The 54,311-nt window shown below is 69.1% G+C and carries 60 protein-coding genes and 2 tRNA genes (2 of these 62 cut by a window edge); 16 read left to right on the forward strand and 46 right to left on the reverse strand.

Going from position 1 to position 54,311, the window contains the following annotated elements; translation table 11 throughout:
• From RF701_RS10145 to RF701_RS10225, 17 genes are all read right to left on the reverse strand, one after another.
• On the reverse strand, window positions 1–548 hold the 5' end (the start) of the coding sequence (locus RF701_RS10145; protein ID WP_308814892.1) for a DUF2460 domain-containing protein. It extends 1,732 nt beyond the left edge of the window; 548 of the gene's 2,280 nt are visible here — the first part of the coding sequence; its start codon is at window positions 546–548; the stop codon falls past the left edge of the window.
• A 146-nt stretch (window positions 549–694) separates the two neighbouring features.
• Entirely contained in the window at window positions 695–1,240 is a 546-nt protein-coding gene (locus tag RF701_RS10150; protein WP_308814894.1) for a tail tape measure protein, read from the reverse strand.
• Window positions 1,233–1,436 carry a phage tail assembly chaperone gene (locus tag RF701_RS10155; protein WP_308814896.1) on the reverse strand — a complete coding sequence of 68 codons (204 nt, stop codon included), beginning with the start codon at window positions 1,434–1,436 and terminating at the stop codon, window positions 1,233–1,235. The genes RF701_RS10150 and RF701_RS10155 overlap by 8 nt, the downstream gene beginning before the upstream one ends.
• A gap of 1 nt (window position 1,437) precedes the next feature.
• The gene (locus RF701_RS10160; protein ID WP_308814897.1) at window positions 1,438–1,752 is read right to left on the reverse strand and encodes a gene transfer agent family protein; all 315 of its coding nucleotides are present in this window, start codon (window positions 1,750–1,752) and stop codon (window positions 1,438–1,440) included.
• Window positions 1,749–2,156, reverse strand: coding sequence for a phage major tail protein, TP901-1 family (locus tag RF701_RS10165; RefSeq protein WP_308814898.1), 408 nt, complete (start codon window positions 2,154–2,156; stop codon window positions 1,749–1,751). Before RF701_RS10165 ends, RF701_RS10160 begins: the two co-directional genes overlap by 4 nt.
• A 37-nt stretch (window positions 2,157–2,193) precedes the next feature.
• Window positions 2,194–2,577 carry a DUF3168 domain-containing protein gene (locus tag RF701_RS10170; protein ID WP_308814899.1) on the reverse strand — a complete coding sequence of 128 codons (384 nt, stop codon included), beginning with the start codon at window positions 2,575–2,577 and terminating at the stop codon, window positions 2,194–2,196.
• Window positions 2,574–3,095, reverse strand: a complete 522-nt coding sequence (locus RF701_RS10175) for a hypothetical protein (protein ID WP_210357679.1) — start codon at window positions 3,093–3,095, stop codon at window positions 2,574–2,576. The genes RF701_RS10170 and RF701_RS10175 overlap by 4 nt, the downstream gene beginning before the upstream one ends.
• 113 nt (window positions 3,096–3,208) lie before the next feature.
• Window positions 3,209–4,207: a phage major capsid protein gene (locus RF701_RS10180; protein ID WP_210357678.1), complete on the reverse strand. Its 999-nt coding sequence runs from the start codon at window positions 4,205–4,207 to the stop codon at window positions 3,209–3,211.
• 29 nt (window positions 4,208–4,236) lie between these two features.
• Window positions 4,237–4,599 carry an HK97 family phage prohead protease gene (locus tag RF701_RS10185; protein ID WP_308815649.1) on the reverse strand — a complete coding sequence of 121 codons (363 nt, stop codon included), beginning with the start codon at window positions 4,597–4,599 and terminating at the stop codon, window positions 4,237–4,239.
• Entirely contained in the window at window positions 4,596–4,889 is a 294-nt protein-coding gene (locus RF701_RS10190; protein WP_203309287.1) for a DUF6127 family protein, read from the reverse strand. Before RF701_RS10190 ends, RF701_RS10185 begins: the two co-directional genes overlap by 4 nt.
• Window positions 4,886–5,995, reverse strand: a complete 1,110-nt coding sequence (locus RF701_RS10195; RefSeq protein WP_210357676.1) for a phage portal protein — start codon at window positions 5,993–5,995, stop codon at window positions 4,886–4,888. Before RF701_RS10195 ends, RF701_RS10190 begins: the two co-directional genes overlap by 4 nt.
• Before the next feature lie 179 nt (window positions 5,996–6,174).
• Window positions 6,175–7,521 carry a terminase large subunit domain-containing protein gene (locus RF701_RS10200; protein ID WP_308814900.1) on the reverse strand — a complete coding sequence of 449 codons (1,347 nt, stop codon included), beginning with the start codon at window positions 7,519–7,521 and terminating at the stop codon, window positions 6,175–6,177.
• Window positions 7,521–8,012 carry a hypothetical protein gene (locus RF701_RS10205; protein WP_210357674.1) on the reverse strand — a complete coding sequence of 164 codons (492 nt, stop codon included), beginning with the start codon at window positions 8,010–8,012 and terminating at the stop codon, window positions 7,521–7,523. The genes RF701_RS10200 and RF701_RS10205 overlap by 1 nt, the downstream gene beginning before the upstream one ends.
• Window positions 8,013–8,557: 545 nt before the next feature.
• The gene (locus tag RF701_RS10210; RefSeq protein ID WP_210357673.1) at window positions 8,558–8,902 is read right to left on the reverse strand and encodes a hypothetical protein; all 345 of its coding nucleotides are present in this window, start codon (window positions 8,900–8,902) and stop codon (window positions 8,558–8,560) included.
• 84 nt (window positions 8,903–8,986) lie between these two features.
• Window positions 8,987–9,169: a hypothetical protein gene (locus RF701_RS10215; protein ID WP_210357672.1), complete on the reverse strand. Its 183-nt coding sequence runs from the start codon at window positions 9,167–9,169 to the stop codon at window positions 8,987–8,989.
• A gap of 112 nt (window positions 9,170–9,281) precedes the next feature.
• A complete protein-coding gene (gene dapF / locus RF701_RS10220) occupies window positions 9,282–10,235 on the reverse strand; it encodes a diaminopimelate epimerase (RefSeq protein WP_308814901.1) in 954 nt (317 codons plus the stop codon).
• A gap of 95 nt (window positions 10,236–10,330) precedes the next feature.
• A complete protein-coding gene (locus RF701_RS10225; protein ID WP_308814902.1) occupies window positions 10,331–10,774 on the reverse strand; it encodes a DUF6456 domain-containing protein in 444 nt (147 codons plus the stop codon).
• A 95-nt stretch (window positions 10,775–10,869) separates the two neighbouring features.
• Between RF701_RS10225 and RF701_RS10230 the strand changes: the two genes are divergently transcribed.
• Both RF701_RS10230 and RF701_RS10235 read left to right on the forward strand, forming a co-directional pair.
• On the forward strand, window positions 10,870–11,433 hold the full coding sequence (locus RF701_RS10230; RefSeq protein WP_203309279.1) for a helix-turn-helix domain-containing protein: 564 nt from the start codon (window positions 10,870–10,872) through the stop codon (window positions 11,431–11,433).
• 101 nt (window positions 11,434–11,534) lie between these two features.
• Complete coding sequence (locus tag RF701_RS10235; protein ID WP_203309278.1) at window positions 11,535–13,397, forward strand: ABC-F family ATP-binding cassette domain-containing protein; 1,863 nt, start codon at window positions 11,535–11,537, stop codon at window positions 13,395–13,397.
• 240 nt (window positions 13,398–13,637) lie between these two features.
• Here the strand turns inward: RF701_RS10235 and RF701_RS17660 are convergent, their stop codons facing one another.
• Window positions 13,638–13,802: a VOC family protein gene (locus RF701_RS17660; RefSeq protein ID WP_374758609.1), complete on the reverse strand. Its 165-nt coding sequence runs from the start codon at window positions 13,800–13,802 to the stop codon at window positions 13,638–13,640.
• 174 nt (window positions 13,803–13,976) lie between these two features.
• On the opposite strand from RF701_RS17660, the gene RF701_RS10245 reads away from it, so the two are divergent.
• Window positions 13,977–14,846 carry a protein-L-isoaspartate(D-aspartate) O-methyltransferase gene (locus tag RF701_RS10245; protein ID WP_374758610.1) on the forward strand — a complete coding sequence of 290 codons (870 nt, stop codon included), beginning with the start codon at window positions 13,977–13,979 and terminating at the stop codon, window positions 14,844–14,846.
• Between the two features lie 187 nt (window positions 14,847–15,033).
• On the forward strand, window positions 15,034–15,348 hold the full coding sequence (locus RF701_RS10250) for a metalloregulator ArsR/SmtB family transcription factor (protein WP_308814905.1): 315 nt from the start codon (window positions 15,034–15,036) through the stop codon (window positions 15,346–15,348).
• A gap of 155 nt (window positions 15,349–15,503) precedes the next feature.
• Here the strand turns inward: RF701_RS10250 and RF701_RS10255 are convergent, their stop codons facing one another.
• Window positions 15,504–15,791, reverse strand: a complete 288-nt coding sequence (locus tag RF701_RS10255) for a DUF3297 family protein (RefSeq protein WP_203309275.1) — start codon at window positions 15,789–15,791, stop codon at window positions 15,504–15,506.
• Window positions 15,792–15,890: 99 nt separating this feature from the next.
• Complete coding sequence (locus RF701_RS10260; protein WP_203309274.1) at window positions 15,891–16,241, reverse strand: hypothetical protein; 351 nt, start codon at window positions 16,239–16,241, stop codon at window positions 15,891–15,893.
• A 315-nt stretch (window positions 16,242–16,556) separates the two neighbouring features.
• Here RF701_RS10260 and RF701_RS10265 point away from each other — a divergent pair, with 315 nt between their 5' ends.
• The gene (locus RF701_RS10265) at window positions 16,557–18,875 is read left to right on the forward strand and encodes a TonB-dependent receptor domain-containing protein (protein ID WP_308815651.1); all 2,319 of its coding nucleotides are present in this window, start codon (window positions 16,557–16,559) and stop codon (window positions 18,873–18,875) included.
• A 196-nt stretch (window positions 18,876–19,071) separates the two neighbouring features.
• Here RF701_RS10265 and typA read toward each other — a convergent pair whose 3' ends face one another.
• Window positions 19,072–20,895, reverse strand: coding sequence for a translational GTPase TypA (typA, locus tag RF701_RS10270; protein WP_308814906.1), 1,824 nt, complete (start codon window positions 20,893–20,895; stop codon window positions 19,072–19,074).
• 373 nt (window positions 20,896–21,268) lie between these two features.
• On the opposite strand from typA, the gene RF701_RS10275 reads away from it, so the two are divergent.
• Genes RF701_RS10275 through RF701_RS10285 form a run of 3 tightly spaced genes read left to right on the forward strand, consistent with a single transcriptional unit; the run spans window position 21,269 to window position 23,692 of the window.
• The gene (locus tag RF701_RS10275; protein ID WP_203309272.1) at window positions 21,269–22,477 is read left to right on the forward strand and encodes a toxic anion resistance protein; all 1,209 of its coding nucleotides are present in this window, start codon (window positions 21,269–21,271) and stop codon (window positions 22,475–22,477) included.
• A 7-nt stretch (window positions 22,478–22,484) separates the two neighbouring features.
• Window positions 22,485–23,228: a hypothetical protein gene (locus RF701_RS10280; protein ID WP_203309271.1), complete on the forward strand. Its 744-nt coding sequence runs from the start codon at window positions 22,485–22,487 to the stop codon at window positions 23,226–23,228.
• A 50-nt stretch (window positions 23,229–23,278) separates the two neighbouring features.
• Window positions 23,279–23,692: a hypothetical protein gene (locus RF701_RS10285; protein ID WP_210357665.1), complete on the forward strand. Its 414-nt coding sequence runs from the start codon at window positions 23,279–23,281 to the stop codon at window positions 23,690–23,692.
• 13 nt (window positions 23,693–23,705) lie between these two features.
• Here RF701_RS10285 and RF701_RS10290 read toward each other — a convergent pair.
• The 6 genes from RF701_RS10290 to RF701_RS10315 all read right to left on the reverse strand — a co-directional run bounded on the left by RF701_RS10290 (window position 23,706) and on the right by RF701_RS10315 (window position 28,249).
• Window positions 23,706–23,781, reverse strand: a tRNA-Val gene (locus tag RF701_RS10290).
• Window positions 23,782–23,855: 74 nt separating this feature from the next.
• Entirely contained in the window at window positions 23,856–24,809 is a 954-nt protein-coding gene (locus RF701_RS10295) for a MarR family winged helix-turn-helix transcriptional regulator (RefSeq protein ID WP_308814907.1), read from the reverse strand.
• Window positions 24,810–24,941: 132 nt separating this feature from the next.
• Entirely contained in the window at window positions 24,942–26,453 is a 1,512-nt protein-coding gene (locus RF701_RS10300) for an NAD(P)(+) transhydrogenase (Re/Si-specific) subunit beta (protein WP_308814908.1), read from the reverse strand.
• A gap of 97 nt (window positions 26,454–26,550) precedes the next feature.
• Window positions 26,551–26,853 carry an NAD(P) transhydrogenase subunit alpha gene (locus RF701_RS10305; RefSeq protein ID WP_203309267.1) on the reverse strand — a complete coding sequence of 101 codons (303 nt, stop codon included), beginning with the start codon at window positions 26,851–26,853 and terminating at the stop codon, window positions 26,551–26,553.
• Between the two features lie 138 nt (window positions 26,854–26,991).
• On the reverse strand, window positions 26,992–28,116 hold the full coding sequence (locus RF701_RS10310; RefSeq protein WP_308814909.1) for a Re/Si-specific NAD(P)(+) transhydrogenase subunit alpha: 1,125 nt from the start codon (window positions 28,114–28,116) through the stop codon (window positions 26,992–26,994).
• Between the two features lie 10 nt (window positions 28,117–28,126).
• Window positions 28,127–28,249, reverse strand: a complete 123-nt coding sequence (locus RF701_RS10315) for an aa3-type cytochrome c oxidase subunit IV (RefSeq protein ID WP_238940804.1) — start codon at window positions 28,247–28,249, stop codon at window positions 28,127–28,129.
• Window positions 28,250–28,411: 162 nt separating this feature from the next.
• Between RF701_RS10315 and RF701_RS10320 the strand changes: the two genes are divergently transcribed.
• A complete protein-coding gene (locus RF701_RS10320) occupies window positions 28,412–29,824 on the forward strand; it encodes a sigma-54 dependent transcriptional regulator (RefSeq protein ID WP_308814910.1) in 1,413 nt (470 codons plus the stop codon).
• Between the two features lie 21 nt (window positions 29,825–29,845).
• Here RF701_RS10320 and RF701_RS10325 read toward each other — a convergent pair whose 3' ends face one another.
• The 7 genes from RF701_RS10325 to glmM all read right to left on the reverse strand — a co-directional run bounded on the left by RF701_RS10325 (window position 29,846) and on the right by glmM (window position 36,716).
• Window positions 29,846–30,730, reverse strand: coding sequence for a bestrophin family protein (locus tag RF701_RS10325; protein WP_203309264.1), 885 nt, complete (start codon window positions 30,728–30,730; stop codon window positions 29,846–29,848).
• A gap of 159 nt (window positions 30,731–30,889) precedes the next feature.
• Window positions 30,890–31,945, reverse strand: a complete 1,056-nt coding sequence (gene folP, locus RF701_RS10330; RefSeq protein ID WP_308814911.1) for a dihydropteroate synthase — start codon at window positions 31,943–31,945, stop codon at window positions 30,890–30,892.
• A 130-nt stretch (window positions 31,946–32,075) separates the two neighbouring features.
• On the reverse strand, window positions 32,076–33,239 hold the full coding sequence (locus tag RF701_RS10335; RefSeq protein WP_308814912.1) for a DNA methyltransferase: 1,164 nt from the start codon (window positions 33,237–33,239) through the stop codon (window positions 32,076–32,078).
• Between the two features lie 217 nt (window positions 33,240–33,456).
• The gene (locus RF701_RS10340) at window positions 33,457–34,074 is read right to left on the reverse strand and encodes a ribonuclease HII (RefSeq protein WP_210357612.1); all 618 of its coding nucleotides are present in this window, start codon (window positions 34,072–34,074) and stop codon (window positions 33,457–33,459) included.
• Complete coding sequence (thiD, locus tag RF701_RS10345; protein ID WP_308814913.1) at window positions 34,062–34,829, reverse strand: bifunctional hydroxymethylpyrimidine kinase/phosphomethylpyrimidine kinase; 768 nt, start codon at window positions 34,827–34,829, stop codon at window positions 34,062–34,064. Before thiD ends, RF701_RS10340 begins: the two co-directional genes overlap by 13 nt.
• A 319-nt stretch (window positions 34,830–35,148) precedes the next feature.
• On the reverse strand, window positions 35,149–35,373 hold the full coding sequence (locus tag RF701_RS10350) for a DUF1272 domain-containing protein (protein WP_210357610.1): 225 nt from the start codon (window positions 35,371–35,373) through the stop codon (window positions 35,149–35,151).
• On the reverse strand, window positions 35,373–36,716 hold the full coding sequence (gene glmM / locus RF701_RS10355; protein ID WP_210357609.1) for a phosphoglucosamine mutase: 1,344 nt from the start codon (window positions 36,714–36,716) through the stop codon (window positions 35,373–35,375). Before glmM ends, RF701_RS10350 begins: the two co-directional genes overlap by 1 nt.
• 57 nt (window positions 36,717–36,773) lie before the next feature.
• Between glmM and RF701_RS10360 the strand changes: the two genes are divergently transcribed.
• Both RF701_RS10360 and RF701_RS10365 read left to right on the forward strand, forming a co-directional pair.
• Window positions 36,774–38,024, forward strand: a complete 1,251-nt coding sequence (locus tag RF701_RS10360; protein WP_210357608.1) for a dicarboxylate/amino acid:cation symporter — start codon at window positions 36,774–36,776, stop codon at window positions 38,022–38,024.
• Window positions 38,002–38,994, forward strand: coding sequence for an aldo/keto reductase (locus RF701_RS10365; protein ID WP_308814914.1), 993 nt, complete (start codon window positions 38,002–38,004; stop codon window positions 38,992–38,994). Before RF701_RS10360 ends, RF701_RS10365 begins: the two co-directional genes overlap by 23 nt.
• Before the next feature lie 117 nt (window positions 38,995–39,111).
• Here the strand turns inward: RF701_RS10365 and RF701_RS10370 are convergent, their stop codons facing one another.
• Window positions 39,112–40,707 carry a peptide MFS transporter gene (locus tag RF701_RS10370; RefSeq protein WP_210357606.1) on the reverse strand — a complete coding sequence of 532 codons (1,596 nt, stop codon included), beginning with the start codon at window positions 40,705–40,707 and terminating at the stop codon, window positions 39,112–39,114.
• A gap of 148 nt (window positions 40,708–40,855) precedes the next feature.
• Here RF701_RS10370 and RF701_RS10375 point away from each other — a divergent pair, with 148 nt between their 5' ends.
• Both RF701_RS10375 and RF701_RS10380 read left to right on the forward strand, forming a co-directional pair.
• Entirely contained in the window at window positions 40,856–41,434 is a 579-nt protein-coding gene (locus RF701_RS10375) for a nitroreductase (RefSeq protein WP_308815652.1), read from the forward strand.
• Window positions 41,435–41,471: 37 nt separating this feature from the next.
• Window positions 41,472–41,828: a GntR family transcriptional regulator gene (locus RF701_RS10380; protein WP_210357605.1), complete on the forward strand. Its 357-nt coding sequence runs from the start codon at window positions 41,472–41,474 to the stop codon at window positions 41,826–41,828.
• 54 nt (window positions 41,829–41,882) lie between these two features.
• Here RF701_RS10380 and RF701_RS10385 read toward each other — a convergent pair whose 3' ends face one another.
• Together RF701_RS10385 and RF701_RS10390 are read right to left on the reverse strand one after the other, a co-directional pair.
• On the reverse strand, window positions 41,883–42,713 hold the full coding sequence (locus RF701_RS10385; RefSeq protein WP_210357604.1) for an arylamine N-acetyltransferase: 831 nt from the start codon (window positions 42,711–42,713) through the stop codon (window positions 41,883–41,885).
• 140 nt (window positions 42,714–42,853) lie between these two features.
• Complete coding sequence (locus tag RF701_RS10390) at window positions 42,854–44,557, reverse strand: acyl-CoA dehydrogenase (RefSeq protein ID WP_308814915.1); 1,704 nt, start codon at window positions 44,555–44,557, stop codon at window positions 42,854–42,856.
• A gap of 38 nt (window positions 44,558–44,595) precedes the next feature.
• Between RF701_RS10390 and RF701_RS10395 the strand changes: the two genes are divergently transcribed.
• Window positions 44,596–45,519, forward strand: a complete 924-nt coding sequence (locus RF701_RS10395; RefSeq protein ID WP_308814916.1) for an L-threonylcarbamoyladenylate synthase — start codon at window positions 44,596–44,598, stop codon at window positions 45,517–45,519.
• Window positions 45,520–45,649: 130 nt separating this feature from the next.
• Here the strand turns inward: RF701_RS10395 and msrA are convergent, their stop codons facing one another.
• On the reverse strand, window positions 45,650–46,195 hold the full coding sequence (gene msrA / locus RF701_RS10400) for a peptide-methionine (S)-S-oxide reductase MsrA (protein ID WP_308814917.1): 546 nt from the start codon (window positions 46,193–46,195) through the stop codon (window positions 45,650–45,652).
• A 71-nt stretch (window positions 46,196–46,266) separates the two neighbouring features.
• On the opposite strand from msrA, the gene galE reads away from it, so the two are divergent.
• Window positions 46,267–47,265, forward strand: coding sequence for a UDP-glucose 4-epimerase GalE (gene galE / locus RF701_RS10405; protein ID WP_210357601.1), 999 nt, complete (start codon window positions 46,267–46,269; stop codon window positions 47,263–47,265).
• A gap of 59 nt (window positions 47,266–47,324) precedes the next feature.
• Here galE and RF701_RS10410 read toward each other — a convergent pair whose 3' ends face one another.
• The 3 genes from RF701_RS10410 to folK all read right to left on the reverse strand — a co-directional run bounded on the left by RF701_RS10410 (window position 47,325) and on the right by folK (window position 48,739).
• A complete protein-coding gene (locus RF701_RS10410) occupies window positions 47,325–48,041 on the reverse strand; it encodes a phosphatase PAP2 family protein (RefSeq protein WP_210357600.1) in 717 nt (238 codons plus the stop codon).
• Between the two features lie 122 nt (window positions 48,042–48,163).
• Window positions 48,164–48,239: transfer RNA gene (locus RF701_RS10415), tRNA-Lys, on the reverse strand.
• 23 nt (window positions 48,240–48,262) lie between these two features.
• Window positions 48,263–48,739: a 2-amino-4-hydroxy-6-hydroxymethyldihydropteridine diphosphokinase gene (folK, locus tag RF701_RS10420; RefSeq protein ID WP_308814918.1), complete on the reverse strand. Its 477-nt coding sequence runs from the start codon at window positions 48,737–48,739 to the stop codon at window positions 48,263–48,265.
• 92 nt (window positions 48,740–48,831) lie between these two features.
• Here folK and RF701_RS10425 point away from each other — a divergent pair, with 92 nt between their 5' ends.
• On the forward strand, window positions 48,832–49,530 hold the full coding sequence (locus RF701_RS10425; protein ID WP_308814919.1) for a uracil-DNA glycosylase: 699 nt from the start codon (window positions 48,832–48,834) through the stop codon (window positions 49,528–49,530).
• Between the two features lie 11 nt (window positions 49,531–49,541).
• Here the strand turns inward: RF701_RS10425 and aguB are convergent, their stop codons facing one another.
• The 5 genes from aguB to RF701_RS10450 all read right to left on the reverse strand — a co-directional run.
• The gene (gene aguB / locus RF701_RS10430; protein WP_308814920.1) at window positions 49,542–50,417 is read right to left on the reverse strand and encodes an N-carbamoylputrescine amidase; all 876 of its coding nucleotides are present in this window, start codon (window positions 50,415–50,417) and stop codon (window positions 49,542–49,544) included.
• Window positions 50,418–50,425: 8 nt separating this feature from the next.
• Window positions 50,426–50,776, reverse strand: a complete 351-nt coding sequence (locus RF701_RS10435; protein WP_210357596.1) for a DUF3147 family protein — start codon at window positions 50,774–50,776, stop codon at window positions 50,426–50,428.
• A gap of 19 nt (window positions 50,777–50,795) precedes the next feature.
• Entirely contained in the window at window positions 50,796–51,815 is a 1,020-nt protein-coding gene (locus RF701_RS10440; RefSeq protein WP_308814921.1) for a hypothetical protein, read from the reverse strand.
• A gap of 89 nt (window positions 51,816–51,904) precedes the next feature.
• Window positions 51,905–52,897 carry an agmatine deiminase family protein gene (locus tag RF701_RS10445; RefSeq protein ID WP_308814922.1) on the reverse strand — a complete coding sequence of 331 codons (993 nt, stop codon included), beginning with the start codon at window positions 52,895–52,897 and terminating at the stop codon, window positions 51,905–51,907.
• On the reverse strand, window positions 52,894–54,311 hold the 3' portion of the coding sequence (locus RF701_RS10450; RefSeq protein WP_308815653.1) for a M28 family metallopeptidase. 220 nt of this gene lie beyond the right edge of the window; 1,418 of the gene's 1,638 nt are visible here — the last part of the coding sequence; the start codon falls outside the window, past its right edge; it ends in the stop codon at window positions 52,894–52,896. Before RF701_RS10450 ends, RF701_RS10445 begins: the two co-directional genes overlap by 4 nt.

The raw sequence follows: 54,311 nt of genomic DNA on the forward strand, positions 1-54,311 counted from the left end.
ACCGGAAGCGGTCCGTCGACACCGTCGTACCCGGGCGGCACCAGCGACACGAACATGCGATCCACGTCGCCCGCCCACACCGGATCCGCTTCGCCCGGCAACAGGAACCCGCCCGCGACACGCGCGAAATCGATGGTGACCCGCGCATCCTCGGGCGTGCCGGTCGCGTAATTCCACAGCCGAACGTACCAGGATCGCGGCTGCCCCAGGCTGTCGCGCCCCTCGATCGTCAGCACCGGGCCGTTGACCGCGTCGAGCGCGCGCACCCCCTCCGAGCGCCAGCGGAAGTTCAGGCGGCAGTCGCGGAAATCGCGCGCGGTCGCATAGCGCAGCAGCGGATGGTCCCAGCGATCCTCCGCCTCCCAGATCAGCCCGGCGAGATCGTCGCGCTTGTAGAAGACCGCATCGACGCGCAGCGCGTCCGACGCGGTCGTCGTCACCGCCGCCATCATCGGGCGCGGAAAGTTGACCGTCCAGAAACGCGGGTCGAACCGCGTCACCACGCCTTCGACCTGCCCGGCCCGCGCGCGGCACAACCGATGTCCCATGGCGCGTGTCTCCCTGTCATTGCGATCGCACGGAAAAGGCGGCGATCGCCCTTTCGCCCGGGACAGGCCGGATGGCGGAGGCTGCCGCACTGTCGCTCAGCGGAACCCACGGGGCAAAGTCCCGCCAGCCGGCCGGGCGTGACGCCTCACCCGTCCAGCGCGGCCTTGACCGCGCGCGCCACCTGCCGGCTCGATTGTTGCAAAGCCGCCGGCGCCGCGCCGGGCTCCGCGCGCACGGTGATGGCGACTCGTATGTCGCGTGCCGCGGCCGGCGGCGACGGTTCCACCCGTCCGGCGCTGGTCGGCACGAACAGTTCGGGACCACGCTCGCCGACCATATAGGCTTGTCCCGGCGACACCGGACCACCCGTCGCCCGCCCGGCAAGGCCGAGCAGGCTCACCAACGCCCCGCCCAGCGTCTGCGCCTGGCCGCCCGTCGCCGCGCCCACGCCCGCCCCGATCGCCGCACGCGCGATCTCGCCGAGCGCGGCCAGCGCCACGCTCTTCAACTGGTCGAAGCCGAATGCGCCCTGTTTGGCCGCGCGCAGCAGCGCGGTCTCGATCGATCGCCCCGCCCGCATCGCACCCAGGCCCAGCGTGCCCTCCAGCGTGCCGCGCATCGCCTCGACCTCGCGCGCGAACGCGCCCGTATCCAGCCGCACCCGCGCCGCCATCGTCTCCAGGTCATCCATCGGGATGCTCCTTCCGCAACCGCGCGATCAGCGCCGCATCGGCGGGCGGCACCGTTGCCCCTTGGGGCGCAGCGACGCCGGCGACCACGGCGGCGATCTCCGCCGGCGTGGCCTGCCAGAAGGCGTCGGGGCTCCACCCCAGCCCCGCGCCGACGATCCCCGCCAGCCGCGCCGCCCCCTCCCCGAACGTCGACATTTCAGCGCCCCGCCAGGATCTGGCTCAGCAGCACGCGCAACACCGGTGCCAGCTTTGCCAGCCCCATCGCCGCCAGCGCCTCGCCCAGCACCTCGCGCGTCACCCCCTCCGGCACCTCGCGCAGGCAATGCCAGAACAGCGCCACCGTCTCGGTGAGCGACAGTCTGCCCGCGACGGCGCGTTCGACCAGCGCGAAGAGCGGCCCCAGCTCGCCCTCCGCCGCGACCAGCGCCTGGAAGCTGGGGCGCAGTACCAGGTCCGTGCCGTTGACCCGCACGGCCGCCTCGCCGCGCAGCGGATTGGCCGGCGCCGTCATGCCGCCACCACCGAGCCGGCGCTCTCGAGGCTTAGCGTGTACGAGCGTTCGCCGTTGAAATCGCCCGCATAGTCCAGGCGCGTGACGAGGAAGCGGCCGGTCAGGCTATCGCCCCCCTCGAAGCTCAGCCGATAATCGTCGGTCGTGCCCGCGAGCGCATTGCCCTTGATCCTCGCTTCCGCCGCCGATCCGGTGAAGACGCCCGCGCCCGACACGCTGACGCTGCGCACGCCGGCGCCGGACAGCAATTGCCGCCAGCCGCCCGAATCCTTGGTGGTCACCACCACCGTCTCGCCGTTGATGCTGAGCTGCGTCGTACGCAGTCCCGCCACCGTCGCGAAGACGGGGTTCGCCCCGCCGTCGCCGACCTTGAGCAGAAACGCGCTGCCCCGTTCCACTGCCATATCCCGTCTCCCTTCGTTGTGATGCGGTGCGCGCCCGTCACCCGTTCGCCCGGTACAGGCGCACCGCGAATTCGGTCATGCCGGTCCAGCGCCGCCCCTTGCCCACGATCCGGCTGCGCGAGAGCGCGACGCTCGCCAGCCGCCAGCCGCCCGCGCCGAGGTCCGTCGGCATCGCGTCGACCGCCGCTTCCACCCCCGCCAGCAGACGGCGCAGCCGGTCGGGTGCCTCCCCCTCGTCCTCCGCCGCGATGACGATCGTGCCGCCGCGCCCGCTCAGGGCCGCCGCGTCGATTGCCGCCAGCACCGGCTCGCCGACCACCGCAAAGGGCAGCGCGGCGCGCACCGGCGGCGCATCGAACACGCGGAGCGGCGCGAGTTGGCGGAGCATGGCCGCGCGCAGCGCCTCGCCCGCGCCGTTCACAGCCGCACCTGACGATAGGGCCGCAGCAGCGCGGCGACCGCCGCGGGCGGCTGCGCGTCCGCCTCGCGATGCTCGAACAGATGCGCCGCGATCAGCGTGACGCCCGTCGCGACGGGACCGGGCAGGTCGCCCCAATCGCCCAGCCCCGCGACATAGCTGATCGCCACCCGCCCCGCCGCGCCGGGCGCCAGCACGCGCACCCAGCCGACGCCGCCGCTGTCGATGTCATAGCCATAGGCCTCGACCGGCAGCACGAACGGCGCGCCCTCCGCCGGCAGGCCGACGGCGCCGGTGATCCCGGCGACCGGCGCCCGCGCCAGCCGCTGCCAGCCGGTGCCTGCGCCGATCACCGCTTGGTGCGTGCGCCGGATCCAGGTCCGTCCGCAAAAGTCCTCCGCCACGCCGAGCGCGCAGTCGGCGCATCGCGCCATCACCGCATCCGCCTCGACGCGCAGATATGCGCCCGCCGCCGCCGCCGCATCCGCGACCGCCGCGGCGGGAAATGCCCCCTCCGCCATTCGCGCCTCCCGCCTTCATCGATCCGCCCGTGCGCGGGAGCGGCGCCCGCCCGGAGCCGCCCCCCCCCCCTTCGGGCGGCCCCCGCCCGGACCCACCCCCTCGCCCGTCGGCCTCACGCCGCCGCGAACTTCATCAGCTTGATCGCCTCGCTGTCGGCGACGCACCCGCCGATGCGCCGCGTCGCGTAGAAGCTGACGAACGGCTTGTTGGTATAGGGATCGCGCAGGATCGCGGTCTCGCTGCGCTCGGCGATCAGATAGCCGGCCCGGAAATTGCCGAACGCGATCGACAGGCTGTTCGGCGCGATGTCGGGCATGTCCTCCGCCTCGACGACCGGATAGCCGAGCAATGTCGCCGGCTGCCCGCCTGCCAGGCTCGGCTGCCACAGGGGAACGCCGTCGCCGCTCTTGAGCTTGCGGATCCGGGCCAGCGTCGCCGCATTCATGACGAAGCACGCGCCCTGCCGGTACGGCGCGCGCAGGCTCTGGACTAGATCGACCAGCCGCTCGTCGGCGCCCGCACCGAAATCGCCAGCGCTGCCCGTCGCCAGATATTGCAGCGTCCCCAGCGGCCGCGCGCCGTCCTTCGCCGCCGCCGTCGGCGCCTGCAGGAACCCCTTGGGACGGTTGACGCCGCTGCCGTTGACGAAGGCCGCGCCCTCCGCCCTGGCGAATTCCTGACCGATCTCGCCCGCCAGCCATTGCTCGACGTCGAACGCCGCGTCGTCCAGCATCGCCTGGCTCGCGCTGGGATTGGCGTAGAGCTCGCCCATCGGCGGCACGAGTTCGGCGAAGACGGGCGTGGCCGTCTCGGGCCGCGCCGCGGTCTCCGCCGCCCAGCCGGACGGGGTCCCGCCGGTGGTGATCAGCTTGCGATAGCCCGCCGACCCGACCTGCACCACCTGCGCGATGCCGCGGATCGGCGAGATGGTCTTCATCACCGACGCGATCTGCGCGTCGATCTCGCGCGGCACCGCATAGCCGCCGGCGTCGCCGCTGACGCCGGTGAACGCCTTCATCTCCAGCGTCGCGCCGCTCCGCACGAAGCCCGCGAACGCCCCGGTTTCTTCCGCCCGCGCGCCGTCCAGCGCCGGCCTCTCGACCACGTCCATGCCTTTTCTCCCTCGTTGAAACCCGCCGCTCAGCCGAGCCGGTCGATCCGTGCCAGCGGCTGCATCGGCACCGCCACCAGGCTCACTTCGGCCAGTGCGACGCGCAGCAGTTCGCGCCGCGCGCGCTGGCACACCGCGAGCGGCCGATAGCCGACCGACAGGCCCGCCAGCGCGCCGCAGCGCACCAGCCGCGCCACCGCCGCATCGTCGATCGTCCCGGTGACGCGCAGGCCGTGCGCATCCTCCCCGATCGCATCGATCCGCCCCACCGGCGTGCCGCGATGGTCGCGCAGCAGCGGCACCATGTGCGCCCCGGCAAAGGCGCCGGCCCGCATCACGTCGCCGGCACGGTCGACGCGGTCGAACACGGCGGCATAGCCCGCGAAGCTCAGCGCAGCCACGCGCCGAACCCCAGCTTGATCGCCAGTCCCGTCAGCAACAGCGCCGCGCACCAGCCCGCCGCCGCCTTCCACGCGGAGGTCTTGGCCGCCCGCCATGCGCCGATTAGCTGGCGCAGTTCGGCAAGGTCGCCATGCGCCGCCTCGTCCGCCAGCCCCAGCCGCGTCAGCGCCCGCGTCGCCCCCAGTTCGCCCGCCTCCTCGACGATCGCGCGCAGCGTGGTCACGTCCGCGCCCTCGCGCGCGCCCTGCGCCAGCAGCTGCGTCAGCACGTCACCGCTCATCGCCGCGCCTCCCCGATCCCGAGCATCGCCCGCTTCTCTTCCAGCGTCAGGAAATCCGCGGCGGTCACGGAAGCCCATAATTGCGCGCGCTCCTCCGCCAGCGCCGGCACATGGTCGAGGTCGACCGCCAGCGCCGCCCCCTCGAACCAGCCCGCCAGCCCCTGCGCCAGGCCCCGCAACAGCGTGTCGGCGAGCGGCAGCACCGTCAGGCGCCAGAGGGCCCGGTTCGCCTCGCGATAATTCGCATAGGTCGCATCGCCGGGCAGGCCGAGCAGCATCGGCGGCACCCCGAAGGCGAGCGCGATCTCGCGCGCCGCCGTCGCCTTCAGCCCGACGAAATCCATGTCGGCGGGCGACAGCGACAGCGCCTGCCATTTCAGCCCGCCTTCCAGCAGCATCGGCCGCCCGGCATTGCCCGTCCCCGCGAATCCCGCCTCCATCTCCGCCTTCAGCCGGTCGAACTGGTCCGCCGACAGCGCCGATCCGTCGCCGGGATCGTAGACCAGCGCCCCGGACGGCCGGGCGGCGTTGTCGAGCAGTGCCTTGTTCCACCGCGCCGCCGCATTGTGGATCGCGATCCCCGGCGCGGCGACGCCCAGGCACCCCATGCCGTAATGATCGTCGAGCGGATTGAAGCTGCGGACGTGGATCACGTCCGGCCGTGGCCCCTCGGCCGTCAGCCGCGCCACCCGCTCGCCCACGCGATAGCGATAGGCGGCGGGCCAGCCCCCGGCGTCGACCTCGACCGACACGCGCTCGGGCCGCAGCGCATAAAGCGCGACCGCGCCGCCATCCGGATCGCGCAGCACCTGCACATAGGCGTTGCCGTGCAGCAGCAGCTGCGCCGCCGCCGTCTCGAGCAGCGCCTGTCCACCGTCACGCGCGGCGACCATGGCGGCGAGCGCGGGCGCCGACGCGACCAGCGGCGCGCCGCCCACGGCCTCGGCGATCAGCTTCACCGCGCGCTGCGCGATCGGATTGCCGGCAAAGCCCTCGCGCAATTGCGCCTCATAGGACCGGGGCCACGTCCCCGCCTCCATCGGTCCCGCGCCACGCGCCAGCGCCGGGCGCGCGCCGTCGCGCGTCCGTTTTCCGAACAACCGCATCCCATCTCTCCTGGCTCTCGGCCTTCCGGCCGGCGGGCGGACGATCAAAGTCGCGCCGCGCAACTCCGTCGCGATTTGGCCCTCACCCCCACCCGTCCGCCCACGCAGCCTATCCCGGATGGGCGGCCCAATGGGATGAGGGCCGATACCGCGCCGATCCAGCTTTGCTGGATCGCACACTAGACGCGCCGCACCCCCGCCTGCGTCTTCGGCCCCAGCATCAGGGCGGTGAGCGCCCAGACGAGCGCATCCGCCCGATCGGGCGACTGCCCCGGCCCGTGATAGCCGCCGCCGGCGACCAGGCCGCACATTTCGTCCTCCAGCGCCGGAAAGCGGCCGCAGTGCCGGACCTTGCCGCGTTCGTAGAGCGCCGCGACCGGCTCTGCCCGGGCGGCCTTGCCCCGGCTGGCGCGCACCAGCCTGACCGGCAGCGTCACGTCCGCGGCGAGCAGCACCGACCGCACCATCGCACCGCCTTGGTTCGCCTCCGCCACCACGCGATCCGCGCCGTGCCGCGCGGCGCAGGCCGCGACCGCGCGGGCCCAGCCCTCCGGCGACCCGCCGGCGATGCTCGCATCCTCCAGCACATGGCCGATGCCGTCCCCGTCCAGCGCGACCGCGACGATCCCGCAGGCGTCGCCGCCGCTCCGTCCGTCGCCGGCGGGCGGGTCGACGCCAACGACGACGCGTACCGGCGCGGGCCGCTCCCCGCTCGCCGCCGCGTCGAGCAGCGCGCGCGTCCACAGCGCGCCGGGGATATCGTCGATCATCTCGCCGTCCAGTTCCTGGCGGCCGAGCGTCGTGCCGCCATAGGTGTCCTCGACCTGCTCGACGAAGGCGCGCGGCAGATAGGCATTGTCGCGCGTCCGCCCCCGCGTCTCGACGAGGCCCCGGCTGCGCATCACGCGCCGCATCAGGGCGGTCGGGCGCGGCGTCGTCGTCACCACCACGCGCGGGTGCGCGCCGCGCCGCATGCCCATCATCAGATTGTCCCAGGCGGCGTCGCCACGGCGCCATTTGGCCAGTTCGTCGCACCATGCCGCATCATGCTCCGGACCACGCAACTGGTCGGGCGCATCGGCCGAATAGACATAGGCGACCGCGCCGCCCGGCCAGCGCACTTCGCCCCTGTGCTGCAGAAAGCGCGGCGCCTTGTTGAACCGCGCTACCGCCCGCAGCCCGCTCGGCCCGTCGATCATCACCCGACGGACATCCTCGGCGGTCGCGCCGACCAGTGCGATCCGCGCGTCGTCGTTACCGACCGCCACCGCCGTCACCCATTCCGCGCCGGCGCGCGTCTTGCCGAAACCGCGGCCCGCGCGGATCAGCCAGATGCGCCAGAGCGCGTCGGGGGGCGGCGCCTGGCCAGGCTGCGCCCAGCCGCCGACCCAGCGCTCCAGCAACTCCCGCTGCATCGGCTTGGTCAGGCTGCGGACAAGCGCGCGTCGCTCGTCCTCGGGAAGGACGGCAAGCGCCGCGATGATATTGACGCTTCGCTGCGGCGGCCGTTCGCCATCGGCCGCCATCACGCCTCCCCCTGCCGCGATCGCGCCGCGGCGAGCACCGCCAGCTTCTTGAGGATCGCGGCATCGGTTTCGTCGCGCGTCGCGACAACCGGCTTGAAGCCGCCCGCCTTCGCCCGGCCGTCGCGACGCGCGCGATATATCGTCAGCAGCTTGATGCCGCCCTCCCAGTCGACGGGTCCGACGCAATCGGGATCGTCCGGCGCGATGGTGCCGTCGCCGCCGCCCTTCAGGACATGGCCGAGCAGCCGCGTCTCGAGCAGTTGATACCCCGCCTCCAGCGCCGCCGCCCACGCCAGAGCAAAGGCGGTGTTGGTGCGACGACGGTGGTGAACCTGCGTCGGCGTCACGCCGATCGCGCGGGCGGAGGCCGCGACGTTGCAGCTGCCCGCCAGATGGCTGAGGAAGGCCTCCGTCATCTGGCGATTCCAGCGGATCCACTGTCCACGCGGCCGCATCGCGGTCGAACCGGCCTGCGTCTCATCCTGCGCCATGTCGCCTCTCCTGTCGCTTGCGGCCGCGCATCCCGGGGCGGAGGGTCCCGCCGTCCCGGTGGTCTTGCGCTGAGGGATCGAGGCGGGACGGCACCACCGGTTCCGCTGCCGCACCTCGTCGATGTTCCTGTTTTGTGCCATAACAGCGTCACGATGTCAAGCATAATGTGCCAAATAGGTTAAATGCAGGAACAGCAGGGGGTTGATGAGGAGTGTGCAGTGTCGGCGCGGAACTCCGGTCGATGACCTATCCGCCCTCCGTCGGCGCTTGCCTGCCGTCGACAGGACGCGCGCCTTCTAGCTTGGCGATCCCAAGGCGCCGGGCGCCGGGATGGTGGGCATGGACATATCGGTGGGCCGGAAGGGGTACCGTCCTCTCGGGCGGACGATCGCGATCATGGGTTCGGCGACATCCGTCCCGACCGGCACTGATTAAACGCGCGTCCGCTACGACGCATCGGGATCGGAAAGCGGCGGTAGGACAGTCGCCGGCGTCATCGACTCGCGACCCGCCGCGGCGGGCAAGGCGAAGATCGCCGCGCGCCTCAGGGCCGCGCGGGACGTTCGCCGTCGGTGCCCGTCGAACCGCGGGGGACGATCCGCCGCCACCATTGGGCCAGACGCCGCGCCAGTCCGGCGTCTTCCGCCGGTCCGTTCGCGATATCGGCCTGGTGCGCCCGGGCGGCGCCATCGCGCGTCGCATGGTCGCGCAGCGGCTGCTCGCCGGGATAGGGGATATGCGACAGGTTGATCATCAGGCCCGTCACGTCGCGCCCCAGCGTATCGTGGTTTTCGGCATCATAGGTCGCACGCAGCGCGCGACCGACCGGATAGAGCCGTCCGTCCTGCGCCGCCTTCAGCGCGTCCTCGTCCTGATGCCGTTCGTCCATGGGACACCCCTGCGTCTCCGGGGCGATCAACGAACGGCGGCATCAAGGGTTCACGCGACAATCAAGCCGCGCGTCGCGATCGCGTCAGGCCGCGACCGCATCCTCGTCGGGCGCATCGCTCACGGCGTCGCCGCTGCCGTAGCAACGGTCGAGGTAATGGTTGGCGATGATGTAATGCGCGCGCACCGCCATGGGATGCACGGCGCGCTGGGCGAGTTCCAGCTCGGTTTCCGCCCGGTCGTAGAAATAGCTGCTATCGTCCTGCATCGTTCGTACATTTCGTTGTAAGTCAGGGATGTGGCGACTCCTGCCCTTCGGGCGGCGGCGCGACCATCACGTGTGTTGAAGGCGGATATGGGACGCACGGCGTCCCGACGTGTCAGCGGTGTCGGCTTACCCCGTCTGCGACCTTCGCCCAGGCGGCGATCTCGTCGTCGAAGTGGCGATCGACCGTCAGGTCGCCCGCTTGGCCGGAGTCGGGGTCGACCGCGATCGAGCCCGACCATTCCCAGGTGGCGTTGCCCGACAGCTGCACCATCGCATCGCGCGCGACGCGGGCGCGGACAAGGCCGCCCTTGTTGAACACCGTGATCGGCGCGTCATAGCCCAGCCGCCCGGTCAGGCAGGCGGCGAAGCTCGATGCCGCCATCGCGCTGCCGCAGCTGTCGGTAAGGCCGACGCCGCGTTCGAAGGTGCGCACGAACAGGTCGGGTCCACGCACCTCGACGAAGGACACGTTGGCGCGGTTGGGCAGCCAGTCGGGCGCAGCCTCGCATGCGGTGCCGATCGCGACCAGTTCCGCCTCGTCTATGGCGTCGACGAAGGCGACCAGGTGCGGATTGGGCATCGTCACCGCCGTGAACCGCCTGTCGCTGCCCAGCGGCGACACGGGCGCGTCGACGATCCGGTCGCCGTCGATGCCGTGCATCGGCCAGTCGGCGAGGCTCAGGCCCGCCGGTCCCGCCGTTTCCCGGATCGTCACGACGCCTGGCGCCACCGCCGCGTCACGCTCTACCGTCGCGGTCGACGTCTTGAGCGACACCAGCGCGCTGTCGCGTTCGGTCGCCTCGAAGCCCAGCCGCGCGACGCAGCGCAGGCCGTTAAGGCACGTCTCCGCCTCGCTGCCGTCCGCGTTGAACATGCGCATCGCGAATTCGGCGCCGTCGCGCCCCGGCGCCAGCAGCAGCAGGCCGTCGCCGCCGACCGGGCCGCGCCGATCGGCAAGCGCCCGCGCGACCTGCGCCCATACCCTGTCGCTCAGGATCAGATGCCGCGCGTCGATCAGCGGAAAATCGTTACCGGACCCATGGCACTTCACGAACTCGAAACGCACGACTTGCCTACCCCACAAGGCGACTCGCGCCGCCGCACCCTCTCCTCCGGTCCCCGCTCAACGCGCGGCGCCCGTCGCCGTTCCCCTACCGGATATCAGGGCAGCCGGTAATGGCCTGCCAGCCGGTCCAGTGCCAGCGTCAGCACGAGGCGCCCCGCACGCGCCGGCCAGCCCAGCGCCTTCTCCGCCGCCGGCAGCGCCTCGCCCGCGCATATCACCCGCCACGCGACGTCGGACAGGCCCGGTCCCAGTTCGGTCACCGCGGCGTCGAACCGCCGCTTCGCCGCGATCTGCGCCGCCGCCGGATCCAGTCCCCCGCCGCCGCCGCCGCCGTCGACGCGGACGCCGTCCCAGCCCATCGTCACCCGTGGCGCCAGCGCCGCGCGCTCATAATCCTGCCGCAGCCGCTCGCCCGCCTCGCACTGGCGCGCGTCGACCAGTCCGCGCGCGCGCAGCCAGCCGAGCGGCGATTCCGCCACGTTCACCGTCACCCGTCGCCCCGATGGCGCCAGCCGTGTCTCGCGAAGATCCCGCTGCATCCACCTCGCCTCCTTTTACCCGAATCGCACGTTTCCCTTGCCACGCCCCACGGTTTGTAGGAAAGTGAAAAAACCTATCTGGTTAGGAACCCTCGATGATTACCGCCATCCGCGACGTTCGCCGTGCCAAGGGTCTGACGCTGGAGGAGGTGGCGCGCCGCTGCGTGCCGCCGACCACGGCACAGACGATCGGACGGCTGGAGATGGGGACGCGGACCGTCTCCGTCGGGTGGCTCAATCGTATAGCCGCCGCACTGGAGGTCGAGCCCGCCGCGCTGGTGACGCTGCCCGACCGGCCGGCGCTGCCCGTGGTCGCGACGCTGGGGCCGGAGGGGGCCGCCCCGCTGCGTCGGCCGCAGACCATCGCGGTGCCTCCCGCGCCGGCCGGTGGAGTTGCGATCACCATCTCGGGCGGGATCGGCGATTATCGCGCAGGCGACGAATTGTGGTGCGCGATGCTCGCCCCCGATGCCTTCGCCACCGCGCTGCTGCACGACGTGCTCGCGCCGCAGCCCGCGGGCGACATGGCGTTCGGCCGGCTGCTCGCGATAGAGGCGGGCGCGGTCTACCTGCTGCCGCTAACGCCCGGCGCGAAGCCCGTCGCGGTCGAGCACCCCAAGTGGATCGCACGCCCCGTCCGCCTCGTCCGGGCGCTCTAGGAACGCTTGCACGGAGGCGGTACCGGCCCATCTAGGCCCGCGCAACCGCACGTCAGGGCGCCACATTCCCAATCCGGCGCGTCTCTGCTACGGGCGCGCGCATGCTCAACCTCAACGGCATCACCGTGCGCCTAGGCGGCCGCACGATCCTCGACAATGCGTCCGCCGCGCTGCCGCCGGGCAGCCGCGTCGGCCTGATCGGCCGCAACGGCGCGGGCAAGTCGACGCTGGTGCGCGTCATCGCCGGCCTGCTCGAACCCGACAGCGGCACCGCCGCGATGCCGCGCGGCAGCCGGCTGGGCTATATCGCGCAGGAAGCGCCGTCGGGCACCGCGACGCCGTTCGATACCGTGCTCGCCGCCGACACCGAGCGCGCCGCGCTGATGGCGGAATCGGAAACCTGCGAGGATCCGGACCGGCTGGGCGACGTCTACGAGCGGCTGATCGCGATCGACGCCTATACCGCGCCGGCCCGCGCCGCGCAGATCCTGCTCGGCCTCGGCTTCGACGAGGCCATGCAGCAGCGCCCGCTCGACAGTTTCTCGGGCGGGTGGAAGATGCGCGTCGCGCTCGCCGCGCTGCTCTTCTCGCAGCCCGACCTGCTGCTGCTCGACGAACCGTCGAACCACCTCGACCTCGAGGCGGTGATGTGGCTGGAGGATTTCCTCAAGAGCTACAGGGCGACGATCGTCGTCGTCAGTCACGAGCGCGACTTCCTCAACAATATCGTTGACCACATCCTCCACCTGCAGGGCGGCAAGATCACGCTCTACCCGGGCGGCTACGACAGTTTCGAACGCCAGCGCGCCGAGCGGATGGCGCAGCTCGCCGCCGCCCGCGCGAACCAGGACGCGCAGCGCGCCAAGCTGCAGGATTACATCGCCCGCAATTCCGCGCGCGCCTCGACCGCCAAACAGGCGCAGAGCCGGCAGAAGATGCTCGCCAAGATGCAGCCGATCGCGGAAATGGCGAACGATCCGTCGTTGTCCTTCGACTTCCCCGACCCCAGCCCGCTGCGCCCGCCGCTGATAACGCTCGACCTGGCCAGCGTCGGCTATGCCGACGTGCCGATCCTGAAGCGGCTCAACCTGCGCATCGACCCCGACGACCGCATCGCGTTGCTGGGCCGCAACGGCAACGGCAAGACGACGCTCGCCCGCCTGCTCGCCGCGCAGCTCGCGCCGATGGAGGGCGACATGGCCGCGTCGGGCAAGATGAAGGTCGGCTATTTCACCCAATATCAGGTCGAGGAACTCGACGGCGACGACACGCCGCTCGCGCACATGACCCGCGTGATGAAGGACGCCAGCCCGGCGGCGGTTCGCGCGCAGCTCGGCCGGTTCGGCTTCTCCGGCGACCGCGCGACGGGGCAGGTCGGCAAGATGTCGGGCGGCGAGAAGGCGCGGCTCGCGCTCGCGCTCATCACGCGCGACGCGCCGCACCTGCTCATCCTCGACGAGCCGACCAACCACCTCGACGTCGACGCGCGCGAGGCGCTGGTACAGGCGCTGAACGGCTATACCGGCGCGGTCATCCTCGTCAGCCACGATCGCCACATGGTCGAACTGACCGCCGACCGCCTCGTCCTCGTCGACCAGGGCACCGCGCGCGAGTTCGACGGCAGCCTCGACGATTACATCGCCTTCATCTTGGCCGGTGACGACAAGCCCGCCGAACCCAAGGTGAAGAAGGAGAAATTGTCGAAGGAAGCGATCGCCGCCGCACGCGACGCGGAAAAGGCGCGCAAGAAGGCGATCCGCGACGCGGAAGCCGAAACCGCCAGGCTCACTGCGGAACGCAATGCGGTCGATGCGGCGATGTTCGATCCGAAACAGGCGACGCCGACGCTGGCGAAGCTGACGATGACCGAATTGATGAAACGGCGCGCCGATCTGCAGGAGCGGATCGACGCGGCCGAACTCCGCTGGCTGGAGGCGAACGAGGCGCTGGAGGCGGCGGCCTAGAGCCTGATCCAAATGCGTGGAAGCGGTAGCGGACCGGGCGATCGCCGCCGCCGGCCCGACGCGCATCCGGTCGACCCGCCGGAGGTTGCCGGTCGGATCGCCGCCGACGATGGAGCCCGGCCGGCGTGAAGGGTCGCGCCCGCGTCCATGTCGGCGGCCGGCCCGATCGCCGCCATGACCAGACGGTTCGTACGAGCGGCGGGCGATACCGTCTTCCCCTTCTCGCCGGCACCGATATGGTTAACGCAGCCGTTCCCCGCCATGCAGGCGATTACCATCGCGATCGGCGACGACGAAGGCGCGCTGGCCGTACGCCCGTGGCTTCAGATCCTTCACGATCCGTACTCCGGCAGCGGTACGTCGCGCCGCCAGCGCTGCTGCATCGCTAACGAACAGGTGCAGCACGTTGGCGGTTGTCTGCCGGCAGGGGCGGCGGTGCGCATGCCGATGGCGGAAGCGGTGTCCCGACCGTAGGCGTGACCAGCCTCCTTCGCGTGTCGACGATAGGCGCCCCCTGCCCCTTTTTGATGAACGAAAGTTTCGTTGCGGCCGCTGCCATGGCAGCCGATGGAGCGGCGCATGGCCATGCGTTTCTCGTCCGACCTCGCGCGTCTGTCCTGCGTCGCGGCACTGGCGCTGGCAGGTTGCGCGGCGCAACCGCGTGGCACCGGTCTGCTGGACAGCATGGCGAAGGTCCAGGCCGGCCGGTCGCCCGTCGAACAGCGGGCCGCGATGGTGCGCGACATCCGCGCCGACATCCGCGCTGCCGATCCCGCTGCCGACACGCCCGCGCTTGAACGCGCGCTCGCGGCGATCGCGATCATCCCGCGCGAGAGGTTCGTGGCGCCGGGCGGCCGTGCTGCCGCCTATGTCGATCTGCCCCAGGATATCGGTTACGGTCAGACGATCTCCGATCCCTATGTCGTCGCCGTCATGACGGCCCAGCTCGACCTGCCGGCTGACCGGAGCGCCAATGTGCTCGATATCGGCACGGGCTCCGGCTATCAGGCCGCGGTGCTCGCGCATGTCGCCCACCAGGTCGCCTCGATCGAGATCGTCGAACCGCTGGCGCACAGCGCAGACGAACGCATTCGCCGAATGGGTTACACGAACGTCAACATCCGGGCAGGCGACGGCTTTCTGGGGTGGCCCGAACATGCGCCATTCGACGGGATCGTCGTCGCCGCCAGCGCGGCGGCCGTGCCGCAGCCGCTGATCGACCAGCTCAGGGTCGGAGGCCGGATCGTCATGCCGATCGGCGCGACCGACACCGCCACGCAATTGCTGCGCATGACCAAGCGCCCCGACGGAACGCTCGACCGTTGCCGGCTAGGGCCCGCATTGTTCGTGCCGTTTACCGGTGGCCGCGTGAAACCGTTCGCCGCACACGGTTTGACCGACCGCACGATCCCCTTATGCTATAAGGCACCTATCGTCGGGATCGTCTAAGGCGCGATCCATCAAATCTGGTTCGACGCGGTACCGGCCTTTGCTCGCTGATCGGGTCCTGGACACAAGGGGATAGGCAACGGGCCGGTTGCCATAAAATCGTCGATTCGCAACCTATGAACTGCGGATTATGGTTAGCAACCGGATCGTTGCCGATCGGTCGGATTCATGCAACACGTCGGTTGCCATGCCAAGTTCCAGCCCAGCAGACATCTTCGCCGCGCTTGGCGACCCGACGCGGCTGGCGCTACTCGTCGCGCTGCGGAGCGGCGGCACGCGCTCGATCGCCCGTCTCGCCGCGACGAGCGCCATGACGCGGCAAGCGGTCACCAAGCATCTCAAGGTTCTGGAACGCGTCGGCCTGCTTCGTGTGGAGCGGAGCGGCAGGGAAACGCACTTTATCTATCGCCCGGAGGCGCTTGACGGCGCCCGCGCCTATTTGGACGCGATCGGCGGCCGATGGTCTGACGTCGGGAGCGCTTTCCGCTCGGCTAGAGTGTGATCCACGTGCGTGGAAGCGGTACCGGCCCTCGCCGATCCAGCTTTGCTGGATCGCACGCTAGAGACTGACGGAGGTTCGCCAGGCGCCCGCGCACGGTTCGCGTGCAGGGTGGCGATTCCGACGCCGCTGCCGGGCCGGTATCGCCGGACCGGACGTCAGGCCGTCTCGCCCTCGTCCCCGCCTTCGCCAGTGCCCTCGCCCTCCGCGGGACGCTCGTACCAGGCTTCGACCTCTCCGCTCAGCTTGAGCGTCAGCGGACGGCCGTGGCGATCGACCTTCTTGCCCAGCGCGACGCGGATCCAGCCTTCCGAGATCGAATATTCCTCGACATCGCGCCGCTCGTTGCCCTTGAAACGGATGCCGATGCCGCGCTCCAGCTTGGGCTGGTCGAAATAGGGGCTCGACGGATCGGTGGACAGGCGGTCGGGGGGCGTATCGGTCATGGCGCTGCGCTTAGCGGGATGGCGCCACCCGCTCCACAAAAAAAGGCGGCGCCGGACGAACCGGCGCCGCCTCCCCGGTTAACCTGGGGACCGCTGGCCTCAATAGCCGTAATAATAGTCGCGATAGACGACCGGCGGCGGGGGCGGCGGCGGCGCGTAATAACGCTCCTGGTAATAGACCCGCGGCGGCGGCGGCGGCGCGTCGTAATAATAGCGACGGTCGTAATAATAGCGGGGACGGTTGGAATCGGCGATCGCCGCGCCGATGCCCAGTCCGACGATCCCGCCGAGCAGCGCGCCCGCCGCGACATTGCCGCCCCGATCGTAATGGCGATAGCCGCCGTAGCCGCCATAACGGCCCCAACGCTGCGCCTCGGCAGGTGCCGCCGCGCTCAGTGCGGTCGTCGCAAGGGCGACGCCGAGGCCCACCTTCTTCAACAAGCCGTTCATTGCTCGAACCTCCTCATACTCACAAACGCCCGGTCCGCCTCTGTTGAACGCACAAGGGTGCGAGCGTGTTTCCGGTCTATGGCCGAGTCGCGCTGAACCGATCCGGAATGGCGCGTTAAGCCGCTGTTTAGGCGCGGTGCATTCACAAAGCGGACACATTCCGCGGCTAGCCGGGCGCGACGCCAGGGGGGCGGGACCATCGACAGACGTGCGGAGACGGCGCCGGGAACGGCGCGGACGAGACGGCACGGCCACGCCTCCTTTGCCGAATCATCAAAGGGGACCTTCGTGACCAATCGTCATCTTCTGAAAGCCATGCTGCTCGTCGGCGTCGCCGGCGCCGCCGCGCCCGCCCTCGCGCAATCGACGACCGCACCCGCACAGGCCGGCGCGACCGATCCGTCGGTCGAAACCGCCTCGACCGATGCAGGCGAAGTGGGCGACATCGTCGTCACCGCGGAACGCCGTGCGGAGAATTTGCAGCGCGTGCCGCTGTCGGTCGCCGTCGTCGGCGGCAGCGACCTGCGCGCCTTCCAGTCGGGCGGCGAGGATACGCTGGCGCTGTCGGGTCGCGTCCCCGGTCTCTATGCGGAAACCACCACGGGCCGCATCTTCCCGCGCTATTATATCCGCGGCCTGGGCAACATCGATTTCTACCTGGGCGCCAGCCAGCCCGTATCCATCATCCAGGACGATGTCGTTCTCGAGCATGTCGTGCTCAAGTCCAATCCCGTCTATGACGTCGCCCAGGTCGAAGTCCTGCGCGGCCCGCAGGGATCCTTGTTCGGCCGCAACACGACCGCCGGCATCATCAAGTTCGACACGATCCGTCCGACGCAGACCTGGCAGGGGAGAATGTCTGCCTCCGCCGGCGAGTACGGCACCTTCACCTATGACGCGGGCGTCGGCGGTCCGATCGTCACCGACAAGGTGGCGATCCGCCTGTCGGGCCTGATCCAGCATCGCAACGACTGGGTCGACAACGTCTTCACCGGCTCGAGCCCCGACGGCACGACGACGCCGCTCCGCAACGCGATGGGCGGCTTCACGGAAAAGGACGCGCGCCTCCAGATCCTGCTAACGCCGACGGACCGCTTCACCGTCAACGTCTCCGGCCATGCGCGCGGCTATGAGGGCACCTCGACGCTGTTCCATCGCGCCGCGCTGGTGAAGGGCTCCAATTCGGCCGATGCCGAGCCGCGCGACCGCGTCGCCTATGACGAGGCGCAGAACAACCCGCAGAATTACGACACCTACGGCTGGTCGGTGAACGCCGCCTACGACTTCGGCGCGGCGACGCTGACCTCGATCAGCGCCTATGAGACGACCTCGGGCTTCAGCCGCGGCGATACCGACGGCGGTGCGGCGGCCAATTATCCGGTGGGCGGCCGGGCCAACGGCTTCGGCCAGAGCCAGGGCAACATCCGCGACCTCGACCAATATACGCAGGAGGTGCGCCTCGCCTCGCCCGGCGACCAGCGCTTCACCTGGCAGTTCGGCGGCTTCTACTTCAACCAGAAGGACACGACGGACTTCTACCAGCGGGCCTATTTCCTGCTGAAGCCGGACGTCAACGGCACGCTGCCCAATCCGAACAACTGGGTGCGGCTGCGCGACAACAACACCAGTTGGGCCGCCTTCGGCCAGGCCAGCTTCAAGGTGACGCCGGACTTCACCATCACCGCCGGCGCGCGCGAGACGAACGACACGAAGAAGACCGCGCTGGTCAAGACGGCGAACACGATCGCCAACGTCTCGACCTATGGCGGCCGTCGCTACGTGCGCCTGTCCGACACCACGCCGAGCTGGGACGTGTCGGCGCTGTATCAGGTCGATCCGGAAAACAGCGTCTATGCCCGCGTCGCGCGCGGTTTCCGCGGCCCGACGATCCAGGGGCGTTCGGCGGTGTTCAACTCGGACTTCACCACCGCGAACAGCGAGACGATCACCTCCTATGAAATCGGCTCGAAGGGCATCTTCCTCGACGGTCGCCTGCGGCTCAACACCGCGCTGTTCACCTACACCGTCGACGACATCCAGCTGAACGGCAACGACATCAACGGCAACGGCGTGCTGTTCAACGCCAACAAGGCGCGCGCCTGGGGCATGGAGCTGGACGCGGAATTCCGTCCGGTGCGCAACCTGGCGATCACGCTCGGCGCCAGCGCGCTCAAGTCGAAGATCGAGGACAGCCGCGTCTATGCGCAGGTCTGCCAGCTCAACGGCGTCGTCGTGTGCACCGTGCTCGACCCGACGATCAAGGTCGGCGCGAACACCTTCGCGCAGATCGACGGCAACCCGCTGCCCAACGCGCCGAAGTGGAACCTGAACGCCACCGCGCGCTACGACGTGCCGCTCGCCAATGGCGGCAAGCTGTTCGCCGCGACCGACTGGAACGTCCAGGGCTATACGAATTTCGTCCTCTATCGGACGAAGGAGTTCTACGCGGACGGCAACTTCGAGGGTGGCCTGAAGATCGGCTACACCACGCCGGACAACGCCTATGAGGTTGCCGCCTTCGCGCGCAACATCACCAACCAGAAGAACCTGAAGGGCGTGATCGAGAACTACATGGCCGCCGTCTTCAACGAGCCCCGCATCATCGGCGTCTCGCTGAGCGGCCGGTTCAAGTAAGAGCTTCGCGCATTCCGCCTTGACGGGGATCCACCGTTACTCAAGCACGACGGCGTGCGCGTTTGGGCAACGGTGGATGGACGTACGACGCCCGCCGCGCGGTTTGACGAAACGTCCGAACGCTGCCCCCCGGGCACGAAAAAAGGGCCGGTGGATCGCTCCACCGGCCCTTCCTTTTGGCCGAAGCCCGAAAGCGTCAGGCCGCCTGCTTCGCTCGGCTGGCGCGCTTGCGCTCGTGCGGGTCGAGGTAGCGCTTGCGCAGCCGGATCGACTTGGGCGTGACTTCGACCATCTCGTCGTCGTCGATATAGGCGATCGCCTGCTCCAGCGTCATCTTCTTCGGCGGGGTCAGGCGGATCGCGTCGTCCTTGCCGCCGCTGGCGCGGAAGTTGGTCAGCTGCTTCGCCTTCATCGGATTGACCTCCAGGTCATCCGTCTTGGCGTTCTCGCCGATGATCATGCCCTCGTACAGCGCCTCGCCATGGCCGACGAACAGGATGCCGCGCTCCTCGAGCGGCCCCAGCGCATAGCCCTGCGCCTCGCCGGCGCCGTTCGAGATCAGCACGCCGTTCTTGCGGCCTTCGATGTTGCCCTTGTGCGGGCCGTACTTCTCGAACAGCCGGTTCATGATGCCGGTGCCGCGCGTGTCCGACAGGAACTCGCCGTGATAGCCGATCAGGCCGCGGCTCGGCGCGGAGAAGGTGATGCGCGTCTTGCCGCCGCCCGACGGCCGCATGTCGGTCATCTCGGCCTTGCGCTGGTTCATCTTGTCGACAACCGTGCCCGAATATTCGTCGTCGACGTCGATCACGACGGTCTCGTACGGCTCGGTCCGCTTGCCGTCCTCGTCCTCGCCGAACAGCACGCGCGGCCGGCTGATGCCCAATTCGAAGCCTTCGCGGCGCATCGTCTCGATCAGCACGCCCAGCTGCAGTTCGCCGCGGCCGGCGACCTCGAAGCTGTCGCGATCCTCGCTCTCGGTCACCTTGATCGCGACGTTCGATTCCGCTTCGCGCATCAGGCGGTCGCGGATCATGCGGCTCGTCACCTTGCTGCCCTCGCGACCCGCCATCGGCGAATCGTTGACGGCAAAGCGCATCGACAGCGTCGGCGGATCGATCGGCTGCGCCTTGATCGGGGTCGAGACGCTGATGTCGGCGATCGTGTTGGCGACCGTCGCGATGGTCAGGCCGGCGAGGCTGATGATGTCGCCCGCCTGCGCTTCCTCGACCGGCACCCGCTCCAGCCCGCGGAACGACATGATCTTCGACGCGCGGCCCGTCTCGATGACGTTGCCGTCGGCGTCGAGCGCGTGGATCGCCTGGTTGAGCTTGAGCGTGCCGGTGTTGACGCGGCCCGTCAGGATGCGGCCCAGGAAGTTGTCGCGGTCGAGCAGCGTCACCAGGAAGCTGAACGGCGCATCGACGTCGACCTTGGGTTCGGGCACGTGGCTGACGATCAGCTCGAACATCGGGGTCAGCGTGCCCTCGCGCGCGTCCATGTTGGTCGAGGCATAGCCGTTGCGACCCGACGCATAGAGCACGGGGAAGTCGAGCTGCTCGTCGTTCGCGTCGAGCGACACGAACAAGTCGAACACCTCGTCCAGGACCTCTTGGATGCGCGCGTCGGCGCGGTCGACCTTGTTGACGACGACGATCGGCTTCAGGCCCAGCGCCAGCGCCTTGCCGGTGACGAACTTCGTCTGCGGCATCGCACCTTCCGACGAATCGACGAGCAGGATGACGCCGTCGACCATCGACAGGATGCGCTCCACCTCGCCGCCGAAGTCGGCGTGGCCGGGCGTGTCGACGATGTTGATACGCGTGCCCTGCCATTCGACCGACGTCGGCTTGGCGAGGATGGTGATCCCGCGCTCCTTTTCGAGGTCGTTCGAATCCATCGCGCGTTCCTCGACGCGCTGGTTGTCGCGGAAGGTGCCGGACTGGCGGAACAGCTGGTCGACGAGCGTGGTCTTGCCGTGATCGACGTGCGCGATGATCGCCACGTTGCGGAGGCTCATGGGAAATCCTGATCGGGAAGAGGGAAGTTCGCGCGCCCATAGCGGATTTGTTGCGCCGCGGGAAGGGCGGGCGGCGGACCCGGGTGCGGCGGGGTCGTGGGAGGACGCCGGGCGATCGGACAGGCCGTGACGCAAGGCCATGCGACGCCGTCTCCTCCCGATCGCTTTGCCCCCGCACGGAAGCGGTTTCGACGCTGGCGGGCCGTCCACGTCGTCCATGGCCGCGCGTGCCTGTCCGCACGTACCTGTCCGCAGGTGACCGGACGCCACGGCATCGCTATAAGCGTATTATTCGCATGACACACTTGAACCCCGCGCCGGCAACCGGCACATTGCGAAGGATGACCGGGCCGATGCCCGCTGGAGGACGACGATGGCCACTTCCGCCGACACGCTGACCGCGCAACCGGACTTGGTGCTGACCCCGCCCGATCCCGTGCCGACGGTACAGGCGGAGCGCGCCGCCGGGCTGGTGCCGATCGACGACACCAAGAAGTCGCAGCTCGAACAGCGCGTCGACACGTTTGTCCGCGACCTGGTGGCGGAGGACGTCAACAGTCCCGAATTCGGCAAGCGCGTCGACGCGATCACCGCGATGGGCGCGAAGGAGATCCGCGAGGCGGCGGGCCAGTCCAACCGCTTTCTCGACCGCCCGATCCGCGCGATGGACAAGGACACCGGCGTCGGTGCCGATCTGGCGCAGTTGCGCCGCGTCATCGAGGATCTCGATCCCGGCAAGAAGGGCGCGCTGTCGGGGCCGAAGAAGATCTTCGGCGTGATCCCGTTCGGGTCGAAGATGCGCGACTATTTCGACAGCTACAAATCGTCGCAGACGCACATCAGCTCGATCCTGAAGAGCCTGGCGTCCGGCAAGGACGAGCTGTTGATGGACAATGCCGCGATCGACACCGAGCGCGCCAATCTCTGGTCGGCGATGGGCCGGCTGGAGCAGATGATCCATCTGTCCAAGGCGATGGACGCGAAGCTGGAAGAGACCGCCAACGACCTCGACCACACCGATCCCGCGAAGGCCAAGGCGATCCGCGAGACCGCGCTGTTCTACACCCGCCAGCGCACGCAGGACCTGCTGACGCAGATGGCGGTGACGGTGCAGGGCTATCTGGCGCTCGACCTCGTCAAGAAGAACAATGTCGAGTTGATCAAGGGCGTCGATCGCGCCTCGACCACGACCGTGTCCGCGCTGCGCACCGCGGTGACGGTGGCGCAGGCGCTGACCAACCAGAAACTGGTGCTGGAAAGCATCACGCAGCTCAACACGACGACCGCGAACATCATCGATTCGACCGGCAAGCTGCTGCGCTCGAACACCGCCGCGATCCACGAGCAGGCCGCCGCCTCGACGATCCCGCTGGAGACGCTGCAGCGTGCGTTCCAGAACATCTACGACACGATGGACGCCATCGACACCTTCAAGGTCAAGGCGCTCGATTCGATGAAGACCACGGTAAACGCACTCGGCAACGAGGTCGAGAAGTCGAAGGGCTATATCGCGCGCGCCGAAGGTGCCACGCAGGGGGCGCTGAAGGGCCCCGGCGACCAATATCGCCTGGAATCGTTGTAAGGCCGAGATGACCGAAGTCGACGAACAGATCGCCCGCGCGCGCGCCACGATGGCGCGGATCAGCGCGGATTACGGCGGGCAGGTGCGCGACCAGTATCGCGTCCACGGCAAGCGGCTGAAGCGGCGCGCGGTCAGCGCCGGGCGGCGGCTCGCGGTGATCGCGGCGGTCGACGCGGCGATCCTGATCGCGGCGGCGATCCTGGGCATGATCTTTCCGCTCGGCATCTTCGGTGCGCTCGGCGTGCTGCTGCTGATGGTGGCGGCGACGTTGCTCATCGGCCTCGCCCCCGCCGCGCGGGCGCCGAGCGAACGCGCGCTGCGCGAGGGCGACATCAAGGCGCTGCCGGCGAAGACGGAGCGTTGGCTCGAGGCGCAGCGTCCCGCCCTGCCCGCGCCGGCGCGCGCGATCGTCGACCAGATCGGCCAGCGGCTCGAGACGCTGTCGCCGCAGCTGGGGCGGCTGGAGGGGCGCGACGAGGAAGCCTATGAGGTGCGGCGCCTGATCGGCGAACAACTGCCCGCCTTCGTCAACGATTATGCCCGCGTGCCCGAGCCGCTGCGCAAGGTCGAGCGCAACGGTCGCACGCCCGATACCGAACTCGTCGCGGGCTTGCGTCTGATCGAGCAGGAGATCGCCGACATGACGCGGCGGCTGGCGCAGGACGATCTCGACAGCCTGTCGACCCGCGGCCGCTATCTCGAGGTGAAATACCGCGGCGATGAGCCGGCTCCGGACAATCGCCAGGGCTGAAACGCGCGGGGGTTGCGGATCGCGTTCATGATGTGTTCCATGCGCATCCCATGCGACTCGATGACGACCTGGTGACCAAGGCGCTGAGCGCGCTCGATGAATCGGCGGCGCGCGCGCGCAGCGAAACGGTCACGCCCGATTCGTCGCTGCGCTTCGTCCTCGCGTTCCTTCATGCCGCCATACCACCGGGCCGCCGTGATCGCGGCCCCTTCGACGCGATGTGGCGGGCGATCACGCGCGGTTCGCCGTCCCCGGCACGACAGCGCCGGGTCGCCGAGGCGCTGCGTGCCATCCGTGCGCAGATCGATGCGCCGGACACGCGGGTCGGCGCCACGCCGCGCGACGCGATGCTGGCGATGCTTCGTGACGGACAGACGGCGGATCGCCATCAGCAGGCGTGGGATTTGCGAGGAAAGGCCTGCCCGATCCAGCGGCCGATGCGCGATCGGTGGCCGGGCTCCTGAACCGCGGCGCGGATGGTGGGCGCTGACGGGTTCGAACCGCCGACCTACTCGGTGTAAACGAGCCGCTCTACCAGCTGAGCTAAGCGCCCCCGATTGCGGGTGGGACGGGCGATGCCAAAGCGGCGGCGTCCGCGCAAGCCCCGTCGCATCGTGGCGGCATCGATCAGCCCAAACTTCCCTCTACGCGGCGCGCCGCGACCATGTAGTTGCGCATCGCCTCAGACGCGCGCCGCGACAGGGCCATGAACGCCCGGCGACGGTCGGCGGGGTCGGGATGGCGCGCGAGCAATCCCAAATCCGTCATCTTCGCGATCCAGCGCAGCGCCGTGGTCGGCGCGACTGCGGCGGCGATGCACAGGCTCGACACGCTGACCTGCCGGTCCTCCAGCTCGGCCGCGTACAGGTCGAGCAGCATGTCCCATGCCGGATCCTCGAACAGGCCCTGTCCGAAGCCACCGAAGAACTTGCCGCGCAGGCGGCGCAGCTGGATCAGCCTGCGGACTTCGGTCGGCTCGACGGGCTCGCCGTCGCTGGAGGGGCCTGCGTCATAGCCGCGATGCCGGTCGGCCAGATCATAGGCATCGCCGCCCGGGCCGTGGTCGGCCCGCGCGAGCCGCGCCAGGATTTCCGCGATCCGCGCCACCTCGTCGTTGAGCCGCTGCAACCTCACCCCGTCGTTCTCGCGCAGGCTGTCGCTCAGCATGGGCGGGCCGTGCGGATGGCCGGCCATGGCCAGCGCGAGGATGCGGTCGAAGGGTTCGGGGTCGCACAGCAGCGTGACCTCGGCGAGAGACAGTGCCGCGGCGACCTGGTCGAGCTGATCGCGTCCGAAGCTGAGGATCAGCGGCACGTCGAGCGCGACGGCGAAGCCCTCGAGCCGCGCCAGCGCCAGATCGAGGACATCGGCCGCGACGCCGCGCGCCTCCGCCATGAGCAGCGGCGCGAGCATCGGTTCCGCCAGTCGGTGCGGCACATCGGCCCAGCCGATCCGCCGCAGCATCCGGCTCCCGGCACGCGCGATCGCCTGTTCGGCATCGCTCGCCATCGACGCCTCGGCGATCAGGAGCACCGGCCGTGTCGTCGTGGCATATCCCGTCGCAAGGCCGCTCGTCGTCATCGTCCCCCCATGACGATAGGATAGGTCCTTGATAAGCGGGTCAGCGTGCGGATTCCTCTCCGTTTCGGAGGGGAAGCTCGCAACGCCCGTCCGCGTGCGACCATTTTCCATCCATAACGGATGCGACGGCGATCAGTCCAAGCTTTTGACGATCTCCTCGACCATCTTCTTGGCATCGGCGAGCAACATCATCGTGTTGTCGCGGTAGAAGACGTCGTTGTCGACGCCGGCATAGCCGACGCCCCCCATCGATCGCTTGACGAACAGCACCGTCTTCGCCTTTTCGACGTCGAGCACGGGCATGCCATAGATGGGGGATGACTTGTCCGTCTTGGCGGCGGGGTTGGTGACATCGTTTGCGCCGATGACGAAGGCGACATCGGTCTGGGCGAATTCGGCGTTGATGTCCTCCAGCTCGAATACCTCGTCATAGGGCACGTTCGCTTCGGCGAGCAGCACGTTCATATGCCCCGGCATGCGGCCCGCGACGGGATGGATCGCATATTTGACGCGGACGCCATGCGCCTTGAGCTTGTCGGCCATCTCGCGCAGCACGTGCTGCGCCTGCGCTACCGCCATGCCATAGCCGGGAACGATGACGACCTGCTCCGCCTGGCTCATCAGGAAGGCGGCATCCTCCGCCGAGCCTCGCTTCCACGGCCGGTCCACCTGCGCCGCGCCGCCGCTGGCGCCACCCGAATCCGCGCCGAAGCCGCCCGCGATGACGCTGAGGAAGCTGCGGTTCATCGCGCGGCACATGATGTAGCTGAGGATCGCGCCCGACGATCCGACCAGCGCGCCGGTGATGATCATCGCGCTGTTGTGCAGCGTGAAGCCCATCGCCGCCGCCGCCCAGCCCGAATAGCTGTTGAGCATGCTGACCACGACCGGCATGTCCGCGCCGCCGATCGGGATGATGAGCAGGAAGCCGATCGCGAAGCTGAGCGCGGTGATCGTCCAGAACACCCAGGGGCTCTGGTCCTGCGTGAAATAGGCGACGAGCAAAAGGATGGCGGCCAGCACGCCGAGGTTGAGGACGTGGCGACCGGGCAGCAGGATCGGCTTGCCGCCCATGTTGCCGTTGAGCTTCAGGAACGCGATCACGCTGCCGGAAAAGGTGATCGCGCCGATCGCGACGCCCAGGCCCATCTCGATCCGGCTGACCTGATGGATGACGGCGAAGGGCGGGCCGATCAGCGGCACAACGAGGTCGGCGATGCCGAACGCGGAAGGGTTGAGATAGGCGGCGGCGGCGACCAGCACCGCGGCGAGGCCGACGAGGCTGTGGAAGGCGGCGACGAGCTGCGGCATCGCGGTCATCGCGATGCGGCGCGCGGTGGTGATGCCGATGACCGCGCCGATGCCGATCGCGGCGAGGATTTCGAGGACGGTGAGCCAGTCGATCCGAAACCGCTCGCCGGAAAGCCTCGGATAGCCCTCGATAACGACGCTGCCCATGTCCGCCAGGGGGACATGCGTCACCAGCGTCGTCACCACCGCGATCGTCATGCCGATCATGCCGAAGCGATTGCCGCGCTGGCTGGACGTCGGCGACGACAGGCCGCGCAACGCGAGGATGAAGCACACCCCGGCGATCAGATAGGCGAGCGCCGCGATCGAGCTGCCGGCGGTTGCGTGTTCCATCCTGTCCCCCTTGCCGTCATCCCGGCGGAAGCCGGGATCCACCGCGCCGCGAGCGCAAGTGGATGAGTGGACCCCGGCCCGCGCCGGGGCGACGAAATCAGTGCTTCGCGGCGGCCGCCGGCCGGTCCTTCTTCTTGTACATGGCGAGCATCCGCTGCGTGACCGCGAAGCCGCCGAAGATGTTGATGCTGGCGAGCACGACGGCGGCAAGCCCCAGCCACTTCGCCACCGGCGACCCCGCCGCCGCCCCGGCGATCAGCGCGCCGACGATGATCACCGACGAGATCGCATTGGTCACCGCCATCAGCGGGGTGTGCAGCGCCGGCGTGACCGACCAGACCACGTAATAGCCGACGAAGCAGGCGAGCACGAAGATCGACAGGATCGCGACGAAGTCCATGGTTTCAGTCTCCTACCGATCGCACGGGCGCCGGCCCGGCTTTCCACGTCGGCGAATCGGGCGACCCGTCGCGCCGCTCTGCCGTCCCCACGCCTTCCCCTGGGTCGCAAGGCGGCATCGGGGGTCGGGACGGACGGTTCATGCGCCCAGCAGCCGGGGGTGGACCACCTGCCCGTCGCGCGTCAGGCGGATCGCATCGCCGATCTCCGCATCCAGCACGGGTCGCCCCGCCTCCTTGTCCCAGAAGGTCGACAGGAAGTTGTAGAGATTGCGCGCGAACAGCGCCGACGCATCCGCTGCCAGGCGCGAGGGCACGTTGCGATGGCCGACGATGCGGACGCCGTGCCGCTCGACGATCTCGCCCGGGACGGCGCCTTCGACATTGCCGCCCTGCTCGACCGCGAGGTCGACGATGACGCTGCCCGGCTTCATGCTCGCCACCTGCGCGTCGCTGATCAGCCGCGGCGCGGGGCGGCCTGGGATGAGCGCCGTGGTGATGACGATGTCCTGACGGGCGATGTGCGCAGAGACGAGTTCGGCCTGCGCCGCCTGATATGCCGGGCTCATCTCGCCGGCATAGCCCCCGGCGCCCTCGCCCTCGATGCCGGCGACATTCTCGACGAACACCGGCTTGGCGCCGAGGCTTAGGATCTGTTCCTTGGTCGCGGAGCGGACGTCGGTGGCGGAGACCTGCGCCCCCAGCCGACGCGCGGTGGCGATCGCCTGCAGCCCGGCGACGCCGACGCCCATCACGAACACCCGCGCGGCGCTGACGGTGCCGGCCGCGGTCATCATCATCGGAAAGGCGCGGCCATATTCCGCCGCCGCGTCGAGCACTGCCTTGTACCCCGACAGGTTCGACTGGGAGGACAGGATATCCATGGACTGCGCGCGCGTGATCCGCGGCATCAGCTCCATCGCCAGCGCCTCCAGCCCCGCCGCCGCATAGGCGTCGACCCGGTCGCGCGCGCCGAAGGGATTGAGCCCCGCGACGATCCAGGCACCCGGCGACACGGCGCCGAGTTCCGCCGGGTCCGGCCCTTGCACGCCCAGGACGATGTCCGCCCCTGCCAGGGTCGCCCCACGGTCGCCGATACGTGCCCCCGCCTCGGCATAGCCAGCATCGTCGTAGGAGGCGGCCGACCCCGCCCCCGATTCGACGGCGACTTCGGCACCGAGCGCACCGAATTTGCGGACGGTTTCGGGGGTCGCGGCAACGCGACGCTCGCCGTCTGCTCGTTCGCGGAGGACGGCGATCTTCATGGCGCGATCCTTACGCGATCAGCCAGATCACGAAGGCGGCGATGATCGCGCACCCGACCGCGCCCCACTTCAGCATCCCGATGACGCTGCCATAGGTCGCCTCGTGCGCGTGCATGTCCCCGTTGCCGGCCATCCTCTGTTCCCTGGCTTGCACCCCTGCAGGGGTCGTTCTGGTCCGGAACGAACCCTGCCCGCAAAGCTCCGCCGCCGTCAAGCAGCGGCACGTGCGATGCGCTTAAGCCGACCTTTACCGTCGCGGGGCTAAGCGATGATCCGAAATGGGACGAGATCGACGATGACCCGTAACGGACAGCGGTTGCTTTTGCTGATCGACGACGAACCGGCGCAGCGCAGGCTGGTCGCCGCGCTGGCGGCGCGCGCCGGCTGGCGCTCCATCTTCGCCAATGACGGCGAGATGGCCCTGGCGCAGCTCGGCACGCAGGACGGCATGCAGCTGGATGCGATATTGCTCGACCACCGGGCACCCGACGCGGATACGACGGATGCGATCGCGGCGCTGCGCAGCCAGCGTCCGGCATTGCCGATCCTGATGCTGACCGCGAACGGATCGGTCGCGCATGCGGTGGCCGCGATGCGCGCCGGCGCCACCGACTTCCTCGTCAAGCCGCTCGCCCCCGAGCGGCTGCTCGCCGCGCTCGAGGCGGCGGTCGCGGGCACCGCGGCGGGAGAATTGCGCCCGCTGACCGAGAAGATCCCCGCCCTGCTCGCCTTCGACGAGATCGTCGGCTCCGCGCCCGAGTTCCGCGCCGCGCTCGCCATCGCCGCCAAGGCGGCGCGCGCGCGCGTGCCGGTGCTGATCGAGGGCGAGAGCGGCGTCGGCAAGGAAGTGGTCGCGGATGCGATCCATGCCGCCAGCCCCCGCGCGCGGCGGCCGATGGTGACGGTCAATTGCGGCGCCATCCCCGCGAACCTCGTAGAATCGGAGCTGTTCGGGCACGAGAAGGGCGCCTTCACCGGCGCGTTCGAGCGCAAGATCGGCAAATTCGTCGATGCCGACGGCGGTACCCTGTTCCTGGACGAGGTCGGCGAAATGCCGCTCGACGCGCAGGTAAAGCTGTTGCGCGTGCTGCAGTCGGGAGAGGTACAGCCGATCGGTGCGCGCCACGCTCGCGAGGTCGACGTCCGCGTGATCGCGGCGACCAACAAGCGGCTGATCGAGGAGGTCGAGGCCGGCCGGTTCCGCGAAGACCTCTATTACCGGCTCAACGTCGTGCAGGTGACGATCCCGCCCCTGCGCGAGCGATCCGGCGACATTCCCGCATTGGCCCGGCACCTGCTGGCGCGGATCGCGCACCAGCCGGGACTTCGTCCGCTGGGCATCACCGACGAGGCGCTGGCGCTGCTCGTCGGCTACGATTGGCCGGGCAACGTGCGGCAGTTGCAGAACGCATTGTTCCGCGCCGCGATCCTGTGTGAGGGCGATGCGCTGACGCGCGCGGACTTCCCGCAGATCGCCGCGCTCGGCCAGCGTCGCGGCGGCGTCGTCGCGCCCCCATCGGGCGCTGGGGTCACGCTGTTCCGGCCGGACGGCAATCTGCGTCCGCTGGAGGACATCGAGGCCGATGTCATCCGACTCGCCATCGGCCATTATCGCGGCCGGATGACGGAGGTCGCGCGGCGGCTCGGGATCGGTCGGTCGACCTTGTATCGCAAGCTCGGCGAACTGGGCATCGACAACGCCGCCTGATCGCGCGCGACCCGCGCCGCGTCACCAGAGCACGCCATGCTCCGGCTGCAGCGGGGCGGGCGCCTCGTCGCCGATCGACTGGAGCAGGTCGATCTCGATCGTGCGGCACATCGCCGACAGCGGCAGATCGTGGACGGTATTGGCGAAGGGATCGACCAGATCGTCGCCGATCGCGAGCACCGCGAGGAACATCAGACCCGCCATCGTCGACCCGAGCGGTGTCGCGAACCCCAAGGTCTCCACGAGGCCGATGGGCAGCAGCACGCAGAACAGGTGCACGAACAGCGTCGGGAAGAAGCGATATTGATTGGGCAGCGGGGTGTTCTTCAATCGCTCCATGCCGCCCTGCGCATTGGCGATGTCGACCAGCACCGATTCCATCTGCGTCTGCTGGATGGTGTCGATCCAGCCCTGACGCCTGGCATCGTCGATCCGCCGACCGGTGCCGTCGAGCAGCCCGTTCGCGATGTTGGTGCGCGACAGCGACGGGGTCGCCTCGCCGCGCGACAGGAATCGCAGCACCTGTTCGTCGACCGGCTGGCGACGAAGCTGGCAGCGGAGCGCGTTCACATAAGCGATCTGGCGCAACACGATCGAGCGGCGCAGGTCGCGCGCCTCGTCGCCCGGCAGGAAGTTGCGTGCTTCGCGGCTGAGGTTGCGCGAGGCGTTGATCATCAGCCCCCACAGCGAGCGCCCCTCCCACCATCGCGCATAGGCCGAGTTGCTGCGAAAGCCGAGGAACAGCGCCAGCACCGTGCCGAACAGCGTCAGCGGCAATGACGGCGCGCGAAAGGGCAGAAAATAGTAAGTGACAGTCACCGCGACGTCCCAGAAGAACAGGATGGTCAGCGGGCGCCAGACCTCGGCGACGATCTGGCGCAGACGGGGGGTGGCATCGACGATCATGATTCCTCTTTGTCCGCTCGATTAAGGCTGCATGGCCGATTCACCTTGGTCGGACATTGTTCCGATCGGATCGGCCTCAAAAGCCCTTAGCTGCCCAACGTCTCTGTCCGTAGATTGCTGCGTTGCAAAATGTTTCCGCTTCGGTCCGTTCGTGCCGGATCAGCCGCCCGCCAGCGCCCGGTCGCGCAGGCCCCGCCACAGCTTCAGCGCCTGCACCGTCTCTGGCACATCGTGCACGCGGAGGAACTGCACGCCCGCGTCCGCGCCCTTGAGCGCGAGCGCGACACTGCCGCCCAGCCGGCGCTCGACCGGCGCCTCATTGTCGAGCGCGCCGATCATCCGCTTGCGGCTGGCGCCGAGCATGATGGGGCACCCCAAACCGTGGAACAGCGCCAGGGCGTTCATCAGGGCAAGATTGTCCGCCAGCGACTTGCCGAAGCCGATGCCGGGGTCCGCGACGATCCGCTCACGCGGCACGCCCGCCGCGACGATCGCATCGATGCGGGCCTCCAGCCAGTCGAACACCTCCGTCACGACGTTACGATAGACCGGGCGGCCATGACCGCCGGCCTTGGGGTCGGGCGAATGCATCAGGATGACCGGACAGCCGGCGCGGACGACGACCTCGAGCGCGCGATCGTCCCACAGCAACGCCGAGACGTCGTTGACGATGTGCGCGCCGGCGGCCAGTGCCGCCTCCATCACGCCCGCCTTGCGTGTGTCGATCGACACCGGCGTGCCGCTGGCGGCGAGCCGCTCGACGACGGGCAGCACGCGGGCGATCTCGTCCCCTTCCCAGACCTGTGCCGCACCGGGTCGCGTCGATTCGCCACCAAGATCGACCAGCGCCGCGCCCGCCGCGGCCATGTCGACGGCCGCCGCGGCCGCGGCCGCGGGATCGCCGGCGTGGCGGCCGCCATCGGAGAAACTGTCCGGCGTGACGTTGAGGATTCCTGCGACGAGGGGCTGGTCGAGCCGCAGCGTGCGCGCGCCTAGGACGAGCGGCGGGCGGGGCGCGGTGATCCGCGCGTGCAACGCGGCGGCGCGTTCGCCAAGCGATGCGATATCGGCGACGGAGACGATCCTGCGACCCTCGGCGGTGGACACCTCATAGGCGGCGAACCACTGCATGCCCCCCGCGAGCCGCACGACGCTGCCGTCGGGCAGGCCGATCGGCGTATCGACGAAATGGACGGGGCGCAGGTGCAGGCTCATGCCCGGTGTGTTCCCGCTGCGCGCCGGGAAGGCAAGCGCGTTCGCGGCGAGGACGCGGGCGCGCCGGGCTCGGCGGACACACGTGCCCTCGTCGGGGCGACGACCCGGCCCTGCGCCGGGCGCCGGCCGGCTACGGCTGGGTCGCGAGGATGTAGACCTGCCGCAGGCTGTCGATCGGCTTGAGCGTGCCGTCCGTCTCGTGGTGCCAGAAGGTCCAGCCGTTGCATGCCGGCGCACCCTGCAGCGTCGCGCCGAGCTTGTGGATCGATCCCGTCGCGCCGCATGGGCTGGCAAGGCTGCCGTCGGCGCGGACCGTCGCCTGGAAGCGGCGCTTGGCGTCGGTGAGCATTGCTCCGGGGGCGAGATAGCCGTTTTCGACCAGCACGCCGAACGCGACCTTGGGCTGGCTGCGCGGGCTCTGCATCGTCGCCAGCGCCGATTCGTCGAGCGGCAGTGCCGCGGCGATACGCTCCTGGGCGGCGTCGATGTACGACGGCTCGCGCTCTATGCCGATCCAGCGCCGCCCGAGCCGCTTCGCCACCGCGCCGGTGGTGCCGGTGCCGAAGAACGGGTCGAGCACCACGTCGCCGGGCTTCGTGCATGCGAGCAGCACGCGGTACAGCAGCGCCTCCGGCTTCTGCGTCGGATGAACCTTGTGGCCGCCCTTCTTCAGCCGCTCCTGACCGCCGCAGATCGGAAATTCCCAGTCCGAACGCATCTGGAGCTCGTCGTTGAGCGTCTTCATCGAGCGATAATTGAAGGTGTATTTCGCCTTCTCGCCCTTGGAGGCCCAGATCAGCGTCTCATGCGCGTTGGTGAAGCGCGTGCCGCGGAAGTTCGGCATTGGATTGGCCTTGCGCCACACGATGTCGTTGAGGATCCAATAGCCCAGGTCCTGCACCGCCGTGCCGACACGGAAGATGTTGTGATAGCTGCCGATCACCCAGATCGTGCCATCGTCCTTAAGAATGCGGTGCGCCTCCGCCAGCCAGGCGCGCGTAAACGCGTCATAGGCCGCGAACGTATCGAACTTGTCCCAATCGTCGGTGACCGCATCGACGTGCGTGCCATCGGGCCGGAACAGCTCGCCGCCGAGCTGGAGGTTGTAGGGCGGATCGGCGAAGATCATGTCGACCGACTTGTCGGGCAGCGCCTTCATCGCGGCGATACAGTCGCCCATGATGATCTGGTCGAACGGCAGGATGGCGCGCGCGACATCGGCCGGTGCCAGCGTCGCCGAAACCGCGCCCCGCGCCGCAGCGCGCGGCTGCCGGACCTTTTCGATAACCCCCATCTACGCCCCCTTGTCGTGGCCAGAAGCGCGAATCCGCAGACTCTCGTCAAGCACTGATTGGTTAACGATCTTCGTCAAGATTTCGTGAACGTCCGTGCACAAACCCTCTTGCCTCCCAGATTTTGCGCTGTCGCCTGCCCCGGGTGCCCAAGCGCTGGGGGTGTGGCGCGAAAGACTCAAGCCGCCGCGTCCTGTTGCGCGGCGCAACTTTTATCGGTCAGGCGGCGTGGATCGCGGGCGAAAGCAGGTCCGCCGCCCGTGCGACGGGCGCGAAGCTGTACCGGTGAATCGGCGAAGGGCCGTGTTCGCGCAGCGCAGCCAGATGTCTCGGGCAGCCATAGCCCTTGTTGCTCGCCCAGTGATACTGCGGATGGGCGGCGGCGTGATCGAGCATGATCGCGTCGCGCACCGTCTTGGCGACGATCGACGCGGCGGCGATGGACGCGCTCAGCGCATCGCCGCCGACCAGCGGCGTCGCCGCATAGCGCCAGCGCGGCAGGCGGTTGCCGTCGACGAGCACATGGCCGGGCTCGCAGCCCAGCGCCTCGACCGCGAGCGTCATCGCCTTCATCGTCGCCCAATAGATATTGAGTCGATCGATCTCGTCCGCCTCGACGATGCCGACGCCGACGCACGCACGGGCGCGGATCAGCCCGCACAGCCGCTCGCGCTCATGCGCCGGCAGTTTCTTCGAATCGTCCAGCCCGCGCGGCACGCCACGCGCGGGCAGGATCACGGCCGCCGCGACGACGGGTCCGGCGAGCGGGCCGCGCCCCGCCTCGTCCACCCCCGCGACGGGCGGCAGGCAGGTCTTCTCGTGCTTCAGGCCCGGCATCGATCCGCCGGTATCGCGTTCAAGGCATGTCCCATCGGCCCATGTCCTGCCCCGAGCCCGGGCGCTGCCGCAAGCGCCGCCTGGACATAGGCGATGGCCCGCCCCGTGGCGTCGGCGAGCGACAGGCCGGCGGCAAGGCCGGTGGCGATTCCGCTCGCCAGCGTGCAGCCGGTACCGTGCGTATGGCGCGTGTCGACGCGCGGATGCGTCCACACCGTCTCCCCGCCGTCGGCGTCGATCAACCTGTCCTCGACGATCGCACCGTCGCCGTGGCCACCCTTGACGAGCAACGCCGGGCCGAGCGCGCGGACCGCCGCCTCTCCTCCCAGCGCGGTGAGTTCAGGGAGGTTGGGCGTGACGACCGCCGCCATGCGCATCAGCCGGGCGAAGGCGGCGATCGTCTTCGCATCCGCCAGCGTCGCGCCCGAGGTCGCGATCATCACCGGATCGAAGACGACCGGCACGCCCGTTCCTTCGAGCGCGTCCGCCACCGCCTGCGCGGTCTCGGCGCTGCCGATCATCCCGATCTTGATTGCGTCGGCGCCGATGTCGGCGAGCACGCTGTCGATCTGTGCGACGACCATGTCGGCCGGCACGGCGTGCACCGCCTGCACGCCCAAGGTGTTCTGGGCTGTGATCGCGGTGATCGCGGTCGTTGCATGGCCGCCGAGCATCGTCACGGTCTTGATGTCCGCCTGGATGCCGGCTCCGCCGCCCGAATCGGACCCGGCGATGACGAGGACGCGCGGGATCATGCGGCGGAAGGGCCCAAAGGCCGCACATTTACGCACGAGGACGCCGACGGCCGCTCCGACCTACGGGAGAGATCAAGGGGAGGGAATGGCAGGAGCAGCGGCATGGCGCGACGGTGGCACAAAGCGGGCTTGCAGGACAGCACCGCCGCGACCCGGCGCGCCTCTCCTTCCGGAGGCGGGGATCCGGAGACGCCGCCGTCATCCCGGCGGAAGCCGGGACCCATGGACATGCCGTCGCCGATGATGCGCGAAACACCGGCCTCCCGCTTCCATGGGTCCCGGCGTTCGCCGGGATGACGAATTGGCGAAGGGGCCGGTCCTATCCCCCGAATCGCCGCTCGGTGCTTGCCGGATTCGCCTTCAGCGTCTTGCCGGTGCGCGTCGGCCGGTCGAGCAGTTCGCCGCCGCAATTGGGGCAAAGCTCGTCCATCGCATCTGCGCATTCGGTGCAGAAGGTGCATTCCATCGAGCAGATGAACGCGCCGGGCGCGGCGGCGGGAAGGTCGGTGCCGCAGCGTTCGCAGTCGGGCCGCATCTCGAGCATCAGGCCGCCGCCTTGCGTACGGCGTCGCAGATCCGGTCGACGAGGGTTTCGACCTGCCCCGCGTCGTCGCCCTCCGCCATCACGCGGATCACCGGTTCGGTGCCAGACGGACGGATGACGAGGCGGCCGGTCCCGGCCAGCTCGGCGTCCGCCGCGGCGATCACGGCCTTCACGTCATCATGCTCGAGCGGCTTGCCGCCGGCGAAGCGCACGTTCTTGAGCAGCTGCGGCAGCGGCGCGAAGCGGTGCAGCACCTCGCTGGCCGGCGCGCCGGCGCGCTTGATCTCGGCGAGCACCTGCAGCGCCGCGACGAGGCCGTCCCCCGTCGTCGCATAGTCGGACAGGATGATATGCCCCGACTGTTCGCCGCCGACGTTATAGCCGCTGGCGCGCATCTTCTCGAGCACGTAGCGGTCGCCGACCGCGGTACGGACGAGGCCCAGCCCCTGCGCCTTGAGATGCCGTTCGAGGCCGAGGTTGGACATGACGGTCGCGACGAGGCCCCCGCCCTTCAGCCGCCCGGCGCGCGCCCAGCCCGCGGCGATCGTCGCCATCAGCTGGTCGCCGTCGACGACATGGCCCTTCTCGTCGACGACGATCAGCCGGTCCGCGTCGCCGTCGAGCGCGATGCCGATGTCGGCGCCGGACGCGACGACGGTTTCCGACAGCGTCTGGGGCGCCGTGGAGCCGACGCCGTCGTTGATGTTGGTGCCGTTGGGCGTCACGCCGATCGCGACGATGTCCGCCCCCAGTTCCCAGAGGCAGGTCGGCGCGACCTTGTAGGCGGCACCATTGGCGCAATCGATGACGATGCGCAGGCCGTCGAGCCGGAGGTCGGACGGAAAGGTCGACTTGGCGAAATGGATGTAGCGCCCCTGCGCGTCGTCGATGCGGCGCGCGCGACCGATCTGCGACGACGGCGCGAGGGGGATGTCGTCGCCGTCGATCAGCCCCTCGATCGTCTTCTCCGCCTCGTCGGACAGCTTGTAGCCGTCCGGCCCGAACAGCTTGATGCCGTTGTCGGCATAGGGGTTGTGGCTCGCGGAGATCATCACGCCGATGTCGGCGCGCATCGACTGGGTGAGCAAGGCGACCGCCGGCGTCGGCAGCGGGCCGACCATCACCACGTCCATGCCGACGCTGGTGAACCCCGCGACCAACGCGGATTCGAGCATATAGCCCGACAGGCGCGTGTCCTTGCCGATCAGCACGCGATGCTTGTGGTCGCCGCGCTGGAAATAGGCGCCCGCCGCCATACCGACCTTCATCGCCATCGCCGCGGTCATCGCCCCGGCATTGGTCGCGCCGCGGATGCCGTCGGTGCCGAAATATTTCCTTGCCATGAAACGCGATCCCGTTCGCTATGCAATCGTCCCCGCCTCGTTGCGCCAAGGAAGCCGATGTCGCAAGCCACCCGTATCCTGCTCGCGCTGCTGGCCGGCATCCTGATCGGCATCGGCGCCGTCGCGATCGATCGCGATGCGGCGCTCGGACTGACGCGCGTGACGCAGCCGGTCGGGGCCGCATGGCTGCACGCACTCCAGATGGTGATCGTGCCGCTGATCGTCGGACTGCTCGTCACCGGCATCGCCGCGACGGCGGAGGCGGCGCGCGCGGGCCGGATCGCGGGACGCGGCGTGGCGCTGTTCGTCGCCGTCCTATGGTCGACGACGCTGATGGCGGCGGTGGTCGAGCCGCTGATCCTCGACGCCTGGCCCCTGCCGGCGGCCTGGTCGGCGGCGTTGCGCGCGGCGCTGACCGGCACGCCCGCACCGGGCAAGGTCCCCGGCCTCGCCGATTTCTTCGACACGATCGTGCCGACCAACATCGTCGCGGCGGCGGCGGCCGATGCCTTCCTGCCGCTCACTGTCTTCGCGCTCGCCTTCGCCTTCGCGATCACGCGGCTCGACGCCGAACCGCGCGCACTGCTGGTTGCGGTGTTCCGCGCGATCACCGACGCGATGCTGGTCATCATCGGCTGGGTGCTCCGCCTCGCCCCGATCGGCGTGTTCGCGCTCGCATACGGCGTCGGCGCCCGGACCGGCGCGGCGGCGTTCGGCGCCCTGGTGCATTACATCGCCTGCGTCTCCGCCATCGGGTTCCTGGTGCTGCTGGCCGCCTATCCGCTCGCGCGGTTCGGCGGGCGGGTGCCGATCGGCCGCTTCGCGCGCGCCGCGTCGCCCGCGCAGGCGGTCGCGGTGAGCACCCAATCCTCGCTCGCCTCGCTCCCCGCGATGCTCAAGGGCAGCGAACAGCTGGGCGTGCCGCCGGCCACCGCGGGCATCGTGCTGCCGATCGCGGTGGCGATCTTCCGCGCGACGAGCCCGGCGATGAACCTTGCCGTCGCGCTCTATGTCGCGCGCTGGCTGGATGTGCCGATCGGGCCGGGACAACTCGCCGCGGGGGTTGCGACCGCGGCGATCACGACCATGGGGTCGGTATCGCTGCCGGGTACGATCAGTTTCTTCGCCAGCGTCGCGCCCGTCGCCTTCGCCATGGGCGTGCCAATCGAGGCGCTGGGTCTGCTCGTCGCGGTGGAGACAGTGCCCGACCTGTTCCGCACGGTCGGCAACGTGACGATGGATATCGCGGTCACCACCTGCGTTGCGCGCGGTGAAGGAGACCATCATGCACGACAAGACGCTGGGTGACGGACTGAAGGTCAGCGCGCTGGGCCTCGGCTGCATGCCGATGGCCGGGATCGGCGCGGGCATGTACGGCCAGGCGGACGATACGGAGAGTATCGCCACGATCCACCGCGCGATCGACCTGGGCGTCACCCTGTTCGACACGGCCGAGGTCTATGGCCCCTATCGCAACGAGGAATTGCTCGGCCAGGCGATTCGCGGCCGACGCGACGGCCTGGTGATCGCCACCAAGTTCGGCTTCAGGATCGGCGCGAACGGCATGGAAGGCACCGACTCGACCCCCGAGAACGTGCGTCGCGCCTGCGAAGGTTCGCTGAAGCGGCTGGGGATCGAGACGATCGATCTGTTCTACCAGCATCGCGTCGATCCAAACGTGCCGATCGAGGACACGGTCGGCGCGATGGCGGAGCTGGTCAGGGAGGGGAAGGTGCGCCACCTCGGCCTGTCGGAGGCGGGACCGGACACGCTGCGCCGCGCGGCGAAGGTGCATCCGATCGCGACGCTGCAATCCGAATATTCCCTGTGGGAGCGGACGGTGGAGGACGAGATCCTGCCGCTGGCGCGCGAGTTGGGCATCGGATTCGTTCCTTATAGCCCGCTGGGGCGCGGCTTCCTGACCGGACAGATCACCAGCCGCGACGATCTGCCCGAGGGCGACTATCGCCGGGGCGACCCGCGATATTCCGAAGAGAATTTCGCGACCAACATGAAGATGGTCGAGGTGGTGAAGGCGATCGCCGCGGATCATGACGCGAGCGGCGCGCAGGTGGCGCTGGCCTGGCTGCTGGCGCAGGGACCGGACGTGGTGCCCATCCCCGGATCGAAACGGCGCGCGACGCTGGAGGACAGCATGCGCGCGGCCGATCTGCACCTGACCGAGGACGAACTGCGCCGCCTCGACGAAGCCGCGCCGCGGGGCGGTACGGCGGGGCCGCGCTATGGCGAACGCGCGATGGCGATGGTGCGACTGTAACGCCCCCGGAAAGCCCCTCCCGCTTGCGGGAGGGGTTTGGGGTGGGCCTGTCCGCTGGCGCAGGCTCGGTGAGACCCCGGCCCACCCCCATCCCTCCCTCAAGCGGGAGGGGAGAGTTCAGGGCCGCTGTTCGCCGCGTGTGTCGAGCCCGGATGCGGCCGGTTCCGCATTCAGCGGTTCTCCCGCCAGCGCATGGTCGGGGCGTTCGCCGAGGCTGTCGAGGTGCATCAGCCGCGTCACAAACGGCGCGAGCACCAGCACGACGACGCCGACGCCCATCGCGAACCAGCCGATCCGGCCATAGACCTCCAGAACCCGGCCGGGTCCGGCGCCCTCGCCGCCCGTCGCCTGCGCGATCAGGCTGGCGATGAAATTGCCCGCCGCCGTCGCGAGGAACCAGGTCCCCATCATCAGCCCGGTCATGCTCGGCACCGAAAGCCGCGTCATCGAGGACAGGCCGATCGGCGAGAAGCACAATTCGCCCATCGAGTGCAGCATGTAGAGCAGGATGACGAAGATCGCCGGCGTCAGCCCCGTCGCCGGCGCGCCGAGGATCAGCGCGAAGAAGCCCGCGCCGACCAGGATCAGGCCTATGCCGAACTTGAACGGCGCCGACGGTTCGATCCCGCGCCTGCCCATCGCCGTCCACAGCAGGCCGAACAGCGGCGCCAGCGTGATGATGAAGAAGGAATTGACCGACTGGAACCACGAGGCCGGCATGTCGAAGCCGAGCACGGTGCGGTCGACCTGCTGGTCGGTGTAGACGCTGAGCGAGGAACCCGCCTGTTCGAACAAGGCCCAGAACAGCGGTGACAGCGCGATCAGGAACAGCGCCGCGAAGATGCGATGCCGCTCGACCTGGGGCAGGCGGCGGAAACTCGTCATCAGGATATAGCCGATCGTCAGGCCGGAGGCGATCAGCAGCAGATTGCCGACCGCCCCCTGGCTGCGCACCAGCCACCAGCACAGCAGGATCATCGCCAACGCGCCGGCATAGATCGCCCATTCGATCGACAGGCCGATCGGTGTGCGTTGCTTGAGCGCCGCGGGGACCGGCGGCTCGCCCACGTCGTACAGCGCCGGCCGGCACAGCACGAAGACGACGAGGCCGAGCGCCATGCCGATGCCCGCCGCGCCGAAGCCCCACGACCAGCCGACCCGCTCGCCCAGGTAACCGACGAGCAGCGGACCGACGAACGCACCCGTATTGATGCCCATGTAGAAGATCGAGAAGGCCCCGTCGCGCCGCGTGTCGTCGCGCTTGTAGAGCGCGCCGACGAGCACGGAGATGTTCGCCTTCAGGAACCCCGTGCCCACGATGATCAGCGCCAGCGCAAGGTAGAAACCGTTGAGCGCGCTGCCCTGCTGTCCGACCGGCCCCTCTACCAAAGCGATCAGCAGATGGCCGAGCGTGATGAAGATGCCGCCCGCGAGCACCGCCTTGCGCGGACCCAGGTAGCGGTCGGCGATATAGCCGCCGATGATCGGCGTGATGTACACCAGCGAGGTATAGGCGCCGTAGATCGCATAGGCCGGCTGCTCGGCGAACAGGAAATGCTTGGTCAGGTAGAAGACCAGGATGGCGCGCATGCCGTAATAGGAGAAGCGCTCCCACATCTCTGCGAAGAAGAGCATGAACAGCCCGCGCGGATGCCCCAGGAACGTCTTGGCGGAGGCCGGAACGCCGCCTCCCGCCGTTGCGGTGATTGCCATCTGGTCGTGATACTCCCTGACCCGCCCCGCGGGGCGCCCTCTCGGCCGTGCAACCTAACGAGTCGGAAGCGGGTGTAAACCGGGGGGAGGGCGACGCGGCGGCAGGCAGAGGATTGGAGCGCGGGCATCGCTGCCCTACATGGCGCCGATGTTCAACGACGCCTCCTCTCCGCTGTCCCTCCTGTCGACCCGCCGTTCGGGCAAGCCGCGCGATCTCGTCGCGCCGGGCCCGGACGGCGCGCAGCTCGACCATATCCTCGCCATCGCCGCGCGGACGCCCGACCACGGCAAACTGGCGCCGTGGCGCTTCGTGATCGTGGGAGACGAACAGCGCGACGCCTTCGCCCGACTGCTGGTCGAATCATGCCGCGCGGAGAAGCCGGAAGCGACGCAGAAGGAGCTGGACGGGCTGGACCAGTTCGCACGCCAGGCGCCCGCGCTGGTCGTCGTGCTCTCGTCGCCCAGGCCCGACAGCCCCATCCCCCTGTGGGAACAGGAACTGTCCGCCGGCGCCGCGACGATGAACCTGCTACACGCCGCGCATGCGATGGGCTTCGCGGGCGGCTGGCTGACCGGCTGGGCGGCGTTTTCGCCCCGGGTGCGCGATGCCTTCGGTGCCGCGCCGGAGCGGATCGCGGGCTTCGTCTTCCTCGGCACGCCGGGCCGTCCGCTCGATGAACGACCCAGGCCCGATATGGCACGGATCGTCTCGCACTGGACTCCTTGATATTGGACCTTTTCCGTTTTTGCTGTATTAAAGCAGCATGACAGCGCTCAGCAACGAGGACAGCCCGGTCTACATCCGGCTGCGCGGCACCATCGCGGCGGGAATTCTGCGCGGAGATTATCGCGCCGGCGACCAGCTACCCTCCGTCCGGGCGTTCGCCGCCGAGCACGGCGCCAATCCGCTGACCGTGGCGAAGGCCTATCAGAGTTTCCAGGACGACGGCTATGTCGAGGTCCGGCGTGGCGTCGGCATGTTCGTACTGCCGGGCGCCGCCGAGAAGCTGCGCCGCGCGGAATGCGACAATTTCGTCCGCAACCAATGGCCGCGGATCAGGGACTATATCGACCTGCTCGGGCTCGATACCGCGGAACTGCTGGAGCGCGAGCGGGCCTGATCGCGCGCGTCGCGCAAATTTCACGCTCCCCGATCGCGGGGGCAGCGGGGCCGTTCAGAACAGCCCCAGGCCTTCGACCTCCTCGCGGGTCAGGTCGATCCCGAACATCAGGCTCATGCGCATCCGGTAGACCCGCGGATCGGTGATCTCGGCCACGGTCTCGTCCGCGCCGGCGCGGCGGTGATAGCGCCGGTCGGTCAGCCCGGCGAGGCCATGCGGCAGCACGATGCTCGCGATCGTCAGATTGGTGAAGCGGCTGTCCGGCGCGGTCGACGTCCAGTGGTTCGACAGCCCGAGGTCCGACTCGAAGACTGCATCCGTGGTGAAGGCATATTGCGGCTGCCACCCCGGGCCGTTGCCGCGCCCGTCGGTCGATCCCGCGGCACCGTCGCGGTACAGCATCCAGCCCTCGCCCTCCTCGCGGGTCAGGCGGAAGCGTGCGCCGTCGGGCGCGGTCGCCTCGGCCCCGTCGACGAGCGGCATGACAGGCGCATAGCTGGCGCCGAAACCGGGGTCGGCGATCCAGTCCTGGCCCTCGATCGTGACCAGGCTCAACGTGTGCGTCAGCGGCGGTACCGCGCCGCCCGCCGCGGCGATGCCGAGCCACACGCGGGCGAGCAGCGGCCGCGCCGCGAAGCCCAGCGCCGCGAGCGCATCGAGGAACAGCCGGTTCTGCTCGAAGCAATAGCCACCCCGCTTGCCGGTCACGAGCTTGGCGAAGACCGAGGCGGAATCGATCGCGATGCCGCGCCCGAGGCGGACGTCGAGGTTCTCGAACGGGATTGCGAGGCGGTGCTCGCGCTGCAGGCGTCCCAGCCCCTCCGCGTCGGGCGTCACGCGGGCGGGCAGGTTGATGCGGGCGAGATAGGCGTCGAGATCGAACATGAGAGGCTCTTCGGGGGGATTTTCCTTTATGGCAAGGGCGCGGGGTCGTCTCCGGACGGAGACGATCCTTGTCGCACCGTCATCCCCGTGCGGGTGGGAACGACGGTGCGGTGGAGCGCTATTCCGCTCGGTGACGGCGGTCAGGCCGCGAACGCCTCCGCCGGCACGGCGTAGAGCACGTCGGCGCTGGCATTGGCGGCAGCCTGCAGGCCGAGCGCCTCGGGCACGATCTGATCGAGATAGAAGCGCACCGCCGCGCGCTTGACCGCCTGCGCCTGGTCGTCGCCGGTCGCGAGCCGCCCCTGTCGCTCCATCAGCCAGCCGCAGGTCGCGACCGACAGCATCGTCAGGAACGGATAGCTCGCCGCCAATTTGTCGTCGGCATCGGCCGTCGCCAGTCGGCGGCCGATCGCGTCGACCGCGTCGACCAGCGCGATGAGGTGCGCGTGCTGCGCTTCCGCGCGGATGTCGGCGATCAGCGCGGCAAAGGCGCCGCCGTTGTCCAGCCCCAGCTTCCGCCCGACCAGATCCGCCGCCTGGATGCCGTTCGTGCCCTCGTAGATCGGCGTGATGCGCGCATCGCGGAAATATTGCGCGGCGCCCGTCTCCTCGACGAAACCCATACCACCATGAACCTGGATACCCAAACTGGCGACCTCGTTGCCGATGTCGGTGCCATGTGCCTTGGCGAGCGGCGTGACGATCTCAAGCCGGTTCCTCGCCGCCGGATCGCCGAGGCCCGCGCGATCGACCTGCCCCGCCGCATAATAGACAAGCGCGCGGGCCGCCTGCGTCTGCGCCGTCATGCGCAGCAGCATCCGGCGGACGTCGGGATGCTCGACAATCCGCGACGGCTGGCCCGCGCGCGCGCCCTGCACGCGATCGAGGGCATAAGCGACCGCCTTCTGCGTCGCGCCTTCCGCCACCTGCACGCCCTGCAGGCCGACGTTGAGACGGGCATTGTTCATCATCGTGAACATCGCGCGGATGCCGCCGTGTTCGGGCCCGATCAGCTCGCCGACGCATTCGTCGTGATCGCCGAAGGACAGGACGCAGGTGGGCGAGGCATGCAGGCCCATCTTGTGTTCGATCGACACGACGCGCACGTCGTTAAACGCGCCTGGCGTGCCGTCTTCGTTCAGGCGAAACTTCGGGACGAGGAACAGACTGATGCCGCGCGTCCCCGGCGGCGAGTCGGGCGTGCGGGCGAGAACGAGATGGACTATGTTGTCGGCCATGTCGTGATCGCCGAACGAGATGAAGATCTTCGTTCCCTTGATCGACCACTTTCCGTCCCCGCGCGGCGTGGCGGTCGCGCGCAGCGCGCCGACGTCACTGCCCGCCTGGGGCTCGGTCAGGTTCATCGTGCCGGTCCAGGCGCCGGTGGCGAGATGGGGCAGATAGGTCGCCTGCTGCTCGGGCGTGCCGTGATGGATCAGCGCCTCGATTGCGCCGACGGTCAGCGTCGGGCAGAGCGCGAAGCCCATGTTGGCGGAGCCGAGCGTGTCGAGCACCGCGGTCTGGATGGCGAAGGGCAGGCCCTGCCCGCCCCATTCCTCCGGCACGCCGATCGTGCCCCAGCCGCCCTCGACATAGTCGCGATACGCCTTGATGAAGCTTTCGGGCATATGCACGCCGGCGGGCGTCCATTTGGCGCCAACCGTATCGCCCTCGCGGTTGAGCGGCGCCCATTCGCCCGCGGCGAATTGTCCGACGCCCTCCAGCACGGCATCGACGACATCGGGGCTGGCGGCGGCGTAGCGTGCATCGGCGGCCAGCTCGTCGATCCGGACGACGTGCTCCAGCACGAAACGCTGGTCGGCGACGGCGGGGCGGAAGGTCATGTTTCTCTCCTTGGATGCCCCGTTTATAGGCATCGAACATGGCCGATTCAAAACCGCGCATCTTACGCTACGGCATGGCCGCGGTTGCCGAAGCCGCGGCGCGAATCACCGCCGGCGAACCGGTCGCGGTGCCGACCGAGACAGTATACGGCCTCGCCGCCAATGCGACGAACGCACAGGCCGTCGCGCGCATCTATGCCGCCAAGGGCCGGCCGAGCTTCAACCCGCTGATCGTCCACGTCGCCGACCTGGCGGCAGCGGAGGCGCTGGCGGTGTTCGACGCGGACGCACGCCTGCTGGCGGAGCGGTTCTGGCCGGGGCCGCTAACCCTGGTGCTGCCGCTGCGTGCCGGCGCGCCTATCGCGTCGCTGGTGACGGCGGGGCTGACGACCGTCGCGCTCCGCGTGCCTCGGCACCGCGCGATGCAGGCGGTGCTGGCAGCGAGCGGACGACCGCTCGCCGCACCTTCCGCCAATGCGAGCAACGGCATCAGCCCGACCCGTGCAGAGCATGTCGCGGCGAGCCTCGGCACGCGGATCGGCCTGATCCTCGACGACGGGGCGACGGACGCGGGGCTGGAATCGACGATCCTCGCGGGTCGCACGCTATTGCGGCCGGGACCGATCGGCATCGGCGCCCTGCCCTTTCCGGTCGAGCGGCGCGGGGAACACGCCACGGTGACGGCGCCGGGCCAGCTGAAGACGCATTACGCCCCGACCAAGCCTCTGAGATTGAACGCGCTCGCGGCCGAAGACGACGAATGGCTGATCGGCTTCGGGGCCATTCGCGGCAATGAGTCGCTGTCGACGCGCGGCGATGTCGTGGAAGCGGCGGCGGGATTGTTCGACGCGCTGCACCGCGCCGATGCCGGCCCGGCTTCGCGTATCGCGGTGGCACCGATCCCCTCGGACGGGGTGGGCGAGGCGATCAATGACCGGCTGACGCGCGCGGCGCACCGCTGATCCCGCCTCTCCCCTCCTCGCGCCATGCCTGGCCGGCCCTCGCGATGGCTGCATGCGACGCGCCGAACCATGGCCGTTTTGGCGAAGCCAGCACGCCGGGCGGCCGCCGCGACGGCCGCCCGGTCATCATTTACGCGCTGACCGACGCTGCCTTCGAGCGTGCCTGGAAGCTCTTGCGCAGCTTCTGCAGCTTGGGCGGGATCACCGCCATGCAATAGGGATTGGAGCGACCCGAGGTTTCCCAATAGTCCTGATGATAGCCTTCGGCCGGGTACCATTCGGCCATCGGTTCGATCGTCGTCACGATCGGCGCCGACTGGTCAGCCTGCGCGCGTTCGATCGCCGCGCGCGCCTCGGCCGCCTGCGTATCGTCGGCCGGGAAGATGGCGGAGCGATATTGCGTGCCGATGTCATTGCCCTGTCGGTTGAGCTGCGTCGGGTCGTGCGTCGCGAAGAAGATCGCGAGCAGATCGCCATAAGTGATCTGCGCCGGGTTGAAGCCCACGCGGATCGCCTCCGCATGGCCGGTGTCGCCGCCGCACACCTGCTTGTAGGTCGGGTTGGGCACGGTGCCGCCGATATAGCCGCTCTCGACGCTTTCGACGCCGATCACGTCCTTGAACACGGCCTCGGTGCACCAGAAGCAGCCGCCCGCCAGCGTCGCATATTCGGTCATAATGAGGTCTCCTTTGCCTCCAAGATAGGATGCGGCTACCGCATCGCAACGTTGGGACGGGAAGCGCACTTATGGCGATCGACGGCAAGGTGATGGTGACGGGCGGCGCAGGCTACATCGGCAGCCATGCCGTTCTGGCGCTGTGCGATGCGGGCTATGACGTGGTCGTCGTCGATAATCTGGTGACCGGATTTGACTGGGCGGTCGATACGCGCGCGACCTTGGTCACGATGAACGTCGCCGATCCCGCGATTCGCGACATCATCCGCGCGCATGACATCCGGGCGATCATGCACTTCGCCGGATCGGTCGTCGTGCCGGAATCGGTGAGCGATCCGCTGAAATACTATCGGAACAACACCGCCGCGACGCGCGACCTGCTCGAGAGCGCGGTGGCGACCGGCGTCCGGCATTTCATCTTCTCGTCGACCGCGGCCACCTATGGCACGCCCGACAAGGTCCCGGTGGCGGAGGGCGATCCGAAGGCGCCGATCAACCCCTATGGCATGTCCAAGCTGATGACCGAGTTCATGCTGCGCGACACCGCCGCCGCGCACCCGATCAACTACTGCGCCTTGCGCTATTTCAACGTCGCCGGCGCCGATCCACAGGGACGGTCGGGACAGTCGACGATCGGCGCGACGCACCTGATCAAGATCGCGGTCGAGGCGGCGACCGGCAAGCGCAGCCATGTCGGCGTCTACGGCACCGACTTTCCGACACGCGACGGCACCGGCGTGCGCGACTATATCCACGTCAGCGACCTGGCCGCCGCGCATGTCGCGGCACTGAAGCTGCTGGTGGAGCGGCCGGCGGAAAGCCACACGCTCAACTGCGGCTATGGCCGCGGCTTCTCGGTCCTGGAGGTGCTCGACGCGGTCGACCGGGTGACCAATCGCACGATCGAGCGCCGGCTCGAAAGCCGCCGGGCCGGTGACCCGGCCGAACTCGTCGCCGACAATGCCGCGATCCTCGCGACGCTGCCATGGCGACCCCAGCGCGACGACTTGGACACGATCGTCCGCGACGCGGTGGCATGGGAGCGCAAGCTCGCGGATCGGGCGGGGTAGAGTCTTATCTACCTGGGTCGAATCAGTACCCGCCCAATCCGGCCTAACCGGATCGCAGGTCAGTCTCTCGCGGCGCGATCCAGGCGCTCACCCCCGATCGCACGGCGCGCGCCCGCCGTGGCGATCCACCAGCCGAGCGCCCACAGCGTGCCGAAGCTCCAGCCGCCGATCACGTCGCTCGGCCAGTGCACGCCCAGATAGACGCGGCTGGAGCCGATCGCCCCGACCAGCAGCACGGCGATGACGAGCAGGTAGCGACGGGTCGCCCGATCCGGCGTCACCTGACCACCGAGCGCGGCGAGGGTCAGGTAGATACAGGCGCTCGATGCGGCATGGCCGCTCGGGAAGCTATAGCCGGTGACATCGACAAGATGCGGGACGAGATCGGGTCGGGTGCGTACCGCGAGCCCCTTGACGAGGTCGACCATCATCCCCGCGGACAGGCTTGCCGCGCCGATCGCCAGCGCGGTCAGCCATAAGCGCTGCACCAGCAGCAGGCCGACGACCGCCACCACCACGATCGTCAGCACCACGCCTCCGCCCAGCGCGGTGATGTCGGCGGCGACCTTGGGCAACCAGGCGGGTCCATGCCAGGCGCGCAGCGAGACGAGAATGACGCGATCAAAGGCGAAGGGCCAGCGGCTGGTCGCGTAGCCACCTGCCAGCATCAGCGCGAGGCCGATCGCGATCACCCCCAGGCCGACGAGCAGCGGTGGAACGCGCCGCGGCGACGGCGCGACCTCGTGTCCGACGCGATGATCGTCCGTGTCCCTCATCCTTCCGATCCTTGCGCTGTGTGACCCACCGGTCCGATGGGGACGATCGATGGCAGGACGGGTTCCCTCGTCGTGCGGCCGGCAACCGTCGGGACATAGGGGCGCGGTAAGGGGGCCGCCGATGGTGGGTCCGCCGGGACTCGAACCCGGGACCTCTCGATTAAAAGTCGCTTGCTCTACCGACTGAGCTACGGACCCCTGCCATCGGCGCGTGCGGGGGCCTAGGCGCGCGGGCGCCGCCGGTCAATCCTTGCCGCCAATTGACGCACCGTCCGGCCGCGCAGAGGATGCCGCCAATCGGGGGCGATTTGACGCAGAGGCTGCAGCGCGAAGGCACGCTCCACGAGCCCATCGTGCGGCACGACCAGATGCCTCGTACACCAGCGCCCCCCCGACCAGAGCAGGATGTCAAGGTCGATCACCCGCGCGCCCCAGCGCCGTCCCCGCCGTCTGCCGAAGGCCGCCTCGATCCGCTTCAACCGCGCCAGCAGCTGGGGCGGTGTGTCGGTGCTCTCGATCAGGGCGGCAGCATTGGCGAAGCGGCGGATCGACGGGCCGAGCGGAGGCGTGACGATCACCGGCGAGACCACGAGCACGTCGCCGATCGCCGCCAACGCGGCCCGCACCTCGTCCGCGGGGCCGCCATGCCGCCCGCGGCGGTTGGACCCCAGGCCGATTGCATAGACCGTCTTCGTCACCATTGCGCCCCTCACGACCCACCCGTCACGAAGGATCGGCGCGGCGCCGGCACCGCTTCCCGGAACGTGCAACAGGTTCTAACGCAAAAGCCATGTCCATCGAAACCTCCGCCGATGCCGGGCCGCCCGCGCCGATCGCGCCACCCTTCACGCCCCTGCTCGCCATCGAGCCGCCGCGCGACTGCCCGCTTTGTCCGCGCCTGGTAGCCGTACGCGAAGAACTGCGCGCGGAACTACCGCAATGGTGGAATGCGCCGGTGCCTGCCGTTGGCGATCCCGACGCCTGGCTGGCGATCGTCGGCCTCGCCCCCGGCCGCCAGGGCGCCAACAGGACCGGACGACCGTTCACAGGCGACCGCTCTGGTCCGCTGCTCTACGACACGCTGACCGCCGCCGGCCTGGCGGAGGGAAGCTATACCGGCAAGGCGGACGAGGCGCTGACGCTCAAGGGCGCGATCATCCTCAACGCCGTCAAATGCTTGCCGCCGGAAAACAAGCCGACGCCGGAGGAGATTCGCACCTGCCGCCCCTTTCTGGAGGCGGAGCTGGCCGCACTCCCGAAGGTTCGGGTGGTCGTCGCACTCGGCCAGATCGCGCATCAGTCAGTGGTCAAGGCGATGGGCGGCAAGCTGCCCAAGGCGCGATTCGCGCACGGCGCCGAGCACCGGATGCCCGACGGCCGCATCATGCTCGATAGCTACCATTGCTCGCGTTACAACCAGAACACGGGTCGCCTGACTCCGGACATGTTCGCGGCTGTGTTCGCGCGCGCGGTGCAGCTGCCGCGCTGACCGACGCTGGCTCAGCCGTCCTGGACGAGCCGTCCGTACAGCTCGGGACGGCGGTCGCGGAAGAAGCCGAATGCTGCGCGGTGGCGACGGATGCGGGCGAGGTCCAGCGTCGCGGTGATCACGCCCTCCTCCTCCCGGCCCAGTTCGGCGAGGATGTCGCCGCGCTCGTCGGCGATGAAGCTTGTGCCGTAGAAGGTCTGGCCGCCCTCCTCTCCATTGGGCTCCACGCCGACGCGGTTGGCGGCGACGACGGGCACGACGTTGCTGACGGCATGACCGACCATCGCGCGCCGCCACAGCCTTGCCGTATCGAGGCTGGTATCGTGTGGCTCGCTGCCGATCGCGGTCGGGTAGAACAGGATTTCCGCCCCCATGAGCATTAACGCGCGGGCGGTTTCCGGATACCATTGATCCCAGCAGACGCCGACGCCGAGCATCCAGCCGGGCGCCTGCGGCGGCGCCGGCCAGACCTTGAACCCGGTGTTGCCGGGACGGAAATAGAATTTCTCCTCATAACCCGGCCCGTCGGGAATATGGCTCTTGCGATAGACGCCCTGGATCGCGCCGTCGGGTCCGATCATCGCCAGGCTGTTGTAATAATGCGGGCCGTCCGCCTCGAAGAAGCTGGTCGGGATGGTGACGCCCAGATCACGGGCCAGGGTCTGCATCGCCCGCACGGCCTTGTGGTCCTGTGTCGGGGCGGCATTGGCGAACAGGCCTTCGTCCTCGACGCGGCAGAAATATTCGCCCTCGAACAGTTCCGGCGGCAGGATCACCTGCGCCCCGCGCCCCGCCGCCTCGCGAACCAGACGGGTGACGTTGGCGATGTTCGCGTCGATATCGCTGGAAAAGCCGAGCTGCAGCGCGGCGACGGTGATTTCGGTCATGACAGGTCCTACAGGGTGACGCCGAATCGCGCGGCGATCGCAACGGTCGCGAGATAGAGCGCAACCGTGACAGCGCAACCGCCGCTGAGCGCCGGCCAGAAACCGATGCCGTGCCTCAGCAGCATCGGGATGACGAGGAACATCGGCAGCGACGGCACGACATACCAGAGGGTCGCCTGCGCGTGATCCGCCAGACGCACCGGATCGCGCGTGTCGTGCCACAGCCATATCATGCCCAGTACCGAAACGAGCGGCAGCGACGCGACCAGCGCTCCGGCCGCCGGATTGCGCCGCGCGATCATCGCGACCAGCGCGACGATGATCCCCGATACGGCGGCGCGGACGATCAGCGCCAGCATCGCACCGGGTGCGCTGGCATCATGCCGGCAGCCCCAGTCGCCACCGCAGCAAGCGCACGAAGGGGGCCGGATCGTCAAGGCGGAAGGCGATGGCCGCGACGGGCGGTTTCGCACCGAACAGGCCGCGCCGCGGCAGCGGCTCGCGCAGTCGGATCATCAGGTTCGGCCAGGCAAGCAGGCCGATGTTGAGCGTATCCGCCGCGCGGACGCGATCGCCCGCAGGCTCCACCTCGAACCCGGCGATGTCGGCAAAGGCGACTACCCGGTCCACGAGCGTCCCGACGCGCAGATGGACGCCGCTCGGCGTCAGCAGCACGGGGCGCAGCCGCAGCGACTTGATGACGCCGACGAGATAGACGAGCGACAGTTCGCCGATGACCGCCATGATGGTCGCGGCCGTGCGACTCCAGTGCGACACGACCAGATGCGTCACGCCGATCTCCATCATCGACAAGATGGTCATGGCCGTCATCATCGGCGCCAGCTGGCGGTGATAGGCGAAGCCGCGCGTTCCGTCCGGAATGTCCGCGGGTGCGCTCCAGCGGAATAGCGCGAGGTGGAGCAGCCGCATCTCCGCGATCAGCACGCGCGCGACCGCGGGGGGCAGCATCTCCGACAGCAGCACGCGCCAGCCGTCGGCGTCGCGCAAGTTGGTCCGCGGCAGCAGCGCGCCGACGCGGACGAGGCGCACGACGGCATGCACCGTGACGACCAGCATCATCGCCGCGGCAAGCCACGGGGTCGCGACGATCGCCCCGCGCAGCGGCGCGGGCGAGAGCATCCAGGCAGCGAAGGCGCCGCCCGCGAGCGTCGCGACCACCTGCCGCGGGAGCGGCCGTCCCCGGCGCGCAACCAGTCCGAGCGTCAGCGCGTCGCAGGCGATCCAGACGAACAGCAGCGCGGCGATACGGGGATGATCCAGCGCGGGGGCGGTGCGCGTCGCCATCGCCGCCGCCCCTAATGCGGTGATCGGCAGCATATGCGCCAGGATCGTCCGTCGCCGCGCCTGCTCCGTCGTGCCGATCGTCGCGAACGTCATCGCCGCCATCCCTCGCGTCGTCCCGCCCGAGGATCACCGCCCCGTACGCAGGTGCCCGGCAGGCTAGGCGTCCGGCGCGCGCCTGTCCATCACGCCGGGATCTGTTGACTGATGCAGTGGAAGCTGCCGCCGCCGGTCAGGATATGGTCCGCGCGCAGGCCAACGGCGGTCCGGTCGGGGAAGATCGCCTGGATCGCGGCGACGGCGGCCGCGTCGTTCTCGCTGCCGTACAGGGGCACGACCACCGCGGCGTTGCCGATGTAGAAATTCATGTAGCTTGCGGGCACGACCTCCTCGTCGCGCAGCACGCGCCCCGGCGAGGGGATCAGCACCACCTCCAGACCGGCAGCGCGCGCGTCGCGCTCGGCATGTTGAAACACCTGCCAATTGGGGTCGTTCTCCGCCGCCTGCGGCAAGGCGACGCGTCCCTCGCCGACGAACCGGGCGAGATTGTCGACATGGCCGTCAGTATGGTCGTTGAGCAGGCCGTCGCCGAGCCACACGATACGCGTGAAGCCCAGATCCTCGCGCAGTCGGCGCTCGATGTCCGCCTTGCTCATCGTCGGATTGCGATTGGCGTTGAGTAGGCATTGCTCGGTCGTCACAACGGTGCCCGCGCCGTCGCCGTCGATCGCCCCGCCCTCGAGCACCCAGTTGCAATAGCCGACCTTCGCGCCGATCGACCTGCCAAGCCGCAGCCCGATCGAATCGTCCCCCGGCAGATCGTATTTGCCGCCCCAGCCGTTGAAATCGAAGTCGGCCGCCTCGCCGTTATCGAGCAGGATCGGTGCGGTATCGCGCAGCCAGATGTCGCCGAACGGCTCTACCACCACCTGTGCGAAGGGCGCCATGCTCTCGGCGGCCGTACCTGCTTCCGCATCCGCCGCGACGAGGATCACCGCCTCCCCGCGTCCCTCGGCGTGGACGGCGCGCGCGAAGGCGACGACCTCCTCGCGCGCGGGAGCGAGATCGTCCACCCACAATTCGGGATGGCTGGGAAAGCCGATCCACACCGCCTTGTGCGGCGCCCATTCGGCCGGCGGCGTCGGACGGTTTGGGACGTTCGTCACGGCAAGGGTCACTGCGAAGCTCCTGCGCGGCTCTTGTCGCGGATCGCGCGGAATTCGTCGCCCGGCATCCAGTTGGGCCAGTCGCGCCCGTCCGCAAGATCGCGCGCGATCATGTAATAGAGCTGCACGTCCTGCTCCACCCCGCGCCAATCCCATTTGGGATCATATTCGTCCTGAGGAGCGTGATAACGATGCTCCTCGTAATCCTTGGCCGCCGCGGCGCCCGCCGCACGGCCGCCCGTCACCAGGTCCTGCCCGGTTTCGAAATAGACCATCGGCACGCCATGCTTCGCCAGGCTGAAATGGTCGGAGCGATAGTAGAAGCCCTTTTCCGGCGTCGGCTCGGGCGTGGCGGTGCGGCCTTGCCGCTTAAGCGCCGCGTTCAGATAGCGGTCGAGTTCCGACTTGCCCGGGCCGATGACGATCACATCCTTTGCCGGTCCGTACATCGCCAGCGCGTCCATATTGGCGCCGCCGACCGTCTGGCTGAGCGGATAGATCGGGTTGTCGCCGTAGTAAGCGGAGCCGAGCAGCCCCGATTCCTCCGCGGTCAGCGCGACGAACACCATCGAGCGGCGGGCCGGTCCCGCCTTGGCATTGGCCTGGGCCAGCGCAACGAGTGCCGCGGTGCCGTCCGCATTGTCGATCGCGCCGTTGCAGATGCCGTCGCCGTTGACCGGCGTGCAATGACCCAGATGGTCCCAATGCGCCGACAGCAGCACATATTCGTTCGGCGCCTCGCGCCCCGACAGGATACCGACGACATTGTGCGACACCTGCTTGGTGATGTCGTTGTCGAACGAGACGGACGCCTTGACGCCCAGCGGGACCGCCTTGAACCCCTTGACCTTGGCGGCGGCGGCGAGCTGGTCGAAGTCCTTGCCCGCGCTGGCGAACAGCGCGCGCGCCTTGTCCAGCTGCATCCATCCGTGCGCGGCGGTATCGTCCATGTGGCCGTTGGCGGCGTCCGCGACATGCGCTGGTCCGGTGTTGCTCGACCGGACGACGTTCCAGCCATAGGCGGCGGGTTCGGTCTGATGGACGATGATCACCGCGGCCGCGCCCTGGCGCGCCGCTTCCTCATATTTATACGTCCAGCGCCCGTAATAGGTCATCGCGCGGCCGTTGAAGGGGCCGTTCAGATCCTTCTGCTGCCAGTCGGGATCGTTGATCAGCACGATCACCGTCTTCCCCTTCACGTCGAGGCCGGCATAGTCGTTCCAGCCCTGTTCAGGCGCGACGATGCCATAGCCGGCGAAGACGACGTCGCTGTCCTTCACGTCGATATGCGGCGTGACGCGATAGGTGCCGACGACCATGTCCGGGCCGTAGGCTAGGCTGAGCGGGGTCTTGCCACCGGTGATGGTGAGCGGCGTCACGTTCTTGGCAGTGATCTCGACCAGCGGCACGTCCTGCAGCCACTTGC

Origin of the sequence: Sphingomonas sp. GV3 (assembly GCF_031082075.1) — a bacterium.
GTDB classification, from domain to species: domain Bacteria; phylum Pseudomonadota; class Alphaproteobacteria; order Sphingomonadales; family Sphingomonadaceae; genus Sphingomonas; species Sphingomonas beigongshangi.

Bases quoted from the DNA above. Each gene is read 5' to 3' on its own strand.
- RF701_RS10150 (WP_308814894.1), bottom strand. From the start codon at position 1,240: ATGGATGACCTGGAGACGATGGCGGCGCGGGTGCGGCTGGATACGGGC.
- RF701_RS10155 (WP_308814896.1), bottom strand. From the start codon at position 1,436: ATGTCGACGTTCGGGGAGGGGGCGGCGCGGCTGGCGGGGATCGTCGGC.
- RF701_RS10160 (WP_308814897.1), bottom strand. From the start codon at position 1,752: ATGACGGCGCCGGCCAATCCGCTGCGCGGCGAGGCGGCCGTGCGGGTC.
- RF701_RS10165 (WP_308814898.1), bottom strand. From the start codon at position 2,156: ATGGCAGTGGAACGGGGCAGCGCGTTTCTGCTCAAGGTCGGCGACGGC.
- RF701_RS10175 (WP_210357679.1), bottom strand. From the start codon at position 3,095: ATGGCGGAGGGGGCATTTCCCGCCGCGGCGGTCGCGGATGCGGCGGCG.
- RF701_RS10180 (WP_210357678.1), bottom strand. From the start codon at position 4,207: ATGGACGTGGTCGAGAGGCCGGCGCTGGACGGCGCGCGGGCGGAAGAA.
- RF701_RS10190 (WP_203309287.1), bottom strand. From the start codon at position 4,889: ATGAGCGGTGACGTGCTGACGCAGCTGCTGGCGCAGGGCGCGCGCGAG.
- RF701_RS10195 (WP_210357676.1), bottom strand. From the start codon at position 5,995: ATGCGGTTGTTCGGAAAACGGACGCGCGACGGCGCGCGCCCGGCGCTG.
- RF701_RS10200 (WP_308814900.1), bottom strand. From the start codon at position 7,521: ATGGCGGCCGATGGCGAACGGCCGCCGCAGCGAAGCGTCAATATCATC.
- RF701_RS10205 (WP_210357674.1), bottom strand. From the start codon at position 8,012: ATGGCGCAGGATGAGACGCAGGCCGGTTCGACCGCGATGCGGCCGCGT.
- RF701_RS10210 (WP_210357673.1), bottom strand. From the start codon at position 8,902: ATGGACGAACGGCATCAGGACGAGGACGCGCTGAAGGCGGCGCAGGAC.
- RF701_RS10215 (WP_210357672.1), bottom strand. From the start codon at position 9,169: ATGCAGGACGATAGCAGCTATTTCTACGACCGGGCGGAAACCGAGCTG.
- RF701_RS10225 (WP_308814902.1), bottom strand. From the start codon at position 10,774: ATGCAGCGGGATCTTCGCGAGACACGGCTGGCGCCATCGGGGCGACGG.
- RF701_RS10230 (WP_203309279.1), top strand. From the start codon at position 10,870: ATGATTACCGCCATCCGCGACGTTCGCCGTGCCAAGGGTCTGACGCTG.
- RF701_RS10235 (WP_203309278.1), top strand. From the start codon at position 11,535: ATGCTCAACCTCAACGGCATCACCGTGCGCCTAGGCGGCCGCACGATC.
- RF701_RS10245 (WP_374758610.1), top strand. From the start codon at position 13,977: ATGGCCATGCGTTTCTCGTCCGACCTCGCGCGTCTGTCCTGCGTCGCG.
- RF701_RS10250 (WP_308814905.1), top strand. From the start codon at position 15,034: ATGCCAAGTTCCAGCCCAGCAGACATCTTCGCCGCGCTTGGCGACCCG.
- RF701_RS10255 (WP_203309275.1), bottom strand. From the start codon at position 15,791: ATGACCGATACGCCCCCCGACCGCCTGTCCACCGATCCGTCGAGCCCC.
- RF701_RS10260 (WP_203309274.1), bottom strand. From the start codon at position 16,241: ATGAACGGCTTGTTGAAGAAGGTGGGCCTCGGCGTCGCCCTTGCGACG.
- RF701_RS10265 (WP_308815651.1), top strand. From the start codon at position 16,557: ATGCTGCTCGTCGGCGTCGCCGGCGCCGCCGCGCCCGCCCTCGCGCAA.
- typA (WP_308814906.1), bottom strand. From the start codon at position 20,895: ATGAGCCTCCGCAACGTGGCGATCATCGCGCACGTCGATCACGGCAAG.
- RF701_RS10275 (WP_203309272.1), top strand. From the start codon at position 21,269: ATGGCCACTTCCGCCGACACGCTGACCGCGCAACCGGACTTGGTGCTG.
- RF701_RS10280 (WP_203309271.1), top strand. From the start codon at position 22,485: ATGACCGAAGTCGACGAACAGATCGCCCGCGCGCGCGCCACGATGGCG.
- RF701_RS10285 (WP_210357665.1), top strand. From the start codon at position 23,279: ATGCGACTCGATGACGACCTGGTGACCAAGGCGCTGAGCGCGCTCGAT.
- RF701_RS10295 (WP_308814907.1), bottom strand. From the start codon at position 24,809: ATGACGACGAGCGGCCTTGCGACGGGATATGCCACGACGACACGGCCG.
- RF701_RS10300 (WP_308814908.1), bottom strand. From the start codon at position 26,453: ATGGAACACGCAACCGCCGGCAGCTCGATCGCGGCGCTCGCCTATCTG.
- RF701_RS10305 (WP_203309267.1), bottom strand. From the start codon at position 26,853: ATGGACTTCGTCGCGATCCTGTCGATCTTCGTGCTCGCCTGCTTCGTC.
- RF701_RS10310 (WP_308814909.1), bottom strand. From the start codon at position 28,116: ATGAAGATCGCCGTCCTCCGCGAACGAGCAGACGGCGAGCGTCGCGTT.
- RF701_RS10315 (WP_238940804.1), bottom strand. From the start codon at position 28,249: ATGGCCGGCAACGGGGACATGCACGCGCACGAGGCGACCTATGGCAGC.
- RF701_RS10320 (WP_308814910.1), top strand. From the start codon at position 28,412: ATGACCCGTAACGGACAGCGGTTGCTTTTGCTGATCGACGACGAACCG.
- RF701_RS10325 (WP_203309264.1), bottom strand. From the start codon at position 30,730: ATGATCGTCGATGCCACCCCCCGTCTGCGCCAGATCGTCGCCGAGGTC.
- folP (WP_308814911.1), bottom strand. From the start codon at position 31,945: ATGAGCCTGCACCTGCGCCCCGTCCATTTCGTCGATACGCCGATCGGC.
- RF701_RS10335 (WP_308814912.1), bottom strand. From the start codon at position 33,239: ATGGGGGTTATCGAAAAGGTCCGGCAGCCGCGCGCTGCGGCGCGGGGC.
- RF701_RS10340 (WP_210357612.1), bottom strand. From the start codon at position 34,074: ATGCCGGGCCTGAAGCACGAGAAGACCTGCCTGCCGCCCGTCGCGGGG.
- thiD (WP_308814913.1), bottom strand. From the start codon at position 34,829: ATGATCCCGCGCGTCCTCGTCATCGCCGGGTCCGATTCGGGCGGCGGA.
- RF701_RS10350 (WP_210357610.1), bottom strand. From the start codon at position 35,373: ATGCTCGAGATGCGGCCCGACTGCGAACGCTGCGGCACCGACCTTCCC.
- glmM (WP_210357609.1), bottom strand. From the start codon at position 36,716: ATGGCAAGGAAATATTTCGGCACCGACGGCATCCGCGGCGCGACCAAT.
- RF701_RS10360 (WP_210357608.1), top strand. From the start codon at position 36,774: ATGTCGCAAGCCACCCGTATCCTGCTCGCGCTGCTGGCCGGCATCCTG.
- RF701_RS10365 (WP_308814914.1), top strand. From the start codon at position 38,002: ATGCACGACAAGACGCTGGGTGACGGACTGAAGGTCAGCGCGCTGGGC.
- RF701_RS10370 (WP_210357606.1), bottom strand. From the start codon at position 40,707: ATGGCAATCACCGCAACGGCGGGAGGCGGCGTTCCGGCCTCCGCCAAG.
- RF701_RS10375 (WP_308815652.1), top strand. From the start codon at position 40,856: ATGTTCAACGACGCCTCCTCTCCGCTGTCCCTCCTGTCGACCCGCCGT.
- RF701_RS10380 (WP_210357605.1), top strand. From the start codon at position 41,472: ATGACAGCGCTCAGCAACGAGGACAGCCCGGTCTACATCCGGCTGCGC.
- RF701_RS10385 (WP_210357604.1), bottom strand. From the start codon at position 42,713: ATGTTCGATCTCGACGCCTATCTCGCCCGCATCAACCTGCCCGCCCGC.
- RF701_RS10390 (WP_308814915.1), bottom strand. From the start codon at position 44,557: ATGACCTTCCGCCCCGCCGTCGCCGACCAGCGTTTCGTGCTGGAGCAC.
- RF701_RS10395 (WP_308814916.1), top strand. From the start codon at position 44,596: ATGGCCGATTCAAAACCGCGCATCTTACGCTACGGCATGGCCGCGGTT.
- msrA (WP_308814917.1), bottom strand. From the start codon at position 46,195: ATGACCGAATATGCGACGCTGGCGGGCGGCTGCTTCTGGTGCACCGAG.
- galE (WP_210357601.1), top strand. From the start codon at position 46,267: ATGGCGATCGACGGCAAGGTGATGGTGACGGGCGGCGCAGGCTACATC.
- RF701_RS10410 (WP_210357600.1), bottom strand. From the start codon at position 48,041: ATGAGGGACACGGACGATCATCGCGTCGGACACGAGGTCGCGCCGTCG.
- RF701_RS10425 (WP_308814919.1), top strand. From the start codon at position 48,832: ATGTCCATCGAAACCTCCGCCGATGCCGGGCCGCCCGCGCCGATCGCG.
- aguB (WP_308814920.1), bottom strand. From the start codon at position 50,417: ATGACCGAAATCACCGTCGCCGCGCTGCAGCTCGGCTTTTCCAGCGAT.
- RF701_RS10435 (WP_210357596.1), bottom strand. From the start codon at position 50,776: ATGCTGGCGCTGATCGTCCGCGCCGCCGTATCGGGGATCATCGTCGCG.
- RF701_RS10440 (WP_308814921.1), bottom strand. From the start codon at position 51,815: ATGACGTTCGCGACGATCGGCACGACGGAGCAGGCGCGGCGACGGACG.